The organism is Nostoc sp. JL31, assembly GCF_017114965.1.
Taxonomy (GTDB): Bacteria; Cyanobacteriota; Cyanobacteriia; order Cyanobacteriales; family Nostocaceae; genus Nostoc; species Nostoc punctiforme_A.
On the sequence record NZ_JABXKO010000059.1, the window covers coordinates 1 to 57,671 of the forward strand.

Consider the following 57,671-nt stretch of genomic DNA (forward strand, 5'->3'; position numbering starts at 1 on the left):
CCCAGCCATACACAGATACACCCCTCTCATACGAGAAGTAGATTACCATATTTCGGTATTAGTGGGATAGGTTCATGTACCTTCTGAATGTGGGCGGCGGCTATACCAGTTGGATTAGTCGGAAGTTCTCACCTGAGTACTCCCTTTCCCACAGTGCTGATGAAGTCAAATCTCGCATTCTCTATGAATTAGCCGACTGGGATGAATCCTTTCGGGTGGTGGTTGAAGCGACACCAGCCGAGGAAATTTGGGAAGGGCCAATTTGCGATCGCCCACCGTTAACTCAATGGAGTCAAGGCAGAGTCACTCTCTTAGGCGATGCGGCTCACCCAATGGCCCCTGCAATGGGACAAGGAGCCAATACCACTTTTGAAGATGCATACCAACTAGGAGAGTGTTTTTCTGATTCAGCTAATCTCCAAGAAGCTCTGACTAGATACCAACAGTGTCGCATTGAGCGGACAAAACTCATTCAAGCTCGTAGTGCCTTGGGTGAGATGCGTTACTACGACATTAACACCGTGGCATCTAATGGGCAGACGCAAGAGCGGCAAATGAGTCTTAACGATGATTTTCACAAATGGGTGTACAGCTTTAAGCCATCTGTAAAAAGTTAAATTCTAGCATGGGATTAGTAAAGTTACTTCGATTGCAACTAGCGAATAAAGTTACAGCAAGCCCTAATCTTATCGAGTAATTTTAGGCTATCAGAAGTGACTGTTTTTAGTCAAGCCCTCAAACACAACAAATTCGTTGAATAATTGAGAATTACTCGCACAAAATCAACATAACTTAATCAAAGTGTTAATTTTTATGAAAAGTTAATGGTGATCTAATACAGTTGAGAATGAGCAACAAAATCCAGATGTAGAGATGCGATTTATCGCGTCTTAAAAGACAAATTATCTACACGAATAACCCTTAACTCAAGCGTATTGGATCGCTATTAGCTTTTTGGGGGAAAGTGAATTATTAAACCTCGCTTTGGAGTTACTAACTCACTCCTGTTTTGGGTTGAGATTGAGCGCAAGTAATGATTTTAGCGTCTATTTTTAAGTTACTGAAAATTCTCAATTGTCAGAAATATTTCTTCATCAGCTATTTGACTATTGTAATCGATATTAATTTTAGTTGGATAGCCAAGTTTAGCATTGTATTCTACATCCAGGTTGGATGCCTTACGCTTGATAGCATCTTGAATCACATTAAAGAGTTCGGGAATTGTGTCGTATTTTTGAAAGAATTGCGGATTAACTGGTTGACCTGTAGCTACAGAAGTTATGGAAGTTGGTTGACCATTACGTACTCGAATAACTACTGGTCCTCTAGCATCTGGTATACAGAAGCAACTGTTGCTAACTGTAATGCGATAGTTATAAATATTTGCCCGCTCCCACAAACGCTTATTAAATGTCAACCGTCTTGAATTCAAGTTATTATTTGTTTGCGTTTGATATTGTGCTTTCTCTGCGGTAGTTTCGGATATACCTGGTAGATTCAGACCTAGAGATAGCAATAGTGTTGCACTGATAAGGATAGGTAAACGCATATTAATCGATTGATTAGTTGTAAAAACTCTAACTATTATTATGCTACAACAAATTTCAATTTATTTACGAGAGGTTGTTTAAATAAACTTTATCTTTTAATTAATTTTTCCGTAGAAAAATAAATCTGCATTTTTTAAGAATGCCCATCCATAATTCAACTTTCAAGACATCAATTAGGAACTTTTCCGAAATATTTTTGGTCGTCCAAAATTACCTGCTTTTCCAAAGCGATGCCTACGGTTGGCTACGCCTATGCAACAACTCTTAATACCATTTTAGATTTTAGATTTTGGATTGTGAAACATCCATTGGATAAGTGTTTCAGTTTTCCATCTGTCGCAATCATTTTTAAAATTGGTATAAGTTTTTCGGATCTATCTGGATTGAAGTGTATAATCCTCCCCGTACTTGAAGTATGAGGAGGATTCAATTATCCCTAATTAGCAATCATCAACGTTGCTAATTAGGATTTAGCTACGAGCTTGCAGATATGCCTTAGCTTCTATGGATTTTAAGAGATGTTTACGCAACGATCTCAAAGCTTGTAGCTGATAATAATGGTGGGGCTGTGAATTGATTGTTATCGTTATCAATGTTGGCAAACAGACTACCTGTCCCAAAGCCTGGTGATGTCAAGTTTTGGTTGAAGAACAAGTTGCCAGTTCCAAGACTGTAAGTAATGAGTCCAGAGCTAGTTGCAGCTGCTGCATCATTAGCTACTATCCTAATTTGGAACAGATTATTGAGTCCGCCAAAAGTTGTCTTATCGAGGACAATTTTATCGCTAAAACTGCTGAAGTCAGTAATTTTATCTACACCGAGATCGGCGCTATTGTACGCAGCGCCTGAGTTGAACACAAAGCGATCGCCACCAGCACCACCACTCAGGATGTCATTGCCTTTACCACCTCGTAATGTATCATTACCAGCATCTCCATAAAGTAAGTCATTGCCAGCACCACCATAGAGGATGTCATTACCCTCACCACCAAAGCCGGTTAATGGTGTCGCTGTACCACTACCATCAAGGAAGTCATTTCCAGCCCCGCCTGTGAACCAGACTGCATTTAGAGAAGTTGCAGAGAGGTTGTTGACATCGAGGGTGTCATCACCGCCAGCACCATTGATTTCAAACCTCTCTGCACTGTCTACAGTCAGAGTGAAGGGAACCAGGTTCAGCCGATCAAAGATTGCTCTGCCTTGAGCATCTTGTTGTAGGCGGAAGTTGTCTCCCACACCCGCGCCGTTGACTTCAACCACGTCAAAGCCAGCGTTACCGCTGATTCTATCGCTACCGTCACCATTGTTCCAGATCAAGCGATCGTTGCCATTTCCGCCAGTGAAGGTGTCGTTGCCACGATTTCCGAGTATGGTATCGTTCCCGTCCCCACCAGATAGAAAGTCGATACCATCGCCACCTCGTAACAGGTCATTACCGATATCACCAGAGAGGAAGTCATTGCCAGTACCACCTGTCAGGCTGTCATTACCCTCACCACCCAAGCCTCTCAACGGTGTTGCTGTAGCACTACCATCGAGCAAGTCATTTCCAGCCCCGCCTGTGAACCAGACTGCATTTAGAGAAGTTGCTGACAGGTTGTTGACATCAAGGGTGTCATCACCGCCACCACCATTGATTTCAAACCTCTCTGCACTGTCTACAGTCAGAGTGAAGGGAACCAGGTTCAGCCGATCAAAGATTGCTCTGCCTTGAGCATCTTGTTGTAGGCGGAAGTTGTCTCCCACACCCGCGCCGTTGACTTCAACCACGTCAAAGCCAGCGTTACCGCTGATTCTATCGCTACCGTCACCATTGTTCCAGATCAAGCGATCGTTGCCATTTCCGCCAGTGAAGGTGTCGTTGCCACGATTTCCGAGTATGGTATCGTTCCCGTCCCCACCAGATAGAAAGTCGATACCATCGCCACCTCGTAACAGGTCATTACCGATATCACCAGAGAGGAAGTCATTGCCAGTACCACCTGTCAGGCTGTCATTACCCTCACCACCCAAGCCTCTCAACGGTGTTGCTGTAGCACTACCATCGAGCAAGTCATTTCCAGCCCCGCCTGTGAACCAGACTGCATTTAGAGAAGTTGCTGACAGGTTGTTGACATCAAGGGTGTCATCACCGCCACCACCATTGATTTCAAACCTCTCTGCACTGTCTACAGTCAGAGTGAAGGGAACCAGGTTCAGCCGATCAAAGATTGCTCTGCCTTGAGCATCTTGTTGTAGGCGGAAGTTGTCTCCCACACCCGCGCCGTTGACTTCAACCACGTCAAAGCCAGCGTTACCGCTGATTCTATCGCTACCGTCACCATTGTTCCAGATCAGGCGATCGTTGCCGTTTCCGCCAGTGAAGGTGTCGTTGCCACGATCTCCTATTAGAGTATCGTCCCCGTCCCCACCGGATAAAAAGTCAATACCATCGCCACCTCGTAACAGGTCATTACCAGCATTTCCATAAAGGCTGTCATTTCCACCCAAACCATTGAAGTTATCAGAAGCGGCATTACTAATACCTACATCTGCTGCATTAGTCGGCCCTGGCCCTGGAATCCAATTTACTGCCATGATTAATACTCCTAATTCTTAATTTCTCTAAGTGAATAATGAGTTACTAATACTTCATTTCTAGGAAAAGTATTGAAGTACTAGTTTCTGCCTATGAACTACAAAACTTATAGTTTTTAGCTGCTAAGTATTACTCAGAGGTATTTTCTTCTTTTATGCAGAATATTGGTTTTTGTAAAACTTATTCACTATGAATTTTATAGACAGAGTTGACTACATCCTGACTTGTTAGGTCATTTAAAAAAGAAAGAGTAGCTCGTGAATGCCTTTTGCCAACTAGCTTTCAACTGATTGAACGATTTTCGCTCAAGTTCAAACAAATGTAAGTAACGTTGAACAAATGACAATATTAAATACTAACCCGTATTCGTATTGTGACTTTACTGACAACTGCTTAATTTGTTGATTAGTATTAATAAGTGAGTGTTTACCTCTAAAGCATAGTAAGTATTTATTCAAATATTTATAAGTAATAGTGATTTCAAAGCACCTAATAAAAATCAATTCATTCAGTCATTAACCCAGATTTTTGTTGAAGTTGGAGCATTTATTTTTACATTTACTCTCAAACAAGTGTTTATCTAACTAGTAAAATATAATACTTTAATCTGATTCAATATTTTGGTTCTGAGTTACGTAAATTCGACGGCTCATATCGTGTCCGCTGAATTGCCCATAATAAAAGAACCTCACCCTGGTTTTGCTACGCAAAGCCTGTCCCTCTCCTTGAGGCGGTGTATACACAAGTCTTCTATCGGTGCGAACGTAGGCATCGCACTCAATATACTTCGTCGAAATGGTTATGCTTCCATCACAACTACTCAAAGATTTATCTCTAATGATATTGACAAAATTTTTGCTTTTATGGTATTGATAAACCTGCTTGTAAGCTATCCATTAATAGGTTATGATGTGCGATCGCATCCACCAATGGGAATTATATACTTAGCAACTATTGCTACGTCACCATTAGAACTCCCAAGGTAGATATACGATGGCCTATCAAAATATTGCAGCCTCCCTTTCGCCACAAGATATCCAAGAAATTAAAGCCGCGCTACAGACAGTTCAAAAAAAGATGCCCTTTCTGATTACTCTCAGCACTGAAGAACGGCGTAAGTTAGTAATAATGGGCGATAAAAGCCTAGCCTTTGTGAACAATAGCATTACTGCTGCTCAGTCTAACCGCGAAATCCTTCCAGCCACTTTTGATGTTGAGGAACTGGTTCAAGATTATCAATTAGCTGCTGCGCTTACCGAACTTTTAACCTCAATGCAGCAACTCACCGAACAGGTAGATGATACTTTAATGGCTGTCGGTAGTGAAGCTATGACTAGCAGTTTGACTGTTTATGATTACGTGAAGACTGCATCGAAAAAGACTCCAGGCTTAAAAACTGTCGCTGAACAGTTGGGCGAACGTTTTAAAGCTATTGGTAGAGGTAAATCTGCTAAAACTCCCGTCTCTTGATAATTTAATACTCATCGGCGAACTGTAGGGGCGTACAAATGTACGCCCCTATTCTGTAGACCTCTTGCATAAATCACAAAGAAGAACCCCACTCCGCCAAAGTTATGCTTTGTCTCTCCTCCCCTTAGTAAGGGTGTATACACAAGTCAAATTACCCCCCTTAATCCCCCCGATGCAAAGGGGGGAAACAGGAATCTAGTTCCCTCCCCTTTCCAAGGGGAGGGTTAGGGTGGGGTAAAACTGACGCAAAAAACCAGGTGAGTAAACTATTTCAGACTTGTGTATACACCGTAGTTACTAAGGGGAGGGGATTAAGGAGTGGGGTGCTAGGGACTTTTGCAAGATACCTTGTATATCACATTTTATCTCCGTCGTCGAGTATTTGAACTGGATGAATCCACCTTTTATCTCCGTTAACGAGTATTTGAACCGGATGAATCCACCTCTACAGGTTTATTGAGTAGGGGCGCTATGAGAATATCTACCTATTATGCCGCTCTAAGATTTTGCGATCGCTATTCCCACACATCTATATAATAAGAAAACAGTTACGATGAGCGATAACTATATTTTGAAACGTATACATACATACAGACAGCAAATCCTAAAAGAAAATAAAGAAACCTGTCTTTCGCCTATCCAAATAATAAGATACTAATAGTAATAGGATATACAGAAAATAGATTTATAGCCTTACCAAATTCATATTTGAGTGCATCTGAGTACAGCTTAATATATTGCAAAATATCTTGATAAAATCTTAGCAAATGCTTACGGGTAAAGTTTCTTGTAGCGTGAACAGAAATTCTTAACCCCTGCCCCAAAAATACTAGTACCCCTATCATTAAATACTAGTGCCCCTACCCCAAGATAAATTTTAAGTTTATCTGGAGTCGGGGTTTCGGCGTTTGAGTACAACCTCAATCAATCCAATAAATCCAATCAGCATTGGATTTTCTATCGAGTTGGATGTCACCTGATATAAGCATAAAAATAGCAGATGACTCATTTACCAGATAGACATTACCGATGCAACAGTCTTTAGACAGTATTAGCGATGTCTCCGACGGGCTTCGCCTACCCCCAAGTACCAAAACGCAGGATTCTGCCCGTACATCCATGCTGAAAAATCTCCTCTCTGGCGTTTTTTTTGAGCCATTATTGAGTGATTTTCGCATTATTTTTGAGCGCGATCCCGCAGCACGTAATTGGCTAGAAGTGGTGTTTTGCTACCCAGGATTGCACGCGCTATGTTTGCATCGTCTTGCTCACTGGTTACATTGTCGAGGAGTCGGTTTTATCCCCCGCTTAATTTCTCATTTGGGGCGATTTTTGACGGGAATTGAAATTCACCCAGGTGCAGAGATTGGTGAGGGCGTGTTTATCGACCACGGAATGGGAGTAGTCATTGGCGAAACTGCGATCGTGGGCGACTATACACTGATTTACCAAGGCGTCACCCTTGGCGGAACTGGTAAAGAAACTGGTAAGCGTCATCCCACAGTCGGCAAAAATGCAGTGATTGGGGCGGGTGCGAAAGTTTTAGGTAATCTGCAAATTGGCGATCGCGTCCGTATTGGTGCAGGTTCGGTTGTCTTGCAAAATGTCCCCAGCGATCGCACAGTTGTGGGAATCCCCGGTCGAATTATTTCTCGCAACGAAAGCGCCAGCCTTTCTCCTCTAGAACATGGAAAGCTACCCGATGTGGAAGCAACCGTGATTCGTTCTTTGCTCTCGCGCATTGAAGAACTCGAAAAACAACTGCAAACTTTAAGCGTTAAGAGTCATTAGTCATTGGTCATTTGCAAATGACAAAGGACAAATGACAAAGGACAAATGACAAAGGACAAAGGACAAAGGACAAATGACAAATGACAAATCACGTTTTGCAGATTCCTTTGAGCGATCGCTGGCGAATCTATCACCGTTTGCAAGAGTTAAAAATTAATTGCTCTTGTCCCCCCGATGGTTCTTTACGGGTGCAAGTGAATAATTTGCTCGAAGTAATTCTAATTCGTAGTACAGTTATGCAACTTCTTGCTTCTCGTCACGAATTATTAGAATGGCTAGAGCATTGCTGGCATTACAGTGATGAGTCATGATTATTTCAAAAAGACCTAATTTAGGGACGATTAATCTTGAATTCATGACGCAAGTACTGGACTTTATCCTTTTTGTTCATAGATGCACAAAGCTCAAATAGGTTTAGAGTTTGAAGCTACTGTCTGCTAGCAGAATTTGTTGCAGACTGAGATGGATTAGACGGGGTTTAGATTTTGTTGGGTCTACTAAATCTGAAACTTCCCTGACATATAGCAACAATTAAAAAGGCGAAATTCCTAAATATAAATTGGAATTTCTGATTTTTAAATTTTTCCCAAATTAAGAAATTGAAAGTTCAATCAATTATGGCGACTCGGAACAGAGATATAAAACTACTCAATTTTTTGCACAATGAACTTGAACTTTCAAATGCTGATATTGCTGTAGCTCTGCGACACCGTGAATTAGAAAATGGCCCGCTACCGATGCTCCTCTGGCAGTATGGTTTCGTTGACTTGGAGCAGCTAGGAAAGATATTTGATTGGCTAGCAGACCAAAGTTAGCGAATTTGTACCCCTTAGCATTGAGTACCATTACCTGCCTAAATTACACCCACATGCACTAGAAAAGATGAGGTTACGAAGATGATTACATCCTTAATTGCTGGCTTCTGTGTATTACTTTGTTCGGGATTTGCTAATAGTTATATTAGTTCATTGCTACTCGAAGACATTTCAACTGACATCGGTAAAAACGATTAGTAAATTATACATTGATTTAGTTCCCTGCCATACAGATGTGATGCTAATAATGGGGCAATAATTAAGGATCATGTATCCTACATTATGAATTGTGATATTTTTAGCATTTACCATCACGAGGGATTGTAGAGGGAAAGGATATTAAGAATACTTCCAAGAGAGGGATATTTGCAATGAATCAAATCATAATTAATGACACTACATTACGTGATGGCGAACAAGCAGCAGGTGTTGCCTTTACTCTACAAGAAAAAGTAGCGATCGCGAAGTTTCTCGATGCTATTGGTATACCGGAATTAGAAGTGGGTATACCGGCTATGGGTGACGAAGAAACCCGTGCGATCGCCGCAATTTCTAACTTAGGTTTACAAGCAAAACTCTTGGGCTGGAACCGTGCTGTCATCTCAGATATCAAGGCTTCCATCGCTTGTGGTTTGAATCGGGTGCATATTGCCATTCCCGTCTCTGGTATCCAAATTGCCACTAAATTTCATGGTCAGTGGCGAGTAAGTTTGCAAAAACTCAAAGACTCAATCCACTTCGCCCTCGATCAAGGTCTTTGGGTAGCAGTTGGCGGAGAAGATTCTTCCCGGGCTGATGAAAACTTCCTCTTAGATGTAGCACTTTATGCCCAAGAATGGGGTGCATCCCGTTTCCGCTTCTGCGACACTGTAGGAGTTCTCGACCCCTTCACCACCTACACCAAAGTCCAAAGGCTGGTTTCCGCGTTGACGATTCCCCTAGAAATCCACACGCATAATGATTTTGGTCTGGCAACTGCCAATGCCCTTGCGGGTATCAAAGCCGGAGCCTCATCAGTGAATACCACAGTCAACGGATTGGGTGAAAGGGCGGGAAATGCAGCATTAGAAGAAGTTGTCATGGCGATCAAACGCATCTACAACGTTGATTTGGGCATTGACACACCCAGTTTGCTGGAACTGTCTCAACTAGTTGCAGCCGCATCAGGAGCAGATGTACCACCTTGGAAAGCGATCGTTGGCGAAAATACCTTTGCTCACGAATCTGGCATCCATGCTCACGGGGTATTGCAAAATCCCATCACCTACGAACCATTTGCTCCTGAAGAGGTAGGTTGGGAACGGCGTTTAGTAGTAGGTAAACATTCTGGACGGCATTTGGTTGCTAACTTGTTAGAACAGCATGGAATTTTCTTGAATTCCCAAGAAACCCAATCTGTTTTAGACGCAGTGCGCCATCAATCGGTACAGAAAAAACGCAGTTTGACGACAGAAGAATTGTTGAATTTGGTCAGAGAACAGAGGTACTCTCATGCAACGCGATGAATTAGAACTAAACTTGCCACCCGCTTTTGAAATTGGTGAAAAAGTCAGAGTTCGTAAACTGCTAAAAAACGATGGTACCTTTCCTGGTAAGGAAGTCGGCCAAGTTTTAGTGAACAAGGGAGATATCGGTTACATAGCGAGTATAGGCACATATTTGCAGACTTCCTATATATATGCTGTGCATTTCTTAGAAACAGGGTTTGTCGTCGGCTGCAAGAAAAAAGAACTAGAATCGGTTGAGGAATCTCATGAAAGTAATGCTACGGATGAATGATGCCGGCACTTTAGTAGTTTACGTTGCTAAAAAAGACCTTGAAGAAGAAGTCGTCAAACAAACCGATGGAAGTGATGGCAAGATTCTCACCCTAGCAAATGGTTGGGAATTAGAATTTCGTGATTTGCCAGACACAGCAAATTTACCTCAAACAGTAGAAGCTAAACGCCTAGCTTAAAAACAGTTAGGAGTTAAGAGTTATGAGTTATGAGTTATAAATTTTAACTGCTAACTCCTCACTCCTAACTCTTCGCTTTTAACTCCCCACTCCTAACTTTTTATCAATCATGGGTAACAAGTATTTGACGTTATCAGAATTGAACCTTGAGGGACAGTTACTAGGTTTTGTTGGTGGTGAACCAGGAAAATATAAATACTTGCAATTGGCAGTTCCATCTGGAAATGTAGACATTAAACTGCCTAAAGAGTTACGCCGTTTACTAAGTTCATCCTTAGTTCCTGGTCAGCAACTTCGCATTTGTGGTCATAGTGAGATAGACTCACGCACAAGTAAAATAAAAATTAAAGCCTATCGGGTGACACCAATTGATGCGTGTCCAAAGCAAGATTTACCACCTCAAACCAAAGCGAGGATTATGGTATGTCAAAAGGGTGGTTGCCTCAAACGTGGTGGTAAAGGATTATTATCAGATTTAGAAAAAACTTTGTGCGATCGCGGTTTATTAGACAAAGTTACCATTGAACATACAAGTTGCCAAAAATGCTGTGGCAGCGCTCCCAACTGTGTTTTGCAGCTTGGTAAAAAGAAATACAAGAATATTCATCCTGAAGCGATCGCATCTTTGCTAGAAAGTCACTTAACTTCAGAGCAATAAACTTCTCTAGCTATTCTTAAAATAATATATAACTTTGTAGGGGTAAAAATTTTACCCCTATTTTTGTTGGTATAGTATAGCACCCTTGTCAAACTGCGATCGGCTAAGTTATAACTGCTGCACTGCTAGTAATACCGAATACAAACAGAACTTCTAAAAATTTCCAGTAGTTTTGTTTTATCAGGACTACAAGCTTAATTATTGTGTGTGACTTTTTGGAATTACCTTAAATACTTAAAAATAAATGTCTTTGTTCACGAATTTACTCAATCTGCATTCAGGAAACAAACCGCGGGAAGATTTTTTTACTGAGATTGTTGCTTATTTTTTATCCTTGAAGAAGGATATTTTAATTGATTGGCTAAAACATCACTCAATCATTAGTGATGATAATTATTCTAGTGTCAAGATTTCAACTCAACAAGAACACAAGAGAATTGAAAGCCATACAGAGGATAGCAGACTTGATATTGTGGTTGAACTGTCAACTGGTTTAACTACAGATGTAATATTTATTGAATCAAAAATTGGATCTACCGCAGGATGGGGACAATTAGAAAAATATGCTGACATTTTAAGTAAGTTAGAAAATATTAGACATCGAATTTTAATTTACATCACCCGTGATTATGATTGCGATCCAAAACCGACAATCAAAGAGTATTGCCTTGAGTTATCACCCAAGATTAATTTCTTCCAACTGAGGTGGTATCAGTTTTATAGTTTCCTGGAAAAATGCGCATTTGATATCTTAGCCCAAGAAATCTTAATTTTTATGAGGAATAACAGAATGGCTCACAATAATCACCTTTCATCTATTGACATATTGACAATGGTAAATTTTAACAAAACACTCAATTTTATAGAAGCCACACTTAATGACGAAGTTAAAAAAGAATTCAAGCAAGCTTTTGAAGGTGTCAATAAAGCTGAACTGGATAGCTTGTACCAGTGGAAATCTAAAAATAGATATATAATTGGCACTAGTTTTTCTATCAAAAGATGGGCTTTTTGGTGCGGTCTTGGATACTTCGATTTAAATCCAAGTAATTTAACTGATTATCCCTATTTAGGTATATTTTTGCAGGTTTCTCCTAATTTTGGAGAACGCCCAAAAATTATTGAGTCCATGCAGAAAGTAATTAACGATAAACCCAATATATGGACTCCTGCTAATTTAACCATTTTGCCAGCATGGTCAGCTATTTTTTATCAAAGAAGCTTACAAGAGTTTTTATCTGAAAAAGACCAGCTATCTGCTATTAAATTATTTTTCCAAGAGTCAATAGAGGAATTAAAAACGGTTCAAAAACAATATTTTAACTTTCCCTGTAAGGGTGTAAGTATAGAAGAAATTACAGAAACGGATAAAGAAGAAGACCTAGACACCTCACCATCTTTCATCGCATCACTTTAATCAGCTACAGCTATATTAAGATAAAAATAACTCTGCATTCTCGTAGTTGTTATGAGCCTTACCACTGCTAAACGCTTTACTATAGCTGAATATCACCGTCTAGCTGAACTCGGCTTCTTTGAGGAGAATGACCGAGTTCAGCTAATTAAGGGTGAAATAATCCAGATGGCAGCAAAAGGTACACCGCACTCTGTTTGTAAAACACGCCTAGAGAGAGAATTATATAAACTAGTAAGCGATCGCGCTAGCGAGTATAGGTATTATGAGGAGCGTTACCTAGATTATTTGGAGAATTACCAAAGTAGTTTTTGTATTTGATAACTATCTGAGAAAAAATGCCCTTGCTAGAAAGTAAGGGCATTAAAGTTTACCTATTTAATATTTAGCGAGTAAATCTATACGCTTTGGGATACTTTTCGCTTAAGCTTCATCCAAAATTCCATTACTCCAGCGATCGTTTCCATGAGAGAAAATAGTCTTTTATCTTATCTATAATCACTGAAGATAAATCAAGCCGTATTGCGAATAGTCCCTACTTAATTGCTACGCTAATTTTTTGCGTAGCTTGCTACCAGCCAAAGCCAGACCGACGATTCCTAAACCAGCGAGACTAGCAGGCTCAGGAGTCGATTGGACAATAGAAGATTTCTTGAATTCAAATGCAATGGTTTGTGTGCCGTTGAATTTGCTGGCATCATAGCCAGTGGTTAGCAACTGCTGCGTTACATTACCTTGTGCTAGAAACGAGATTCCATTCAGATAGTTTCCAGAGTTGATGACATTGAGATTAAATGTCTTGTCTTTCCCGTTATTGGTAAAGTAACTACTGGTCAAATCACCATAACCGACAACGCCACCACCTTGTTTTACCTGAGTTTCGTAAGAAATCCATCCATCTCCTGCCAAACCACCATATCCAACAGTGTAGCCTTCTTTGATATTAGTAACTGTCTTTGCTTGAACATTACTATAAACACCTAGTTGTTGTACCCCTGAAGCATTCGCTGAAGCGAAATGAATCCCAAACAAATCCCCGCTGCTCATAGCATTTTCAAAGGTTTTACCCGCCATGTTGAAGAACAAATCACCATATCCAATCTGACCGCCGGCAGCACCCTGTTCAGCCTCTCCTGTTAACTTCATATTGCCATTGATTGCCACAATGATGCTGGTAGCAGTTTCTTTGATAGCCATACCAGAGATATCGTAGGGGTTTACTTTCCCTGCCGCGGCACCAACCCAGTAATTCCCGTTCATGCCATCTTTGTTTGAATCAAATGCATACTGCCACCCGCTAGCATCAGTGGAGTTTTGACCCATCAAAAGACCGGTAGTGTCATTCATGCACTCCAAAGAGATGCTAAATGCTGTTCCCTTTAAGTCTGAGGCATAGGCTCCTTGACCAGCCACAAAGAAGATTCCAAAAGTAGCAATACCAACCTTCAGCAAATTGAATAAGTTTTGAGTTTTCATTATTTATAAATTGATTGATTTAGAGAATCACATTTTTTTTGGACTCCTCTATTTGTAATTGGAATTACAAAAATAGAAAAGCGTGATTTTTCTGAAAATATAATTTGGATAACTTAACGTTAATTTTATAAAACTCAAATAAAAAATGACATATTTAGTTACATTTGCCTTTATCTAACCCAATTGTATTAAAGTGAAATAGCAGCAAAGCCAAGTAGGTGTAGTAGCCGACAATTGTCTGAACCCATTTAATTAGATAGTTTTAAAAACTTTTGGGTTTGTGTAAGCTTAATAAACTATATCCCGCCAGCATCTCCGTACAAGGCATCTAAACCCGCGATCTACTTTAGAAAGTAATATCCGATTCGGATGAACACTTGGGCATTTACATTGCACCTTGCTATTTAAGGGAATCAGGAGGCAGAGGTCGAAATGAATAAGCCTCCTAACGACTGACACCTTTATTCTGGTTCCTAGCAAAAAATGCAACCTTTCTAATCAAATCAAACCTTCCAACGCGTGTTGTAAATCGTTCGTCACATCAGCAACAGCCTGTCTAGCACCCAACCGATTTTCCTTATATACCGGGTAACGCTCAGAAATAGATATGGGTTCACCCACAGTTATTTTTACTTTTTGCTTACCCAATTGCGGACGCTGTACGGTTTTATTGCCTTTGATTTTAGCAATCATTTGCCATAAAATTAAAGTCGTCTCAGCAAACCTTTCTGCTGTTGGATTTTCGCGAATATAATTACCAGAAACAGCCACAAAACTTTCTACTAAACGCATGTGCCACATCCGTGCATTCGCTTCTTCCGCAATGCGATCGCCTAAAGCTCTTTCAACCGCAGATACTCCTTTGACATCTTTAAATTCTTCTCTAAATATATAATTCCAACCTGCTTGCTCGACTCGCCGACAACGATCGCTCAAACTACCTTTTGACTGCAAATTAAAATACTGTTCTGAGATTAGCAGTGCTGCATTTAATAAAGCTTGTAAGCGAACTGCTAACGCTTCATTTCTATCTGGAATTTGCCCGTTGACAATCTTAGGATCTGGCAGTTTTTGATGATAAAACCGGGTGTAAAATTCTTCCATGAGCAAAAGTAAATGTTCTGCCAAAGTCAACAACCGGGGATAAAGCGACTCTATAGAAGCATTTTCTGCTGCATTCACAGGTAAACCACTAGCCGCTTCCAATTCACTTAAAAGATTTGCGATCGCATCCCAAGGAGCATCAACGTAACTATATTTAATCCCAACTGGTACAATTAGAACCTCTTGGTCGCGCCCAGCTTTGTGTAAATCTTCAGCACACCAAAAGCCTAATTGCGCAATACCAGGTTCTAGAGGGCTAATATTCTCTGATAAACCATTAGTTGCACCTTCTGGCGCAGCCGCCATCGGGAATTTCCCATTGGCGAATAAGTCACGCGCCGAACGTAACCCCGTCCAGTCAGCCTTACCTCGCTGAATCGGAGTACCACCTAAATGAGAAGCAATCCAGCCGACGTGGGAACCTGCCCAGAGAGGAATGCCGCGATCGTAGATAAAATGAGCGTGAATCGGAAGTTGTAGTGCTGTACCTTGCGATCGCGCTGTCTTTGGTACAATTTGAGACAGCAAGTAACCCAAACAAAACGGATCGTCTGTTTTCGGATGGCGAAATGCCAGCATAAAACGGATCTTACCCTCCTGAAACTGGCGATAAAGATCCACCAGAACCTCTACGTTGTCTGCTTCAATTTGGGTAATAGGTGTTTGCCATTTTATCCAACTGGGTAGCAACAGATGGACAACTCGTAGCAATAAAGGGTTAAACGCGGGGGAAATAAATTCTAAGGGTGCTTGTGCTTGATAAATTACATCTGCCAAAGTAGTTTCTCCTAAAGATTCCCTGATTTTAATCGCCTGATGGTTATTTCTTTTAAGATATCCTAACGGCTGTAATATGCCCTGAGTAATGAAGTCGAGGTAAAATCTGCCTCTTGCGCTGTGCTTGGCACATTACTCAGGTTAGAAAATGAGGATACCTTCTTAGTCTACGCAGATTATTTTAATGAAGCGTACTTACGCAGACTTATAAAGTATTTTCTGCTGCAATGAAAAGTGTTCGCAGATAGTGGAGATTTAGCAGCACTTGCAAATCTTAATAACAGGAAAGACTCAAGCTAAATCCTGGCAATACATCTTCACCTGATAATTGCGTGGGTAGATTTCGCACTTCTACATCTTGTTTTTGGCGATAAATTTCCACTTGCTGCTGTTGGGGGTTAATTAACCACGCTAACTGCACCCCTGCATCCATATATTCCTGCATTTTGGAACGCAATATTTCCAAATCATCTGTTGCTGACCTTAATTCAATGACAAAATCGGGTGCAATGGGGGGAAATTTACGTCTTTGTTCAGGGGTAAGTGCTTGCCAACGTTCTCGTTGAATCCAAGCGGCATCTGGGGAACGGTCAGCACCATTGGGTAATTTGAATATAGTAGAAGAACTGAAGGTAAAACCAAGGCCAGTTTGCCGATTCCAAATTCCCAGATCGATAATTAAATCTGCTTCTCGATTCCCGCTTTCACCTCCAACGGGGGACATAATGATTAATTCTCCCTTGGCAGTGCGTTCAAATTTCAATTCGCGGTTATTTTGACATAAGTGATAAAATTGTTCGTCACTCAGGTGAACGGTGTCTAGTTTTAATGTCAAAAGACTCATAACCTAGACCTAGATTAAATAGTTGCAAAGATTATATCACAATACAGTTCAGAATGAGCAACAAAACACTTGTAGAGACGGCGATTTATCGCGTCTCGAAAACCCAAAATTGTTGCCAGTAGACCTTAACTGAACCGTATTGGTTTATAAACAAATTAGAGATTCTGGAAAGGGAGTAAACGATGCGACTTTCACAAATGTTATTTGTTACACTGCGGGATGATCCGGCTGATGCTGAGATTCCTAGCCATAAATTATTACTCCGTGCAGGCTACATTCGTCGCATCGGTAGTGGCCTTTATGCTTATTTGCCGTTGATGTGGCGGGTAATGCAAAAAGTTTCCCAGATTGTGCGGGAAGAAATGAATGCTACAGGCGCACAAGAATGTCTCTTACCGCAATTACAACCTGCTGATTTATGGAAGGAATCGGGACGCTGGGACACTTACACCAAAGCTGAGGGGATTATGTTTTCCCTAATTGACCGCCGCGAGCAACAATTAGGATTAGGTCCAACTCATGAGGAAGTAATCACAGCGATCGCTCGTGATATGATTCGCTCTTATCGCCAGCTACCATTACATCTCTACCAAATTCAAACCAAATTCCGCGATGAAATTCGTCCCCGCTTTGGTTTGATGCGCGGACGAGAGTTTATCATGAAGGACGGCTACTCCTTCCATACCGATGAAGCCAGCCTCAAAGAAACTTACCAGGATATGTATAAAGCCTACAGCAATATCCTGCGACGTTCTGGTTTAGCTTTTCGGGCAGTGGAAGCCGATTCTGGTGCAATTGGCGGTTCTGGTTCCACAGAATTTATGATTTTGGCGGAAGCTGGTGAAGACGAAGTTCTTTACACTGAGGATGGTAAATACGCCGCTAACGTAGAAAAGGCTGTTTCTTTACCAATTGATGCCGAAACCTCACGGTTTACAACTTATGAGAAACGCGATACACCTGGAACAGAAACGATTGAAAAGGTCTGTCAACTCCTCAACTCTTCTCCCACTCAATTGGTGAAAAATGTCCTTTATCAGACAGTTTATGATAATGGCGCAACAGTGTTAGTTCTGGTAAGCATTCGAGGCGATCAGGAAGTTAATGAAGTCAAATTGCAAAATGAACTGACCAAATTAGCTTCTGAATATGGCGCTAAAACTATTATTAGTTTGAATGTACCAAATGTAGAAGCCCAGCAAACATGGACAGCTAAATCTCTACCTTTAGGCTACATTGCACCTGATATCGCAGATGAGTATATTGCTGCTAATAAACAGATCCATCCCAAGTTTTTGCGCTTAGTGGATCAGACAGCCGGTGATTTAAAAAACTTTGTTACAGGCGCAAATGAAGCTGGTTATCACGTAGTTGGCGCTAATTGGGGTGAGCAATTTAAGTTACCAGAGCGAGTAGTAGATATTCGTAAGTCAAGACCAGGCGATCGCGCCATCCATAACCCAGAACAAACTCTTGCAAGCGCCCGTGGAATTGAAGCAGGTCACATCTTCCAATTAGGCACTAAATATTCCCAAGCGATGGGTGCAACTTATACCAACGAACAGGGTGAAGAAAAGCCATTATTTATGGGTTGTTTTGGTGTAGGCGTGTCACGATTAGCCCAAGCTGCCGTAGAGCAATCTTATGACAAAGATGGGATTATTTGGCCAGTTGCGATCGCACCCTACCACGCGATCGTCACAATTCCTAACATTAAAGATGCTCAACAAATCGAAATTGCCCAAAAACTTTACACAGAACTCAATCAAGCGGGAATTGAAACCCTACTAGATGACCGCGACGAACGGGCGGGAGTCAAATTTAAAGATGCGGACTTGATTGGCATACCTTATAGAATTGTAACCGGACGCGCGATCGCTAATGGCAAAGTTGAAGTTGTAGAAAGAGCCACCCGCAAATCGCAAGAAATAGTCATTGATGAAGTGACAACAACACTTCATAAGTGGATTACAGAAGCAATACATAGGGCATAGGCTATGGAGAAGAGACAAGGTAGAGGGTAGAGACTTGTTCAATAATTCCCCCTTGTCTCCCTTTTCCCCTTGTCCCCAACTCCTAACTCCCAACTCCTAACTCTTAACTTTTCACTCTCAACTCCCCAAAATTTACATAATTTGGCAGGTGACGGATTAAAAATAAAAATCCTAAAATTATATTAGGGACTTGCAGAATTAAAAGCTATTAAGTCTCCTCTAGATTGTGGGAAACTCTCTACTTATAAGTATCGTCTTTAACCAGGCTGCTCCTCACATAACTACCATATCAGCCCTCAGTTAGGAAGGTTTTGAACATGAAAGACCAACAAGGATCTAATCGTATTTCTTCAGGCGTAATTGCAGCCGTGTCAGCAGCGGTTGTAGCGGTGGGTGGCGGTGTAGCTTGGTTTACCACACAATCCAGCAATCCTCCCACACCATCAAATCCTTCTGGCCGCATTGAGCCAGCACAGCCATCAACTAGGCAGCCAGCTAATGAGCAAACCCCCAACGTTTATTGGTTAAGATCAAATAACAAAAATCTTACTTTGGTTCCCCAGCCTATTAAAGTCGCTTCTATTCGACCCAACCAGCCTTTAGAAGCAGCTTTCCAAAGTTTGTTAGCAGGTCCAACAGAAGGGACAGATTCGACAACCATCCCTAAAGGAACCAAGCTATTGGGGTTGAAAGCGGAAAATGATGAGGTTCACGTTAATTTATCTGAAGATTTTACCAGCGGTGGTGGTAGCACCTCAATGATGGGACGCGTAGGACAAGTTGTTTACACTGCCACAACTTTAAATCCCAAAGCCAAAGTATACATTGATGTGAACGGCAAACCGTTGGATGTTTTAGGCGGTGAGGGTGTAGAGTTACAACAACCGCTAACTCGTGAACAGTTTCAAGAAGATTACCCCCTTTAAAAAAGTTAGGAGTTACAAGTTAGGAGTTTTAATTCATAACTCATAACTCATAACTCTCTTAAACTTACCGTTTACTATTTAACACGCGAAAATTCCGGGCTTGCTGCTCCAACCTTGTGGCGAGGCGATCGCAAACCCGATTACACAACTCAAAAATCATTTGATCTTCCACCCGGTAATAGGCGCAAGTTCCTTCACTGCGGCGGCTAAGGATACCTGCTTGCCACATTACCTTCAGGTGTTTTGACACATTTGCCTGAGAAGTCTGTGTTGCCTCTACCAACTCTTGCACGCATTTTTCTTCATCCCGTAATAAGTGTAGCAGCCGTAGGCGCATTGGCTCACTTAACAGGCTGAAGTATTCAGCTACTTGTTGCACCACTTCTGGTGGTAAAGGCAACGTTTGTTTCATCAGGGTTGACCCGCAAGGACTGAAAGTTTTAACAATGACTCACATCATATATACATTAATACTTAATCAGGGTTAATTCGCATCAAAGGTTGACCATATTCTACAGCGTCGCCATTTTGAAGAAGAATTTCCATCACCTGTCCAGAGACTTCGGCTTCGATTTCATTCATCAGCTTCATGGCTTCAATGATACAGACTGTTTGACCCTTGCGGACGCGATCGCCCACTTCCACAAATGCCGCTTCCCCAGGCGCAGGAGCGCGATAAAACGTTCCTACCATTGGGGAAGGCACTTCTACTAATCTCTGGTCAATGGTTGAGGCAGGATTTACTGATAACTGCATTTGTGTGCTAGTTCCAGTATTCTCAAATACACGAGATGTGGACACCTCCGTTACCTGACTTCCGCTCATCTGGTTTCCTCCAGATGAACCCGATGTCAAGCCTGAACCTACCACACCGCCTAAAGTCCCTTGACCTACCGACAACATCTGATTGCTAATGCTCACAGCCTTACGGACTGTTAGCTCAAAATCATCGCTTTTGAGTATGACTTCTGCAATATCTGTTTGTGCGATAGTTGCCAGTAGTTGGCGGATTTCATTAAAGTCCAATGGCACAGTTTTTATTACCTCGACCTATCCGTAAATTAGCATTTTAAGTGTGGCAGGGGATTAATCCCTATGTAGGGATTTCAAGCGGGACTTGCATCTCCGTAGAGATGAAAGTTATTCCCTGCTGATATATTTATCTTCCTGGGTATCAACTTTGATGCGTTCTCCTTGAGAAATAAACAAAGGAACCATCACAACTGCACCAGTTTCTAGAGTTGCTGGTTTTGAGCCACCTGTGGCAGTGTCACCTTTTAAACCTGGATCTGTTTGGACAATTTCTAGAACTACAGACTTAGGTAACTCTACTCCCAATACCTGTTCGCCCCACCGAATCACTTCGGCTTCCATACCTTCCTTAAGGTACTTGACGCGATCGCCAATTTGTTCGCGAGTCAATCTGCCTTCTTCGTAGGTTTCCATATCCATAAAGACAAACTCATCGCCTTCTTTATAGGTATGCTGCATCGTGCTTTTTTCTAAAGTAGCTTGCGGCACTGTTTCCCCTGCGCGGAACGTTTTTTCCATAACGCTCCCACTCTGGACATTTTTTAGCTTAGTTCGTACAAAGGCGGAACCTTTGCCTGGTTTGACGTGCAAGAATTCAAGCACTCGCCATACAGACCCATCCAATACAATTGAAACACCGGGTCGAAAGTCGTTACTGGAGATCATGAAACTTTCAAATTTTGGAAGACAATCGGCATTTATTGTACCCTTCTAGGGTCGTCATTGGGCATTTGTCATTAGTTTAGTGTCATTGTCATTAGTCATTTTTCCTCTGCCCTAGACCTCTGCTCCACTCATCACCTAACGTGGGAAGATTATTTATGGGTTACGTCCAGTCAACAATTCACTGCTGCATTTGAGTTATCCCATGCTTAACTTATTAAAATCCTGGCTGAAGAACAGCCTAATGGCAATACTGCTGGTAACAATATTTTTAGGCATAACTACAGCTGGGTGGACTCCCTCCAGTAGCGCCGCACTGCCAGCCGGCAATGCAATTACCGACGGAAAGGCTTTGTTGCGGTATGCACTCCCGATAGATAACAAACCTGTGCGGCAACTACAAGGCACTTTAGAGGACATCTCTGCCCAACTGCGAGCGAATCGGCGTTGGGGTGCTATTTCCAAAGACATCAGCCAAGCATCCCGCATTCTCGATAAACCTTCCCAAATCTTAACAAGCGTTCCCGCAGAACGCCAACCCCAAGCCGAAGCTTGGATTACCGAGTTAAAATCCGGGGTGGGTAAATTGGAAGAATTGGCGAACAGCAAAGATAAAGAACAAATTCTGCAAGAGAGAGGCAAACTTCTGAATCTTGTTACTCAGCTAGAAGAGTCAATGGTGAAACAATTCCCCTTTGAAGTGCCTGCTGAGTACAGTAATCTGCCGCAACTTAAAGGTCGTGCCACTGTAGAAATCAAAACCAACAAAGGCGATTTGGCCCTTGTCGTAGACGGTTACAGCGCTCCTGTGACTGCTGGTAATTTTGTAGATTTGGTACAGAGGGGTTTTTATAATGGTTTAGAATTTACCCGTTCTGAAGAATCTTACTTTCTCCAAACTGGAGATCCTGCTGGGAAGGATGTGGGTTTCATTGACCCAACAACGGGCAAATATCGTGCTATTCCCTTAGAAGTCCTAGTTCAAGGAGATAAAGCACCTACTTATGGCATTACTCTAGAAGAAGCTGGTCGTTACGTTGATATGCCAGTTCTACCTTTTTCTGCCTTTGGTGCAGTAGTGATGGCTCGTCCTGAAAGTGAAGTAAATGGTGGTTCATCACAATTTTTCTTCTTTTTGTTTGAACCCGAACTCACTCCCGCCGGACGCAACCTATTGGATGGTCGCTATGCCGTTTTTGGCTATCTCACCGAAGGTAAAGAAGTTTTGGATAAACTGAAAGCTGGTGACAAAATCGAATCGGCAACCGTGGTTCAGGGGATAGAAAATCTGGTTGAACCGCAAGCTGCATAAGAGAGGGCAGGGGAGCAGAGGGAGAGTAATTACTAAACTCATAACTCTTAACTTCTAACTCCCCTGATTCAGGTTTCCGGCGGTGAATATCTGATCAACTGCAATAGCTAATTCTGGAAAAGTTCGTGATACAATTTGCTGAGTAGCTGTAAAAACTGTTTCTTCGTAAAATCCATCTTCCAGTAGTAACACTGAAACTTTTGTTGCCAGTGGGTCTACAATCCAATATTCAGGAACCTCTAAGGCGGCATATTCTGAGCGTTTATAACGATAGTCCCGTTTTACCGACTCTGGACTGACCACCTCGACAATTAGTAACGGTGGTGACTCAAATACTGCTGAAGCATTCAACAATTCTCTAGCTTGCTCCAGTGTCACTACACACAAATCAGTCAACCTAGATTTATTTCTACCCGTTCTCACCCCACTTTCTCGAAAACACAGCCAAGTAAAGTTACAACGTTTGATTTCTGCATCTAGAGATTGCTCAAGAAATTTGGCAATCAGGAAATGTTCTATAGTAGGTGGGTTCATTAACTCTAGCTTGCCATCCACCAGTTCATAATGAAAATCGCTACCATCATCATAGGTTAAGTACTCCTCAAATGTGATGCTGGTTACTGGTGTTGTTACCATTCCAACTGACTCCTAGACAATACCCTTATCTTAAACAGTAAAGTAAATCATCAGTTTTGTTCGTAATTTTGCAACACGGAAAACCGATTGTGAACATTAAGTTATCTTCTCAAAAGGTAAAAGACATTGGCGAACAAGGTCTTTTAGAAAGATTACAGCGCTTCTGCCCACCAGAAATTATCGGCGATGATGCCGCAGTACTTGAGACTGCACCAGGGCAATCTTTGGTAGTAACTACAGATGTACTGGTTGATGGCGTGCATTTTAGTAATCTCACCACTTCCCCAGAAGATGCTGGTTGGCGAGCTGCTGCTGCCAATTTATCAGATTTAGCAGCAATGGGCGCTTCTCCATTGGGAATCACTGTCGGGTTGGGACTACCCGGTGAACTTAGGGTAAGTTGGGTAGAACGCTTGTACCAGGGAATGACAGAATGCCTGCAAAAATACAATACCCCAATTGTTGGGGGTGATGTCGTGCGATCGCCTGTAACTACTCTGGCAATTACCGCTTTTGGTCAAGTCAACCCTAGTCAAATTATTCGCCGTTCTGCTGCTGTTGTTGGGGATGCGATCGTCGTTACAGGCGTTCATGGAGCCTCCCACGCTGGCTTAGAACTACTCTTGCATCCCGAACTAGGACAAAACCTCAAAGATGTAGAACGCACGGCTCTAATCCGCGCACATCAACGTCCCCAACCACGATTAGATGTCTTACCAATCCTCTGGAAAATTTTAGCATCCCAATGCCTCATGCCCCATGCCCCATGCCCCATGCCCATTGCTGGTATGGATAGCAGTGATGGTTTGGCAGATGCAATTATCCAAATTTGCCGTGCCAGTGGCGTTGGCGCTGTCTTAGAATACAGACAAATTTCCGTACCAAAAACTTTTAACAATTGGCTGACACCAGACCAAGCGTTAAAATATGCTCTATATGGTGGCGAAGACTTTGAATTAGTGCTGTGTTTACCACAAGAATTAGCATTAGTCTTAGTGCAACATCTTGGAGAAGGTGCTGCGATCGCAGGCAGGATTACAGCCGGATCGACAGTAATATTGCACGACGAGCAAAAAAAATTCCCTGACCAAGTTCTGAATCTTAGCCAGGGATTTCAACATTTTGGTCAATAGTGCTTTGTCCTTTGTCCTTTGTCCTTTGTCCTTTTTCTAATGACCAATGACCAATGACTAATGACTAATGACAAATTAATTATTGCCACTTCTCAGCTACTAATTCTGCCAAATCCAAGACTCGTTGGCTGTAACCCCACTCGTTGTCATACCACGCCATAACTTTTACTAAGTCATTACCCAAGACCAAAGTCAAGTTAGCATCGACAATTGAAGAAGCATCACTACCTTGATAATCAGAGGATACCAGTTCTAGTTCGCTGTAGTCCAAAATTCCTTTAAGTGGGCCTTCGGCAGCATCTTTGAGAGCTTGGTTAACTTCTTCAGTAATAGTACGCTTCTCAACCTGAACTACGAAATCTACCATTGAGACGTTCGGGGTTGGTACGCGCAAGGCAACACCATTTAGCTTGCCTTTGAGGTCTGGGATAACCAGCGCCACTGCTTTTGCTGCGCCAGTAGAGGTGGGTACAATGTTTATCGCTGCGGCCCTCGCCCGTCGTAAATCCCGGTGAGAAGCGTCTAGCAATCGCTGATCCCCTGTATAGCTGTGGGTAGTGGTCATCGTACCTTTGATGATGCCGAACTTATCGTTCAACACCTTGGCGATTGGTGCCAAGCAGTTGGTAGTACAGCTAGCGTTACTGATAATATTGTGTATGTTGTGGTCATAGTCGTGATGATTCACACCAACCACAAAAGTACCATCCTCGTTTTTACCAGGAGCGGTAATCAGAACTTTCTTGGCTCCAGCATTTACGTGCTTGAGCGCTCCTTCTTTGCTAGTAAATACCCCGGTTGCTTCGATAATTAGGTCAATTCCCCAATCTTTCCAGGGCAAGTTTTCGGGATTGCGATCGGACACGCACTTAATGGTCTTACCGTTCACGATGATAGAGTTATCATCGGCACTAATCTCAGCACCCTTGATCTTCCCTAGCATTGAGTCATACTTTAGCAGGTGAGCATTGGTTCTAGGATCTGAAGTGTCATTAATAGCGACAAGATCGATTTGACTATTCTCTCTACCCACCCAACAACGCGCAAAGTTACGTCCAATCCGCCCGAAACCGTTGATTGCAACTCTAATCACAGTGTCTTGCCCTCTGTATTTATGCTTATATGTTGATATCGTTGACCCCAATCATATCGCAAAGGGGGGGGGCACTTTTAACCATAAAGTGTTAGATCAATAAAAAAACACATAATTTATTCAGATTTGTAAGAGTAGAGATTGTTGTTAGTGATATATGATCTGACCGATTCCGGGACTAAATAACGAATTGACTGGCGATCGCGGCAAAATTTGCGAATTAGACTTGACGAAACCCCTATTAAAGGTATATTCAAGAGTTGCCAGTTAATGATCGCAGATTCCTCCTTGAGTTGTTGCTCCACTTGCTTGCAGATTAATTTGCTTTGAGTTATAGTCTCACCACCTAGCTGTCGGGGTGCGATTAACCAATCACACATTTGTGCTAATTCGTGTCCTCGGTACCAACCGGGTAAGGTTTGGAAAGTATCCAAGCCCACAATCCAGTACCAGTGAGTATTTGGGTAACAAGCAGATAAGTCAATCAGGGTGTTAATGGCATAAGAAGTCCCAGAGCGATTAGTCTCCACTAGTGAGACAGTAAATGCTGGGTTATCTTTTATTGCTAATTGCAGCATTTGCAGACGATGCTCAAACAAAGCTGCTTCTTTGTGAGGAGGATTTAGGGTTGGTACCCAAATAACCTTTTCAAGGGATACTTGATGCAAAGCTGTCTCGGCTACGAGCAGGTGTCCCCAATGAATTGGATCGAATGTGCCACCAAAAATTGCTAGTTGCTGCATCCAGATAAGCCTGGGTTATATGCAATTGAAAAATAGTTTCATTACCAATGTACTATTGTACTCAATTCACGCCTAGACTTGATGCAATTTCAATTTAGTTTCACTAAACAATGTATTATGTAGCCAATTCCAGTAAGGTAGCCAAAAATATGTATTTGACATTACAAGAATTTCTTTCCCGATGCGGCCAAAATTTTCAGAATAATCTTAAGAACAGTTCAGAAATAGCAAAAACCTCCAACCAAGGTAAAATCATTCTCAACCAGGAAAACCAGAGCAGAAACATCATTTGGGCATCAAACATGAACATGATACAGGAGTAGTTACGGTAAAAATCAAATTCCTGTTATGATACGCGTGTCATTTGTGATTATGGTGTGGTGTGGTGTAAGAGGAGCAATAAATGACTAATTCTGTAGATTTTAGTGGTAGACCATTTCATTTTATTGGCATCGGTGGCATAGGTATGTCTGCTCTGGCATACGTTCTTGCAAAGCGTCAATTTCCAGTGTCAGGTTCGGATCTTCGTCCTAACCACATTACGCACAAGTTGGAATCTATCGGTGCTCATATTTTTAGTAAACAAGAGGCAAGCAATCTCGAATTCTTTCACCCTCAGGTATTGGCTAATCCAGTAGTATTAAATTCACAAGAACAATTATCTGCTGATACTAAGTCAAAACTGCCTCAAGTCATTTGTTCAACAGCAATTAACACTAATAATTTAGAATACAAAGCAGCGCTGGAATTAGGTTGTCCAGTTTTACATCGTTCAGATGTACTAGCAGCTTTAATTGCCGATTACTACAGTATTGCAGTGGCAGGAACACACGGCAAAACTACAACCAGTAGTATGATTGGCTATATGCTTCTGGAAGCGGGTCTAGACCCAACGATTTTAGTCGGTGGCGAAGTCAATGCTTGGGAAGGTAATGCTCGATTGGGACAAAGCCAATATTTAGTAGCCGAAGCAGATGAATCAGATGGTTCTCTGGTAAAACACGCTCCCGAAATTGGTATCATCACCAATATTGAACTCGATCACCCTGACCACTACGATACATTAGAAGAAGTTATTGACATCTTCCAGACATTTGCTAAGGGTTGTAAAACGTTAATAGGTAGCATTGACTGTGCGACAGTGCGCGATCGCTTGCAACCCACAATCAGCTACAGTTTACACTCAGATACCGACGCTGATTACACCGTCACCAATATTGATTATCGTGCTGATGGTACCACGGCTTTGGTTTGGGAAAGAGGCACAGCTTTGGGCGTGTTAAAGTTGCGGTTGCTCAGTCGGCACAATCTCAGCAATGCCCTAGCCGCAGTCGCTGTTGGTCGCGCTTTGGGCTTAGAATTTGGAGCAATTGCCAAAGGTATCGCCACCTTCGAAGGAGCAAGACGACGCTTTGAGTTCCGAGGTGAAGTCAATGGCATTACCTTCATTGATGACTATGCTCATCACCCTAGCGAGATTCGCGTTACTCTCGCCGCAGCCCGTTTACAGGCAAGACCAGGGCAAAGAGTGGTTGCTATCTTCCAACCCCATCGCTATAGCCGTACACTGACCTTTTTAAATGAATTTGCCGAGTCTTTTACCCATGCTGATTTGGTGGTGTTGACTGATATTTACAGTGCAGGCGAACCTAATTTAGGGCAAATTAGTGGTGAACGTCTAACGGCGGAAATTGCTAAACAGCATTCGCAGGTAGTTTATCAACCAACTTTACCAGCAGTGTGTGAGTACTTGCTACAAACACTACGCCCAGGAGACTTGGCGCTGTTTTTAGGCGCTGGAAATTTGAACCAGGTGATTCCTGAAGTAATTACGACACTTTGTGAGCCGGCTAAAGCCACATCCTAAGTGGAAACTTTGCGAAGTTTTATTTCTGAGCAAAGCGCTCCTCTCGCAACGGTTTCATCTGTGAACTCTATTACCGTATATTTGCGGTAGATTAATGTAAAAATTTTACCAAAACAAAGTAAAGATGACCATTTCCCAGGCAGCTGGAAACGTCTGCACAGTTTCTGCTTTGAATACAAAGAAACAGCAAACAGCTAATTCAGTGGAGAGCGAAGTAATTTACTTACCCAGTACTGATTGTGCGATCAAGTCCCAGGCTTCTTTGTCAGCATTTACTTCCTATAGAGTTGGGGGAGCAGCTGATTTATACGTTGCCCCCCGAAACTTAGAAGCACTGCAAGCAAGTCTTAAATACGCAAAAGAACGTAATTTAAAAGTGACAACGTTGGGAGCAGGTTCTAACTTGCTGGTAAGCGATGGTGGTATATCAGGCTTAGTTATTGCTACTCGTCATCTCCGCTTCAACCACTTTGATCCCCAAACCGGTCAATTAACCGTTGCTGCCGGAGAATCAATTCCCAGCTTGGCATGGGCGGCAGCAGAATTAGGGTGGCAAGGATTGGAGTGGGCTGTTGGTATCCCCGGAACAGCAGGAGGCGCCGTGGTGATGAACGCAGGGGCACATAATAGCTGTATCGCAGATATGTTAGTTAGCGCCCAGGTACTTTCACCCGATGGTACGTTGGAAACTCTTACCCCGGAACAGTTAGGTTATAGCTACCGGACTTCATTATTGCAAGGTGGCGATCGCATAGTCACCCAAGCCACCTTACAACTTGCGCCAGGTGCAGACCCAGCCAAAGTTGTGGCAATTACCAAAGAACACAAAAAGCATCGGTTAAGCACTCAACCATACAACTTCCCCAGTTGTGGCAGTGTGTTTCGCAATCCCAAACCTTACAGTGCTGGCTGGTTAATTGAACAAACTGGTCTAAAAGGCTACCAAATTGGTGGAGCACAAGTAGCATTACTACATGCTAATTTTATCGTTAATCGTGGTGGAGCAAAAGCTAGTGATATCTTCTGTCTCATTCGCCACATCCAACATCAAGTACAAGAACGTTGGTCTATTAATTTAGAGCCAGAAGTCAAAATGCTCGGAGAGTTTCAAGGTGCTTGTGGATAAAGAATGGGGAATGGGGAGATGAGGTAGAAGAATATAAGAACCAATGTCCAATACCCTACTCCCTACTCTCAACTCTATGACGCATTAATTATTGGTAAAAAAAGAGTCAAATTACTTACCGCATCTATAATTGAATTTGATTTGTTATTCAACGCACACGCGTACAAATAATTATGACAGGAAAAGGACAGGGATTCGGCTTTGGCTTAGGAAAAATGAAAGAATTAGCCGAAGCTTTTAAGAAAGCGCAGCAAGTTCAAGAAGGCGCAAAGCGACTCCAAGAAGAATTGGAGCAAATGGAGATTCAAGGAGAATCTGGCGGTGGTCTGGTGAAGGTAATTGTCAGTGGGAACCAAGAACCCAAGCGAGTGGAAATTTCTCCAGATGCTTTAGCAGAAGGTGCAGAAGTACTTTCTGATCTTGTAACAGTGGCAATGAAAGAAGCCTACAACAAGTCCACAGCAACAATGCGGGAACGTATGGAAGAATTAACCAGTGGGTTGGAGTTACCTGGATTTTAGTCATTGGTCATTAGTCATTAGTCATTGGTCATTGGTCATTGGTCATTAGTCATTGGTCATTAGTCAAAAGACAAAGGACAAAGGACAAAAGGCAAATGACTATTGACTATTGACAAAGTATATCTATGCCTTACAAGTTGCTGTTTGTCTGCTTAGGTAATATCTGCCGATCGCCATCGGCAGAAAACGTCATGAATCATCTAATGTGAGCAGGCTGGCTTGAGCGATCGCATCCTTTGTGACTCTGCTGGTACATCTAGCTATCACGTTGGTAGCTCACCTGACAGACGCATGAGTGCTGCGGCGGCTGCTAAGTTGGGAATTAAACTGCGTAGTCGAGCACGCCAGTTTCAAAAGTCAGACTTTCAAGACTTTGATTTGATTTTGGCTATGGATCGAGAAAATTATGAGAACATCCTTACTCTTGATCGCACTCAGGAATATCAGCATAAAGTGCGTTTGATGTGCGAGTTTTGCTCTCGACACACTCTAAAGGAAGTTCCAGATCCCTATTACGGCGGTGAAGAGGGATTTAATCAGGTTATTGATTTATTGATCGATGCTTGTGAAGGTTTGCTGACAAAAGTTAAAAGTGAGGAGTTATGAGTTTGGAGTTATGAGTCAGAAGTTTTAATTCCTCACTCCTCACTTTTAACTCCTAACTTTTATTCCACCAGACCATGCTTCATCGCAAAACGCACTAATTCCGCGCGGTTGCTGGTTGAGGTTTTTCTCAATAAACTGCTAACGTACTTTTCCACAGTTCGCGGACTCAGGTGTAGCTGATGACCCATTTCGGCATTAGAAAGACCATGAGTTAATAACTCTAAGACTTCCTGTTCTCTGTGAGTTAGGGCTGAGTGCAGATGGGATTTCTGAATTTGAGTGGACAGAGAATTATGGGCATCCCCCGCTTTTGTCAAGCCGGAAATGCCCAAACTATCTTTATGAGAAAAACGATACTCTGATTGGATAATTTGCGATCGCTCCAAAAGATTGCGGATTGCTGCTGCTAACTCTTCCAGTTCAAAAGGCTTGGGTAAATATAAATCACACCCTGACTGGTAGCCCAGAATTCTTTCTTGGGTCTTAATGCGTGCCGTTAATAAAATTACAGGCAATAAACGAAACACTGGTTGTTGACGCACCCGGCGCACCAGTTCATAGCCATTCATCCGTGGCATAACAATATCCGTGACAATCAAATCAGGATGATACTCATCCACCATAAACAAAGCCTCTTGACCGTCATTAGCCGTGATCACTGAGTAGCCAGACAGTTCAAGATAGTCGCTAACAGACAGACGAGTGCCCAAATCATCATCCACTACAAGGATCGTCAAGGGCATGGATAATACACCCCTAGCATTTTTTTACTCAGAAATTTGCTTTGATATACTCCGTTAGTGAACACAGACAATAATAGTGTTCTTATGTTTCATACTATGACAGGATTACCAGCTAATGACTGCTCTCAGGGTTTATTTATAAAGAAAATCTTAAATCATTAGGAAGGTTAACGAAGTGTAACTACCTTAGACTCCCTGTGCTTAGGAGGCATAGAGAGCTTTGTAATTTGTAACAACTCATCAATTTAAGGAGAGTGAATGTTCATTCATTAGCGTCATACCAATTATTTGTCAGGATTTATGCAAAAAGGGAGTGAGGGCAATTCATCTAAATGCAAAGAAGAAAGTTACGCGGAGGCTTTCGTACAAGCAGCTTACCAAGGGTATTGCCTCTACTTGATGTGTAAGTCCTATTTGTGAAACTGCACAAAATCAGGCTTGGTAACACAAGTTGCTCAAGCAACTTGTTCTATGAAACCTCAGAGGTAATCGCTATCAGCTAACTTAAAGTTGTCAGAAAAGCTTAATTGTGAACTTAGAAAAGCTAAATTAGTGATATACAGTTCACCATTTATAGCGGTTCTAAGATACACCGTATAATTCACAAGCCAATCCAAATAATTTTTTAGGTACATTTAAAGCACACAAAATTATCAATGAGCGACAAGAACGAAGGTTACAAAGTTATTTGCGACAACCGTCAAGCCCGTTATTTGTATGAAATTCTAGAAACTTACGAAGCTGGAATTGAGTTGACAGGAACAGAGGTGAAGTCGATTCGTGCGGGGAAAGTCAATCTCCAAGATGGCTATGCTTTGCTTCGCAATGGCGAAGCATGGTTGATCAATGTGCATATCTCGCCTTACAACGCTAGTGGACAATATTTTAATCATGAACCACGGCGTACACGCAAGCTACTATTGCATCGTCAAGAACTCCGTAAGCTAATTGGCAAAGTCGAACAGCAGGGTTTAACTTTAATCCCTTTGAAAATGTATCTCAAACGAGGCTGGCTAAAAGTGAGTATAGCCCTTGGCAAAGGTAAAAAGCTCCACGATAAGCGAGAAGACCTGAAACGACGCCAAGACCAGCGTGACATTCAACGGGCAATGAAAAGTTATTAAGGGTAACGTGTGGTCAAACTACCATACTAGAATGAGAAATCGATTACTGTTAAAATCATGTTGTATATCCACAGCGTGAGTTATGAAAATGCCGAGTTTCTAGCCGCAGATTGATTTTGTTAAGGTTGAGAACCGATAGAGTGGTGAGTAACTTCGGATAGCATCAGGAACTTTTACAACTTATGAAAAGTAATTTCATTACAGCTGTTGGCGCTGGCGTTCTCACCTTGAGTATGGGAATTTTACCTTTGACTCTATCTGCACAAGCTCAGACAACTAATGACACCGGAGCCACTACTACTGCTCCAACAACGACTACTGACGATCGCAACGATTTTGATTGGGGTTGGCTAGGATTACTTGGTTTATTCGGTCTAGGCGGGTTGGCTGGCAAAAAGAGCGATCGCGAACCTGTAGCTTATCGCGACCCTAATGCCCCAAATGCTACTACCTACAGAGATTAGACAACTCAAAGTTTATTCATAGAAAATTCAAAAGTTGTCAGTTGTCCGGTAAGAAAACAACTGACAACTTATTTATGTTAATTTACTGCTGGTTCTGAGTTAGTTGTATTTGTCTGGTTTTGAGCTAAAGGTGTCCAGTAGCTGGCAATTAAGGCAACGATCAGCCACCAAAGGGTATTGACTTCAGGACGATACCAGACAGTATCTACAGTACCGTGAGCTAGCATACCCAACAAAATAGCGATCGCTCCGATTAACCAAAATCCCTCTACACTTCTGATTTGTCGCAATCGTCGCACTTGCAACAGTGCCGTATTAAATGTGACAATTAGTAGCCAGAGAAAGCAGGCTAAACCAACAAAGCCAGTTTCTACAGTCACTTCAAACAATATCGAATAGGCGCTCAAAGCAGTGTAACGAGGGCGTTGGTAGAGGGGATAAACTTTATTAAAAGAGCCGTGACCAGGCCCAATGCCGAAAATCGGGCGATCGCGAATCATTTCAAAAACAGCATCCCACACATTTCGGCGAAAATTATTACTGCTATCCTTACGGTCGGCAAAAATACTAAAGACTCGCAGCCGCACTGGCTCTACAAATATCACTGCTAGCACCAATACGCCGATCAAACCTCCTAAAACAATCGGTATTGACCAAGTACGCCAAAAACGAGGCATTTCCACGCTTTTCCAATAAATTAGCAATGCCATCACAGCTAACACTGCCACCACTAGTCCAATCCAACCACCACGACTAAAAGTCAGAATCAGGCAGGAAATATTGACAATTAGCATTGTTAATGCAAGAGCTTTTTTAGGCCAACTTTGCCATACAAAAATTGCCACTAAGCTAAAAATTACTGCTGGTAAGAGGTATCCAGCCAATAAGTTGGGATTGCCTAAATAACTGTAGACTCTTGTAGTCTTAGACATAGGAGATTCTGGATCAACCCAAGTTGCCAGTGCTGTGGCTCCAAAAAACCATTGCCGCAACCCATATACACTAACAATTAAGGATACGTGCAGATAAAGGATGATAATCCAAGAACGGAGGCGAGGCGACCTTAATACCCTGGCACAAAGGGTAAATAGTAGCAAATACAAGGTCAAGGTTCCCAAGTCGTTAAGTGCCACCTTTTTCACTGGTGATAATGCTGTTGCGATTGCGGCAACTCCCCAGTAGAGCAGTACCAGCAAGTGAATGGGAGTGACTGACGACGAGATATTTGCTGGTGTTACTTCATCAGATAAAGTTAACAACAGCCAAAATCCGACACAAGCCACCAGCAAAAAACCCACCAACGTACTGGAAGCAAAAGGTGCTAGAGCATATATTAAGCTGAGTAAAGCCGCTGCGATCGCATCTCCCCACTGGAGCAAGACGCTAGTTTGCCGCCAAGAACTTAGCAGTCCCACCAGAGAGCGGTGTACATAACTGGTAGCAAGATATTCTTTGAGCGGTAAAGTTGATAGAGTAAATCGTTGCCAGACTAAATTCATAAAAAACATTGCGATCAATTAGCCTGCCGACGCAGAACTTGGAATTGATCATAATGCCTATAGCTATAAAAAGGTAATAACAGAGATTGCACATCGCGTGATGGCGCTCTTATTCCTAGCCATCAGTCAATAGGAAGTTAAGAATAGTTCTTCATATACTTAGTACAGCTTGACGTAAAATGGTGGCGAATTGAGGGTTGAAATTTAAAGGCATAGGTAAGCGCAGAAGCACACAGAGAATACGTTACAAACTAATGAAATCTAGATAGAAAATACGTCTTTCCCAATCTCCATTACCCCTTATCCCCAGAGGGGACCCCACCATCCCCAATCCCCACGATTAGACATCGCTAATTGCTTGTGAGGAAGTCGCTAGTTGCAGTGGCAAAGAAAGCACATAACGATATCCTGATTCTGGTGAACCTTGAATCAAAATATGTCCACCATGCAATTCTGCCAGTTGACAACTTAGTAATAGACCTAAGCTTTCACGAGAAAGACTTCCATGTGATTTAGCTAAATTTATACCTGAACTAGTAGCAAAGAAATTTGAGTGGGAATCACTCAAGTTTTTGGAATTTTCCACTGCTACTGATGAAGTATCTAGTTGTTCTTGTCTTTCTGTATGAGTCTTGTAAGTTGCTACCTCACCTGTAAGCTCCAGCAGCGACAAAGAATTGAGACGGAAGTAAGGATCGACCTCTGTTATGCCATCCCCTAACCAGGGATGGGAAACCCAAATAGTAATGTTGAGCGTATCTTCTTTGTAAGAAACATGAATGCGAACAATGCTACCTGTAGCCGAAAGTTGAATCACACTGAAAACCAGATGATAAAGCATTTGCCGCACCTTGTCTTTATCTAAAGGCCAAATGCGATTGCGTCCCGGTTCTATAGACAGGCGAATATCTTGCTCGCGGCGATTAGCTACTTCTTCTAGGGTATTGATAGCTTGTTGGCATAGCATTTCAATATCCACGGGAGCTAGATTTAGCACCGTTGAGTTTTCATCCATAGTTCCTAGTTCGGTAATTTCGTTTACTAGGGAAAGTAAGTACTTACCACTGTGTTGGATAATTTCCAAATATTCTCTCTGCTTTGTCGTCAAAGGCCCATAAATCTCACGTCCTAAAACACTAGCCATACCGAGTACAGATGTTAAGGGCGTGCGTAACTCCTGAGTTAGCTGACTCAAAAGTTCTAGCTTCAGTTGCTTAGTAGAAACAGAGTCGCTATCTTGAGTGGATGCAGTGATTTTAATTTCAGTGTTACGTTTCTCATTCAGTGAAAATATCGGAACATTCTTGGCAACGCTTGATTCGAGTTTCCCTTGCAAGAGTCGGTTACGTTCAAATTCACTCATGCACCAACGAGCAATGATTTGTAAAAACTCAATGTCTCGGGTTGTAAAATTGCGCGGGACTAAATCCATCACCGCCAATGCACCCAAACAATGTCCCTCAGCATCAATTAGTGGCGCTCCTAAGTAAGCACGAATACCATAATCTTGCACCAACTTGCTACTAGCAAGGACTGGATCAGTAAGTTTATGTGTATCATTAATCACAACTACTTGAAAGCTATCTACTACCTGAGTGCAAAATGATTCCCGGCGTAGTAGTTGGCGGCTTTGTGCCAAATGATTCATTAGTCCTAGTCTAGATAAGCCTATCGCCGATTTGAACCAATGGCGTTCTTGATCCACGAATCCCAATATGGAAATTGGTGCTTCCAAAAAGTGGGCAGCAGTCTGTGTGGCTTCTTCAAAAACCGGAATCGTTTCTGGTTGCCGCAAACCTAAATCGGACAAAGCTTTGAGGCGTTGCTGTTCTCTTGATTCATGAGAATCCCAACCGTCCTTTAGGGCAAATAATTTGTTTTCAGGCTCTATCATTGCCACTGCTACCTTAATAATTTCTCGATCGTGTAATTGATCCAAGTCCTATTTCTAGGTTATCAATTGCTATTTTAAGCATTCCCTAATTTTGCCTCTGACAAACAAATTTAGGGCAAAAATTTTTTCTCCCTTCCATTAAGCCAAGATGTGGTGTCTGCTAGTTACTAGTTACTGATGCTGAATGTTCTTTATTTAGCACTGGTGTAGTCTTTCTTGCTTGAGATTTTGCAATCAGACTGCGTTAGATTTGGATTCAGTCAGGGTAAGCTAATGCTAAGGATACAATACAAAGAGGTTGTCATTCTTTATGTACAGAAGGGGAAATTTTTACTGGGGTATTCAAAGTAAATTTACTTAAAATGATTTCTATATTAGTGTAATTAAATGTAGCAATTTTACTGATAACAGCTAGCACCCAGAGATGATAATCCTAGTGTAGGATGACGTAAATAGACCAACTATATCCCTACGAGTTCGCAAACTACCAAATTATTGAAAAACTTAGTTCATAAGCTTTTTGAATTTTGAGAGAAGTTGGAGTGGCGGCTTGAGAGAAGTTTGATGGCAACTTCGGACGCTCAAATGAATAGGGCGTGACTTTGAATTACCCATAACCGACTAAATAGTTGATCTCAGCCTTTATCCAATAGATTAAATCTATTACAATTTCACGTCGAAAATTGCACAAGGGTTTCTATTTTTTCCATACAAGGAAATATTTTTTGAGGACGACTGGTAATGAATAAAATGAATATTAGAGTTCCTTTTGTAGACCTGAAGTTACAACATGAACCAATTCAAACACAATTGCAAGATGCAATCCAATCTGTATTGGAACGGGGAGATTTTATTTTAGGGCAAGCACTCTCAGATTTTGAAGCAGCATTTGCGGCAGCGTCTGGTGCAGATTATGGAGTTGGTGTGGCATCAGGAACAGATGCGATCGCTCTGGGATTACAAGCGTGTAATATTGGTGCTGGCGATGAAGTGATTTTACCCGCAAATACTTTTATCGCCACCTTAATTGGGGTAATACGTGCTGGCGCCAAGCCAATTTTGGTAGATTGCGATCGCCAAACTGCTTTAATTGATTTAAGAGAAGCAGCAAAGGCAATTACGCCTCAGACTAAAGCAATTATCCCTGTGCATCTCTATGGTCAGATGGTATCACCACGCGATCTAGTGAACTTTGCCGATACCTACAAACTCCTAATTTTTGAAGATGCCGCCCAAGCACATCTCGCCCAAAGAGACGGATATTACGCTGGTTCAGTAGGAATAGCAGCAGCTTTTAGTTTCTATCCCAGCAAAAATTTGGGAGCATTTGGGGATGGGGGAATGCTACTGACACGAGATTCAGATGTAGCTCAGAAGATGGTGCGCTTGCGAAATTATGGTGCATCGCAAAAGTATTTTCATACTGAACCAGGTACGAATAGCCGCTTGGATACTTTGCAAGCAGCAATTTTGCACAAAAAACTACCATATTTGCCGCAGTGGAATCGCGATCGCTTGACTATTGCCCAGCAGTACGATCGGGAACTAGCACCCTTGGCAACTGCTGGAATTATCCCTATAGAAAATCAAAGTGATACAGGACACGTTTATCATCTTTATGTGATTAAAATTGATGATTCTTGCCCAATAGAACGCCAGCAACTTCAGGAAAAACTCACAGCAGTAGGAATTCAAACTGGCATTCACTATCCAATTCCTTGTCATCTCCAGCCAGCATTCACCAACTTAGGCTATCAACCGGGAGATTTTCCCCAAGCAGAGAAGTTGTCAAAGCAAATATTATCATTACCAATGTATCCTGGTTTAAGGAGTAGCCAAGTTAAAGAAGTTGTAGCAGCGATCGCCAATGCAGTCTCAACAAATTATCAGGCAGATAATCTATCTGCTGCTGACCTTGGCAGCGTGGTAGCCTGAAGTTAATTCATACTTAATGTACATCTAACAATTAGACATTTGTCATTTGTCTTTTGTCATTTATCCTTTGCAAATGACCAATGACCAATGACTAATGACTAATGACTAATGACTAATAACCAAAGTTTTTGAATTACTTAAAATCATGGCACTCCGGCAACAGGTTAAACAGATAAACGCATCAGGCTTGTTAAATCTAGCTATTTTAGGCGTTTTGCTGCTGCTTTATGCTCCAATATTGCTACATTGGTTGGATGGTTGGCTGCACAAAAATATCAGTACAGAACACGAATATTTCAGCCACGGGATTATTGGTCTACCATTTGCAGCTTATCTGGGCTGGATGAACCGGAAAAAGTGGAGACGTTTGCCAGATACCATCAATCTTTTAGGCGCTGTTTTATTGTTACTAGGAGCAATTTTTTATCTTAGCGGTGTTACAGAGTGGGTTAACCTTTCCTTGCCCGTTATATTAGTAGGCTTATGCTTGTGGTTTAAGGGAATAGCAGGTTTGCAATTACAAGGATTCCCTCTACTACTAGTATTTTTAGCAACCCCAACAGCATTACCCTATCTTATTGCTCCCTATACCATGCCTCTCCAAAGCTTCATCGCTGGCACAGCAGGTTTCATACTGAATCAATTTGGTATGGAAGTAACCGTAGATGAGATCAATCTCTACGTGGGAGGACGGATTGTAGAAGTTGCTCCCTATTGTGCAGGGCTGAAAATGTTGTTTACGACTCTCTACGTTGGTTTGATGCTGCTTTATTGGACAGATGCTTTGTCTTCACGGCGGACAACTATATCGTTTTTATCTCTTGCTGCGATCGTTAGTATTATTGCCAATATCATTCGTAATACTTTACTGACTTTCTTTCACGGCACGGGTCAAGAAGCGTCTTTTAAATGGCTGCATGAGGGTTGGGGTGGCGATCTTTACTCTGCTTGTATGCTGGTGTCACTAGTGCCCTTACTGAATTGGATTAATAGCTATTTTTCAGCATCTCTAGAAACTGAGCAAGAAGCAGAAAGTTAGCACCGTTAGGCATTGGGCACACAAGGCAGAGGTGAAAGGGGCAGAGGAGAAAAACTTTCTGCAACTTCTCCCCTACTCCCAACTCCCTTAATTTTTCATCACTTATACGTAAGTCCTAAATATTACTGAACTCACAATGTGATTTTATAAAGTAAAATTTTGCCTAAGTATTGCAAATTTTACTGATGATTTCTTTCTCTAAATTTTTCAAGGAAAACCAATTGACTCAGGTAGCAGCACTTTTGTTATTGCTACTGCTGCTAGCAATGGCAGGGGTTCCTGGATACCTGACAGGACACTGGCAATGGAAACAGCCGCCCGCTGTTACTACCCTCCACGAATTAAAACAGATCCGCAAAACTGGGTTAATCCTTCCTGGTTGGCAAACCATTGAACAAGCAGAACAGCAAATTGGCGAACATCATTGGTCTTTGCAGGTAATTAAAAAAGAAGGTTCTGAATCCCAAGCAATCCTGCTTTTGTTGCCGCAAAATGGGCCTATGGATCAACCAGAGGTAGAGTGGACAGACGTTAACGGCTGGGGAAGGTCACGCTGGGGAAAGTGGGATATAGCTCAATCTCGTTCTGCAGAATTTACTGTCAAACCATCTGCAAAGTTGGCTTCTAATGTCAAAACTAAAGTAGAAGCTAGATTCTTTCGCGCCTCCACACCACAGCAAACCTTCGCTGTTTTGCAATGGTATGCGATGCCAGACGGCGGAAATCCATCACCTTTTCACTGGTTCTTGGCAGATCAACTGGCACAGTGGCGCAAGCAACGTACTCCTTGGGTTGGCGTGAGTATTCTGATTCCAATGGAACCTTTGGGGCAGGTAGAAACATCTTGGTCTTTAGCCCAGTCTATTGGAGAAACAGTGCAAGCTGCATTAATGGCAGGCCCTTTGTAGGGTCTGTTATAGATGCCCTTGTGCAGAGATTTATCAAGAGTATCTCTATAAATTGTGTTCAGGCTGAAACTCACTTACAAGATGTTCACAATATGAAGTTAGAAACTAAATTTAGCAAAATTATTCTCTTTCTCTTGGTAAATACTTGTAGATAAAAGAGACACTGAAGGCATTTTTAGAGTAAAATAACCACTCGGCGCTACTAATTTCTATATCAATATTTTCTGCACCGATGTTCATAGATGCCAGTTATTATATGCGTGGATTCAGCGCCCTGTGTTTTGTCAGTCTTCAAGTAGGAGTTTTCTTAACAACACCTATCCAACTTGTTCTTGCCCAGCCTTTTCCATCTCAAGGACAATCACCAGGGCAATTCCCCTCACCTGTGCCAGTTAATGAAGTTGCACCTCCAGGTGCAAATGAAGAAATTTCTCCGCAACTCAGCCGCTACCTTTTGGGGCCAGGAGATGCAATTGGTGTTGTGCTTCAGCGTCCTCCTGGACCATACCGTTTAGGCATAGGAGATGGAATTAGTGTTTCGGTTCAGCGCTTTCCAGATTTGAGCTTTCAAGCTTTAATCAACCCAGAAGGTAATATTGCGGTGCCGTTATTGGGAACAGTTTCTTTACAAGGCTTAACTTTGGAAGAAGCTCAAGAAAAAATTCGCTTGGGTTTAAATCGTTATGTAGTCGATCCAATAATAGTTTTAGCATTAGCAGCGCAGCGTCCAGACCTCAGTTTTCAAGCTGTAATTAGTCCAGAAGGCAACATCATCGTGCCGCAAGTGGGAACGGTGTCATTAAAAGGTTTAACTTTGGAAGAAGCTCAAGAAAAAATTCGCCTGGGCTTGAGTCGCTTTTTCCCAGATCCAGTCGTGGTAGTATCTTTGGCAGGAACACGACCAGTTCAAGTCACCATTAGCGGAGAAATATTTCGACCAGGAATTTATCCAATTAGTTCACCAACGCCCCGCGTTGCTGATGCTTTGCTAATATCTGGTGGTTCAACGTTGAATGCAGACCTGCGACAGGTACAAGTACGCCGAAAGTTAATCGATGGTTCTGTGATTTCACAAACTATTGACTTATACGCAGCACTGCAAAATGGCGGTTCAATCCCGAATTTACGCTTGCAAGACGGAGATGCGATACTCGTACCCCGTCGTGAAGTCGGTAATGAGGATGGTTATGACCGCAATTTGGTAGCACGTTCATCCTTGGCTACACCACAGATTAGAGTCCGAGTTTTAAACTACGCTGCGGGTGGTCTTTCCATTCAAGCACTGCCTAACGGCAGTACATTTGTAGATGCTTTGGGAGGAGTAAATCTAGACACTGCTAATCTGAGAGATATCGCTTTGGTTCGCTTTGATTCGGAACGAGGCAGAGCTATTACCCAAAAACTTGATGCTAAAAAAGCTCTAGGCGGTGATGCGTCTCAAAATGTGGCACTTCAAGATAACGATGTTATTGTTGTTGGTCGGAACCTCATTGGTAGAATTACTAATTTCTTGACCACCATTACCCAACCTTTCTTCAATGTTCAATCCTTTCTGCGGTTTTTTGACAACGTCGGTGGTAGATAAAATAAATTAGTAACATTAAAAGAAGAATACAATCTGGAAATAGTTTGGAGTGTAGGAAGCCATATCTCTAAGTTATCTTTGAATTTATTAATGGAAAAATCTTAAAGATATCAACCGATATATACAGTAGGAAGTTGATAGCGTCCTTGTATCAAAGCCACTATCTTTAGTTTGGTGCTTCCTAAATTTTGAATTTTGAATATTTAAATTTTGAATTGGAGCGAAGCGACCATGACCCCACCAATTGTTAAGCGCTATCTGATTGCTTTTGATAAATATAAGTGGATTGGACTAGCTAGTTTTGGTTTAGTTGTCGCCGGATCAACTGTGGTGGCTATGCAACCAGAGCCACCTACTAGCTATATAGCATCTGGGGCACTTAGTTATAGTGGACCACCAGTTTCTTTCTCTACAACTGGTAATGAAATCCAACAGCAAGGAAAGGAACTGAATGAGGATGTTTTACTTTCAAACCAGATAATTGCAGGTGTGGCGGAGAAAGTTGGTGTCAAACCGAAACAACTCGGTGCAAGTCTTGCCCTTTCTCTACCTAAAAAAAACGCTAAGAGTGGAGAATTAGAATCTCCTCTGTTTGAACTGAAATATGTAGATAGTGACGCCAAACGAGGCATACAGGTCTTGACGGAATTGATGCAAGCAATGATCAAGTTAAGTAGTGACATCAATACTGGGCGATTACAAGCAATTATTCAAAAGATTAACGATCGCACACCACAAGCTAAACGGGAATTGCAAATTGCTGAAAAAAAGCTAGAACAGTACGATCGCGTCGAGCGAACCGCAATATTAGCAGCAGAGAATGGCAGCTTGTTAAGCGCCATTACTGCCAGCCAAAATCTCCAACGGCAAATTCAATTAACTATTTCTGGGGTTGATGGTCAAGTTCGCAGTTTACAAAATAAGTTAGGCTTAACAGTCGCACAAGCTTATGTTTCTTCTGCTTTGAGTGCCGATCCAATTATTGGTAACTTACGAGCGCAAATTTATCAAAGTGAATCGCAAATCGCTGTACTCAGAAAAGATTTGCGACCGGAACATCCAACGATGGTGCAGTTAATGCGTCAGAAACAAGCTGCTGAGGAATTACTACAACAACGTGCTGCTGAGGTTTTAGGTGGTGATGGAACGGCGGCTCCGCTTCAGGGTAGCGTTGCAGGTATTCGCACTCAAAGCAGCTTAGATCCAACACGCCAGCAATTGGCAAACCAAATGGTGTCTTTACAAACCCAAAGGGAGACACTACAACAACAACTAGCTCAAGAAATCCAACTAGAAGCGCGACTCCGGCGAGAGTATTCTCTGATACCTAATAAGCAATTAGAGCGATCGCGTTTAGAACAGGAGGTTGGACTCAAAAAAGCCATCTATGACCAAATGCAGGTAAAGCTAACCGATGCGAAAACCGCAGAGGCAGAAACTACTAGCAGCCTCAGCATTGCCAGACGCCCCGCAGTTACTGTCGATCCTAAACCTCCGAAGAGTGTGCCTATTACCCTGGCTGTGGGTGGTTTCTTAGGTCTATTGGTTGGTGGCGGTGTGATATTTTTGTTGGGAGCGCTGGAAGGCACTTTCAAAACCAGAGAGGATATCCGCGAGAGCCTCAAGCAACGGGAAGTGGTACTGTTGGGAGAATTGCCTTTAATGCCAGTTGATGATTTGGAGCCAGATGCTGTACCGGTAGTATTTTCCCAAGATTCTCCTTATTTAGAATTTTATGAAAAATTCCGTAGTAATATGCGCCGGATTGGTGGTAAAAACTTAAAGGTAGTATTGATTACTAGCACCAGTAGCCTAGAGGGCAAAACAGCAAGTGCTTATAATTTGGGTGTCGCTTCAGCCCGTGCTGGTAAAAGAACCTTGATTATCGAAACAGATTTGCGATCGCCTTCCCGTTGTGCATCCTTAAAAGTAATTCCTGACCCGGAAGCCACGATTGAACCCCTGCGTTATTACGCTAATTTGAGTGAGTGTATTCGTTTAGTTCCTGATATTGAAAATTTATACATTCTTCCCAGTCCTGGCCCAGTGCGGCATTCCGCTGCGATTCTTGAATCTAGCGAAATGCGGCGGCTGATAGAAGATGTCCGCGAACGTTTTGATTTAGTAATTTTAGATACTAGTCCCCTCAGCATATCCAACGATCCTTTGTTAATTCAACCCTACAGCGATGGAATCGTACTAGTGGCGCGACCACACTATACACAAGAGAACATGCTAGGTGAAGCTATCGATCAATTGGTTGAATCTGAACTGGGGTTATTGGGAGTAATTATCAATGGTGCTGATATCATCGTTTCTGTACCTGAAGAAGTTGCAAAATCATCAACATTTATATCTGAGGTAGAACAATCAGAAGAAGTTTCAGCGAGTGCCAACAAAAACTAATAGTTTCAAATGTGGAAATTTTAATGCAGAGTATCGCATTGGCATTGCCGTTGGCGTTCACTTTAACGTATCTGAAAAATATGAGTCTTGCAGAGAATAAGCAGAGAATTGAGAGGTAGCAAGTTTTTTGCTACGAGTTTCAGGAAATGCTGTATTTAGTCGCGCCGAAACAAGCCAAATAGGGGAGCGAGAATTACCCCAAATACAAAACCACCGATGTGCGCCCAATATGCAACTCCACCAGTTTGTACGGTCATATTAGCGGCTGTTTGCAGGGTAGCAAGACCGGATATCACATTTTGCACAACAAAAATTCCAATTATGACTAGTGCTGGAACTCTGATTGTGGTGATGAAAAACCCCAAAAATATTAAAGTCATGACTTGAGCGTGGGGAAAGCGGATAATGTACGCACCCAAAATCCCAGAAATTGCACCACTTGCACCCAAAGAAGGAATCTCAGAATTCATCCCAATAAACCATTGGCACAAGGCAGCTAAAGCACCACACGCCAAATAAAAAATCAGATATTTGGCATGACCTAATCGATCTTCAATATTGTTGCCAAAAACCCAGAGAAACACCATATTTGAGATTAAGTGCCACCAACCACCATGTAAGAATTGCGACGTAAATAACGTTATCCACTCTCCATTCAAATTGGTGGTTAACTCTTGAGGTACTACTGCATACTCACTTAAAAACTGACTCAATTGTGGATGTGACAGGCTCACCTCGTGAATAAAAACTAAAACATTCATGCCAATTAACCCATAGGTGAAATACGGAGTAATTCGCGTCGGATTTTCATCGTAGAGGGGAAACACAGGTGTTTTTCCTAAATTATTGACTAACTGCAATATAGCTTGTAAGGCTAGCAGTTGCGAAGGTTAAACAATTTCACCTATTAAATTAATCAGTATAATTGAGGTCAACTACGATACCAAAAAAAATTACTTATACCAAGATTCTTCCTGGGATTTATCACTAAATAAACCCAACAGTGGGCCGAGAATTGCCCCAAAGATAAACCCGCCGGCATGGGCCCAGTAGGCAATACCACCACTTTCCATACCGATGTTGGTACGTGCTTCCAGGCTGGTAAGTCCGTAGAAGGCTTGTTCGAGAAACCAGAATCCTAAAAAGAAATATGCGGGGACGCGAAAAGTCGGGAAGAAAAACCCTAGAGGTACTACGCCGAGAACTTCAGCGTTGGGGAAGCGAAGAATGTATGCACCCATGACACCTGCGATCGCACCACTCGCACCCAAAGAAGGAATGCTAGAATCTTGAGCGAAGAACCACTGGGTCAAGGATGCCAAAACACCACAAGATAAATAAAACAGTAAATATTTGGCATGACCTAACTTATCTTCAACGTTGTTACCAAAAATCCAGAGAAACAACATATTGCCAGCTAAGTGTAAGAAACCACCGTGCAAAAATTGCGAAGTAATCAAAGTTGCCCACTCTGGTACTGGTTGATGTACAGAGATACCAGCAAAGCTTAAAGTCAGTTCTCGTGGAACTACAGCCGCAAGGTGTAGAAACCCATTTAATGCTTGGGGAGGAAGATTTGCTTCATAAAGAAAAGCAAGGACGTTGACAGCAATCAGCCCATAAGTTACGTAAGGCGTGATTTTTGTCGGATTATTATCTCTAATGGGAACCACGAGCGTTTTTTCCTGAATTTTAAGACAGCAATTCTACAATACGGAATTTTGTAAGTAGTTTCTTCTACCTCGTGGATGGATCTGGCTTTGAGACTTAAAAACCGAAAGCCAAAAAACCACCATCGACAGTGATACATTGTCCAGTGATGAAAGATGCCGCAGGCATACAAAGAAATGCTACTAAACCCGCTACTTCTTCTGGTTGACCAACTCTTCCCATAGGTGTTTGGGACAGAACTAATTTGAGAAAATCTTGGTTATCGAGTACAGACTCGGTTAGAGGAGTGCGAATAGCCCAAGGTGCTACGGTATTTACTCTAATATGATCGCAAGCCCATTCAACTGATAGCGATCGTGTCAGTTGATTTATAGCCGCTTTAGTCATACCATAAGGAGCGCCTGTACGGTTCGAGACTAAACCTGCCACAGAACTTATATTCACAATGCTGCTATTTTCCCTATTTTGTAGTAGAGGGTAAAATAGACGGCACATCTCAAAAATTGATGTCTGGTTTGTCTGGATGATGAACTGATATTCAGCAGCTGTGTAGTCTAGTACTTTTTTGCTGATATTGGTTCCCACATTATTAACCAGGATGTCTAATTTATCCCAGGTTTTGCCAACCTGCTCAAAAATGGCTTGTCGCCCCTCAGCGCTTGCAACATCTGCCGTAATTCCATAAGCAGGTAATCCTAATTCTCGCCAGATAATTAGTTGTTGGTCAACATCTTGAGAATTCCGTGCCACAATGATGACTTCTGCACCTAGAGATAAGAACTCATTGGCAACAGCTAGTCCAATGCCTTTGGTCGCACCTGTAATCAGTGCTTTCTTTCCTGTCAGTGTCCAGCGTAGACTTAGCCTTCCGTAGGCATCACTCATTTGTAATTTTGCGGATTTTTTATTTTCAAGGTATCAGTTTAAGAGTTTATCTTGTAAGTGCCCAATGAGATCGCTTTTTATAGTAATGTAGGCGATCGCAATCCCTAAACCATTTACCGCATCTGATTCCAATTCAATAGCTGAGCAAACCCATGTTTTTTTCAAATTCTCTGGAAAATCAACTCCAGCACTGGAACGAAACCATTCGCAATCAACCGAAAAATCCTAATGCTTACGTTCGCCGGGGTATGATTAACTTCCAACTGGCAAAAATTGATGAATCTATTCAATATTTCGACATAGCAGAGCAATTGGATGCTAGTATTAAACCCTACCTCTGGCAACGTGGATTATCGTATTATTATGCAGAAAGATTTGCTGAGGGCGCTGAACAATTTGAAATAGATTTGACTGTGAATTCTCAAGATGTAGAAGAAACAGTATGGCAATATCTCTGCATAGCTCGTTCGTTAGGTGTTGAAGAGGCACGTAAATCTTTACTAACTGTGAAAAATGACCCTCGACGTATTATGCAGCGCGTATATGATTTGTATGCGGGAGATTGTACACCAGATGATGTTTTAACTGTTGGTGAATCAGAAGGGATAAAGGGAAATTTTTACAGTCATCTTTACTTGGGATTATATTACGAAGTCGAGAATAATGTTGATTTGGCTGATGAATATATAGTGAAAGCTGCTGATAATTACAAAATTGATGATTATATGTGGTATTTAGCGCAGGTACATAAAAAATTACGAGGGTGGATATAGTGCTTATAGTGACAGATGTAGCACTCTTCGACGAATGTTGACTATACCATGCACAATTCCTAAGATTGCACCGATGTAAAGTCCAATATGGATTCCCCAAACCAACATAAATTTGGAAACTTCTGCTGGCTGAACGACTGGCGTAATCTGATCGGCAAAGAAGGGAAATTGAAAATAATAAAATATGAATCCTGCGATCTGAGCAACTAAAATTGCCCAAGTAATCGGATACCGTGCCATTTTAAGTAATTGACGATAAGACAAAGGTAACTTTCGTCTCTGATTAACCAAGAGAAATATGCCGTAACTTAAAAAACCAGCAAAAAACCCCGCCTGAAATCCAACCTCACTGACTTCCCAGCGAAAACTAGAATCATAAGGAACATTTTTGAAGTAATAAAAGTAAGCAGGTGAGAGAGTACAGGTAATCTGATCGTTAACGATACCAAACCCAGCACCGATTAAACCGGACACGATTAAAAACGAGTATTCCTGAAGTTTTGTCGGTTTTGTTGGATTACGCCAGTAGTCTACCGCTACAATCAAACCCATCAGCAAAAACAAAATCAGCAGTCGATATTGATATGGGATATTTTGCATAAGACAATTGGTTTAATCCAAAATTAGCCTTTCAGGAAGTGTGACTATTTACAACTTATTCAGAATTTTCACCATTGTATGCGAAGCATCTGTGGAGATAGCGTGAAATTGAAAGATTGACTATCTATCATGTCAATTTTCGGTTGCTTCAGTTTCAAACTGCACTTGTCTGTACAAATGGGCGTAGGCGTAGCCCGTCGTAGACATCGCAATTTCCACATCTACAGATTCCAGCCGCAATATATCGTCCAAATTATACTCCGACAGCACCCATTTCCCCTGTTCGTTACGCATTACCACATCCTCTGAACAGAATAAGCATCGAATTTTTTATCCCTGCTAATAATAATTAAGGAGTGATTGATAGCCTGTGCAATCAACATTCGGTCAAATGGATCGCCATGATGTAGCGCGAGATTCCGAACTTGAACTGTATCGGCAAAAGATAGCGGAAGTATGAGAATATCTGAAGCGTCGATTGCAGCACCTATTGTTTCATAGCTCTGTTGAAGCGATAATTTGCCAAGGTTCAACTTGATGGCAATTTCCCAAAGACTAACGATACTGAGATAAACAATATCTGCACTATTGATCATCATCCTCAGATTATCTGGAAGGCTGGAGTCATTTTCAGTTAACCAGATAAAGGTATGAGTATCTAAAAGGAAACCACTCATTCCATATATTCCTTAAAAACTTCAAGAGGTTCATCAAAGTCATCAGGCAGAGGTAAAACAAAAGTTCCTTTTAAGATGCCAGAACGACGCTTTTTTTGTTGTAAACTTTCCTGAGAAACAGCCTTTGAATAATTCTCAACTAAATATTTGGCATAATGCAAGAGTTCTTGTTTAAGTGATTCTGGCATCTGATCTAGTGTTTGTAAAATTTCTGCATCAATAGCCATGATTTCTCCTGAGAGGTTCTTCTACTTGTAATTTTAGGGGAATTTCTGGAAGGGATTTTATTTTTCGGTGGCTTCGGTTTCAAACTGCACTTTGCAGTACAAATGGGCTATGTCTACGACGGGCTATGCCTACGCACGCTTTGTCAGAATCGCTATTGTAGGCGATGATTCTGGTTAAAAGTGGTATGTGCTTTTCAGATGTGTAGCAAATTAAGCGATCGCCTTTAAAAGAAAGCTTTCCCGTTGTGCCTCAACAGATAACCTAAGCCAGCTAACGGTTTAGCTCACCCCCCACAGAGAACCTAGAGCATCCAGCAGATAACCTTTCGGCGGTCGGGTGCAGGGCGTTCTTAGATGCATTTTACTCGTCGGTCATCTCATCAAATAAATCACTACCATTACCATTTGATGCACCATCAGTATTCAATTGTGGAAGTTCAGACAGCTTTTGACGAACTTGAGCGATTGTGGAAATTGTTTCTTTACTAGCTGACAGTGGATGAGAAAGCTCAACATGTCCGCATAATGTATTTGTGATGTTATCAAGCACTCCATTCCATCCTGCGTTTGCTGCTGCAAGTGCTATGTCTCGCTCATGTAGTGCCGCCAATATTTTTTGTGCAATCTGATCCTGCACTTCATGAATTGGTAAGGGAATGAGCGTCTTTTTTACATCTTCGTCAAGAATAGCAGGGTAACTTGAGCCTGTACTCCATTTTCTAAACTGCTCTAGTGTGCTTGGGAGCCTTAGAGCGTAATGCAGATAAAATGGATTGATTCCATCCTTGGCTCGAACAATAGAAAAAGCTGTAGAGGCTATTTGATCGTGTAGTTCTACTGGAATTACTGCAATTGCGCCTCTGGTTGGTCTGCATGTAGAGACAATGACATCGAATGCCCTTACAACTTTACGTGCTCTTGAAGGTGCTTCATCGCCCCTAAGTTCTTGAGGATTAGACACGACACCTATAGCTACGTCCACACTCGCAATATCGATGTATTGAAATATATCATCGGGCTTTCTCCCAGGATCGCGTTTAAATTTCATAACATCAGCCACATCATGGATGCGGACGACTATATCTTGTGGAAACTTTCTAATTCCCTCCGCTGGCAAATGAAAGTCTATATCCCATCGACCTGCAATTGCGAGCTCTTCAAGCTTCTTGTCTAAGACTTTCATACCCAATCACATCGAGCATGAAATTCTGCAATTGCGTTCCTCACTTCTGAACCGATTCTTGGCTTACCTGTGGCTTCATAACCAAGATTTTCTACCTCACAAAGAAATGTAGTGTCCTCATTTTTGGGAGATTCACCTTTCTTAAATTTTTGAAAAATGCAAAGACAAGTTTTAACCATTGCTCCAAAAGGTATAAACGCCTCTTCTGGAAAAAAGAATATTGCCCTTATGTGAATAACGCCATAAAGCCACTTGCGAACAAAAGCAGCACTTTTCCCTTTCATCATGTGTTCGGGAAGAACAATAGCTATACGACCACCCGGTTTTAGAAATTGAAGGCTTCGTTCTAGTCCAAGAATTTCAAGAGGCAAAGATTTCTTTTTGTGCCCAAGGTCAAATCGACCAAGCATTTCCATTGTTTCCTGACGCATAATACTGCCGAAAGGAGGGTTCGTTAAAACCACATCAAAAACAGCAGGATCTAGGGTAGAAGTGTCTTTATCCACATCATGACGCAAGGCAGTTATATCAGGATAGTTGTCGAAGCTCAATAGAGCATCTTGATTTCGTATGTTGGTATGACCGTCATCATTTAACATCATATCAGTCATGGCGATCCGAACCATTCGGTCAGATTTCTCAATTCCATGTAAGTGAAAAAATTTGAATTCATGCAAGTCGTGCTGGGTGATCGTGTTCCCCTGGTTTTCTGAAACGTATTGTAATGTCTTTGTAAGAAAAAGGCATTAAGCAATTGAAATAACGCCCATTGACGAACGAACTCTTCTATATAGAGTTCGGCTCCTTCGTAGGTTCCATAACGCCCAAACCATTCTTGTGCACGTCTTTTTCCTTCTACAACGTCGCCGTGGGTAGAGAACATCCATTGCTTAGGGTCTATCAGGAAAAAGTTTCCAAGTGCTGACATTTGAATCAACTCTAATTTTAAGTTAACTATACAAGCATCTAACTATTTCTTCTACTTAACGTTTCAGTATAAAAATTCTAAGTACAGACATTGTACAGAATAATCAAGGACTTCACGCAATTTTATTGCTCTATAAAAGAGGTATTCAAACAAGATTTAGATTTAAAATGGGCAATAGCATCCTCATCGCTCATCTATTCAATAGTTAGTGGTTTCGGTTTCAGACTGCACTTGCCGATATAAATATGCGTAGGCGTAGCCCGTCATAGACATCACTATTTCCACATCCGCCGAATTGCTACCCTAACCAAGCACTAATGCTCTAGCATTTTATTCCGTAGATGCTTTCTGGCGATCGCCTCTCAGATTTTTCGCAATAATTCCCGAATTGCGATCGCACAATCACCAAAAGCTAAAGGTGAAATTGTCACATCCTCTGCAAGTATGCTCTCACTGTGATATCCGTCTGGACTGGGGAGACGATACATATATAACTTGCGTCCATTCACATCTAAAATCCAGTACTCAATAATACCTGACTTAGAGTATGCGATTGCTTTTACTTCTCGATCATATTTAAGACTGGAATCAGCTATTTCAATCAGTAAAAACACTTCGGAAGCATTGGGATGGTGATCCTCATAATCTAATGGATTCAGCTTCACCACTGAAATATCTGGTTCTGGTTCTGAGTAATCGTCAAGTTGCACTGGTGACTGGATTCTTAATAAAACTTTGTCACCCAAACGTTGACGTAATAACCTTTCTGTGCGGGTAATTGCTGATTCGTGAGCAGTTCCTTTTGCTGACATTCTGATAATTTGTCCCGCGATTAATTCTAAGCGTTCTTCAGGATGAAAAATCCCCATTTCCGCCATTTGGTGATATTCTCGAACACTAATTAGGCGAATATTGGTCAGCATAAGATTCACGTTAACTTCCTAACATTTTATCCCGCAGATGCTTAATGCGATGTGCAAGCGGTTTGTTACGCCGCCGCGATCGCCGCAATATGCAACAATAGCAAGTAAAACAGTAAGAGCAGTTCTCACTAACCATCATCCCCTATGCAAGTCAAAGACATGACCATCGAAGAACTCAAACTTCTGATTCAAGAAACTGTTGCCGAAACGATTCAATCTCTATTGGTTGATCCTGATGAAGGCAAACAAATAAAGCCAGAAGTTAAACAGCAACTACTTGACTCCCTACAACGTACTCAATCTGGAGAACGTGGAATTTCTGCTGAGGAAGTAGCAAAAAACCTGGGATTGTCCTGGTAATGAGCTACGAGATCGAATTTAAATCAGAGGCGACTATCGGCTTTGAAACTCTCACCTCAACTATTCAAGAGAGCATCTTGCGTAAAATTCGCTGGTTGTCTGAGAACTTTGAGGACTTAACCCCTCAACCTTTGAGTGCTGATTTAAGCGGTTTGTTTAAACTCAGAATTGGTGACTACCGGGTTATTTATTCCTTTGATACTGAAGTACAACTCATTACAATTCATCAAGTTGGGCATCGCCGTGATATTTACAATTAACAATCGGTCATCAGTTTATCCTCAATCACACTCCAATTGAAGACTCAGTAGATTGACGTTAACGTCCCAGCATTTTATCCCGCAGATGTTTAATGCGATCGCGCAATTTACCCGCCTCTTCAAATTCTAGTTTTTTCGCCGCCTCTTTCATCTGTGCTTCTAACAGAGTAATCAACCCTGGAATCTGTTCTAATGGCAGTTCATCTATATGTTCATCTACAACTTTCAAGTCAGTTGCATTTAACCGCCGAGATACATCCAAAAAAGCTAAAATCGCATTACTTGATTTTTTGACAATTGGTTGCGGTGTAATCCCATTTAGTCGATTATGTGCTGTTTGAATACCACGCCGCCGGTCTGTTTCATCAATAGCTTTAATCATGCTACCTGTCATATTATCTGCATACAAAATCGCTTGTCCCTGGACGTGACGCGCGGCTCTACCAATAGTTTGAATTAAGGAACGCTCGGTTCGCAAAAAACCTTCTTTATCTGCATCCATAATTGCTACTAAGGAAACTTCGGGTAAATCCAAACCTTCCCGCAGCAAATTCACTCCAACCAAAACATCAAATTTCCCCTCGCGCAAGTTCTGCAAAATCTCAATGCGCTCAATAGAAGTAATCTCAGAATGTAAATACCGTACCCTGATACCGTGGTCTTGCAAATATTCGGTTAAATCTTCCGCCATCCGCTTAGTTAATGTGGTAATTAACACTCGTTCATGGCGGTCGGCTCTATCTTTAATTTCACCTAACAAATCATCAATTTGTCCTTCTGTGGGACGCACGGAAATTTCTGGATCAACCACTCCAGTTGGTCGAATTACTTGCTCAACTATATGATCTTCAGAAACTTCTATTTCCCAATTTCCGGGAGTTGCTGAAACAAAAATACACTGATTTACTTTTTGCCAGAATTCTTCTGCTTTCAAAGGACGGTTATCAGCAGCGCTAGGAAGCCGAAATCCATGTTCAATTAAAACTTTTTTTCTCGCTTGATCGCCGTTATACATACCGCGAATTTGGGGTACGGTAACGTGAGATTCATCGATAATTAATAGCCAATCTTTAGGAAAATAATCAATTAAACACTCTGGTGGATCTCCGGCTTGCCTTCCTGCTAAATGACGGGAATAGTTCTCAACGCCGTTGCAATAACCGACTTCGCGCAGCATTTCTAGGTCATAGCGTGTACGTTGATCTATACGTTGCGCTTCTAATAATTTCCCAGCTTGTTCTAAGTCTAATTTTTGCTGTTTTAACTCGGCTGCAATGTCATAACAAGCTACTTCTAATCGTTCTTCTGGGGTGACAAAGTGACGTGCTGGGTAGATATTCACCGCTTCCAAGCTCTTGAGAATTTCACCTGTCACCGGGTCAATATAGCGAATCGCGTCAATTTCATCACCAAAGAATTCGACGCGAATAATTCGGTCTTCATAAGCTGGGCCAATTTCTAAGACATCACCACGGACACGAAATTTTCCCCGGCCCATTTCTATGTCGTTGCGGCTATATTGAACATTTGCCAAATCCCGTAAAATTTGGCGTTGATTGACTTCCATACCTATCTGGAGGGGGATGGCAGCTTTAAGATATTCTGCTGGCATTCCTAAACCGTAGATGCAACTGATAGAAGCAACGACAATGACATCACGACGTTCAAACAGCGATCGCGTCGCTGAATGCCGTAACATATCTATTTCATCATTAATCGCCGCCGTCTTCTCAATATAAGTGTCTGTAACAGGAATATACGCTTCTGGCTGATAGTAATCGTAGTAGCTGACAAAATACTCCACTGCGTTGTTGGGGAAAAAATCCCGCAACTCGTTACAAAGCTGTGCAGCCAGGGTTTTGTTATGCGCCAGAACTAAAGTAGGCTTGCCAATTTTCTCAATAACTGCTGCTACCGAAAATGTCTTGCCAGTTCCAGTGGCTCCTAGTAAAGTTTGGTAACGGTTGCCTGATTGGATACTAGCAGAAAGTTGTGCGATCGCTTGTGGTTGATCGCCTGTGGGACTAAAGGGAGCTTGAAGACAAAATTCTGTCATACAGTTTTGCTGTAAATACCCTATCTCATGGTGACGATTCCGCCCTGTATCCATTGTAGCTGGCTTAATAGACCAAACAAACAGTAATAATTATTTACAAAAATTATTAATTTGAATTTACTTATGTATTAGTTTTAAAGATTCTTATATCTATATGAGGTTTTTTAAGGTTAAACTTTAAGGTATATGGGAAAAAATTTCATCTTTCCTTAATTATTGTAAAATTCAATTAACAAACTAGAGGTGTTCGTTTATGACTATTAGCAACGCTGGCAAAGCAACCAGTTCTCGGCAAAAGTATGCCAAGTCTCCAGGGGAAGCTACAGAGGAAGTTGAAAATCAACCAGACCAGAGCTTGAATGCAGATAAAGTCGAGGAAGTTACTGAACTGCCAGTGGGAGCTTCTGGAACACTGGCCATTTCTGGAATTCGTCCTATAGGCGCTAGCGACTTAGAAGTTGCTGAACACCTCTCAATTGCTGGGGTGCGTCCCGTTAGCACCAGCACGTTAGAAGTAGTTGAAACCTATAACTCAATGGGTATTCGTCCAATTGGCGCTAACACATTCCAAGTCGTTGAAAGTATAAATCTCTCTGGGATTCGTCCAATTGCCTCAAGTTCATTGGCAATTTCTGATAGTTATTCTACCTTCGGGAACCGTCCTATAGCACCAAATGAGATTGACAATTCTGAAAGCCTGATGGGTTTTCTCGATTAAACAAAAAATATTCCTATAACTTTATTAACCCAGTTTCTATACGAAACTGGTTTTTTATTTAAAAAGTAGATATTACAGTATTTACATTTGTTCTATGTCTTTTAGCATAGGTAACTAAACTCTCCTGACTTTAATTTACATTCGATCAACAGCCAGGATGCTTACTACAATTACTTTTCTTCATTTTTAGTTTTGAGTTTTTAATTTTGAATTGTTTAATATGCCTTGTGGTAGAAGGCTTTAGCAAAAACTTTAAGTTACTGTGTAAAAGTAATAACAAATACGTTTCAAAGTTAGTTTGTTTATAGCTTTGAAATGAGTTTTTAATTTAATCAGGAGTATCAAAATGAGCATAGAAGATCGCGCAAAGGCTGCTGCCAAAAATGTTGAAGGTAAAGCCCAAGAAGCATTAGGAAACGTTACTGGAGATCCAGAAGATAAAGCTAAAGGTAAAGCAAAGCAAGCCGAAAGCGAAGTACGTCACGGAATAGAAGACGTAAAAGATAATGTCAAGAAAAACATTGACTAGTAATTCATGATTTTTTTTGCAGAAACTCTAGGGATATAAATGGGGTGGATTCCATTTTTGCAGGAAAAAATTACGAAATGCTAAACATTCAATGCTATGCACCTTTATTCTCTTCTTAGCAAGCGTTGAAAGATAAAGGACTAGCTTGATTGACAGAACTTTTCTTTTATAGAGACGTAATTAATTACGTCTCTATATTTATGCTTAATTTATTCTTATAATTATTAGAAAGCAATAATAGCAATGTCTACGACGAGCGTAGCTAAGGCAACTTTGTCCAATCTGAAAATTATTTCAAATCTCAACAATTGTAGTAATATACCACAGGCATTAACTATCTTCAGCTACATCTGATTGTTAGTGCTGTTAAATTCACAATCGATGAGAATATACCGTGAACCTAACTCTTTATTTCCTCCGTCACGGACAGACAGAATGCAGCCGCAATAATTCCTTTTGCGGTTCTATAAACTCAGAACTCACTCCAGAAGGCTTGGAGATGGCAAAGGCTTTTGCAGACACATATAGTTTTATGGATTGGACAGCAATATTTTGTAGTCCAATGCAGCGAACTGTATTGACAGCAAAACCTTTGTATGAAGCAATAGGGATAGAACCACAACTTAGGGATGGTTTGAAGGAAATCAACTATGGCTTGTGGGAAGGAAAAACGGCAGAAGTAATTAGCCGTGAATATCACGATGATTATATTCGCTGGTCAGCAGATCCCGCTTGGAATGCGCCTACTGGTGGAGAAATGGCGGTTACAATTGCTTATCGTGCCTTGCAGGTAATTGAAGAAATCAAGCAAAATTACACTAGTGGTAATGTGTTAGTGGTTTCACACAAGGCAACTATCAGAATTATTCTGTGTAGTGTATTAGGGATTGATGTGGGACGTTTCCGTTTTCGTTTGGGATGCCCTGTTGCTTCGGTCAGTATTGTAGAATTTACTTCACATGGCCCGTTGGTAAAGGTTTTGGCAGAGCGTAGTCATTTGGATCAACGTTTGCAAAATTTACCAGGAACGTGAAGGAGTTAAAAGTTAGGAGTTAGGAGTTAAGAGTTATTATTTTTACCTTACTCCCCCTCGCTATCTGGCTCAGTATATTTGCATAAAACGTTTATCCCAATTTTCAAAATTGAAATTCTATACCTTCTGGTTGCAATTGTAGGCAGTTGCCCTTGCTCGACAAGCGTGCTATATCAATCTTGTAGCCACTACAGCACTTTCATAACTGGCCCACGCCAGGACAATGGAACGACGATGAACTCACAAGGATCTCAGTCGAGGGTTGAACTACAAGATCGAGGGATGTCTTCTTTGAACAACCCCAAGGATTGGTCATGGCCATTCTGGGCTGCTGTCCCACTTTACCCCTACGGCAGGCGGCGGACACTTCGTAAGGAAATAGTTCAGGACACTATTTGGACATTCGATCAGCTTCACGGCATTCTCTACACCATCGTGCCGATTCGCATGACTATCGTCAAGCTCTCTGCGGGAGGACTTCTGGTCTATGCACCCGTTGCTCCAACAACTGAGTGTGTCCGCTTGGTTAATGAGTTGGTAGCAAAGCACGGTGAAGTTAAGTACATCTTACTGCCAACCAGTTCTGGTTTGGAGCATAAAGTCTTCGTTGGCCCCTTTGCTCGTCGCTTTCCTCAAGCACAAGTCTTTGTTGCCCCGCACCAGTGGAGTTTCCCGTTCAACCTGCCGCTTAGTTGGCTAGGCTTTCCCCAAAAACGAACTCAAGAACTCCCAGAGGACTCAAGCCTTGCTCCCTTCGCTCTAGAGTTTGACTATGCAATATTGGACATCGACTTGGGACGAGGATCTTTTGCAGAAGTTGCAGTGTTTCACAAGCGATCGCGCACTCTGCTTGTAACTGATTCTATACTTTCTGTTCCAATTGACCCACCAGAAATCCTCCAATTAGATCCTTATCCCTTACTGTTTCATGCCAGGGACAATGCCTGGGAAACGATTGACGACAATGAAGACAACCGCCGCAAGGGATGGCAACGCATTTCACTGTTTGCGCTTTACTTCCGTCCAAGTGCCTTAGAAGTTGCTTCAATCGGACAGATGTTTCGTGATGCTCTCAAAGCACCACAGCGATCGCTAAAAACGTACTTTGGTTTATTTCCTTTTCGCTGGCAAGAAAACTGGAAGCAGGCATTCGATGCTCTACGAG

The 57,671-nt window shown here is 41.8% G+C and carries 57 protein-coding genes and 2 pseudogenes (1 of these 59 running past the window's edge); 34 read left to right on the forward strand and 25 right to left on the reverse strand.

The features are described from left to right. Positions 1-74 precede the first annotated feature (74 nt). Complete coding sequence (locus HWQ43_RS14390) at positions 75-617, forward strand: FAD-dependent monooxygenase (RefSeq protein WP_292734669.1); 543 nt, start codon at positions 75-77, stop codon at positions 615-617. Positions 618-1,057: 440 nt separating this feature from the next. Here the strand turns inward: HWQ43_RS14390 and HWQ43_RS14395 are convergent, their stop codons facing one another. Both HWQ43_RS14395 and HWQ43_RS14400 read right to left on the reverse strand, forming a co-directional pair. Beyond that, entirely contained in the window at positions 1,058-1,549 is a 492-nt protein-coding gene (locus tag HWQ43_RS14395; protein WP_292734672.1) for a DUF6174 domain-containing protein, read from the reverse strand. A 523-nt stretch (positions 1,550-2,072) separates the two neighbouring features. Continuing rightward, positions 2,073-4,127 (reverse strand): calcium-binding protein, encoded by a 2,055-nt coding sequence (locus tag HWQ43_RS14400; RefSeq protein WP_292734675.1) that lies wholly within the window; start codon positions 4,125-4,127, stop codon positions 2,073-2,075. 657 nt (positions 4,128-4,784) lie between these two features. Between HWQ43_RS14400 and HWQ43_RS14405 the strand changes: the two genes are divergently transcribed. From HWQ43_RS14405 to HWQ43_RS14455, 11 genes are all read left to right on the forward strand, one after another. Continuing rightward, complete coding sequence (locus HWQ43_RS14405; protein ID WP_292734678.1) at positions 4,785-5,114, forward strand: hypothetical protein; 330 nt, start codon at positions 4,785-4,787, stop codon at positions 5,112-5,114. A gap of 7 nt (positions 5,115-5,121) precedes the next feature. Continuing rightward, positions 5,122-5,598, forward strand: a complete 477-nt coding sequence (locus HWQ43_RS14410) for a hypothetical protein (RefSeq protein ID WP_292734681.1) — start codon at positions 5,122-5,124, stop codon at positions 5,596-5,598. A gap of 1,119 nt (positions 5,599-6,717) precedes the next feature. Further along, positions 6,718-7,389, forward strand: coding sequence for a serine O-acetyltransferase (cysE, locus tag HWQ43_RS14415; protein ID WP_292734837.1), 672 nt, complete (start codon positions 6,718-6,720; stop codon positions 7,387-7,389). 80 nt (positions 7,390-7,469) lie between these two features. Then, positions 7,470-7,700 (forward strand): Asr1405/Asl0597 family protein, encoded by a 231-nt coding sequence (locus HWQ43_RS14420; RefSeq protein ID WP_292734684.1) that lies wholly within the window; start codon positions 7,470-7,472, stop codon positions 7,698-7,700. Between the two features lie 306 nt (positions 7,701-8,006). Continuing rightward, on the forward strand, positions 8,007-8,204 hold the full coding sequence (locus HWQ43_RS14425) for a DUF2949 domain-containing protein (RefSeq protein ID WP_094349915.1): 198 nt from the start codon (positions 8,007-8,009) through the stop codon (positions 8,202-8,204). 371 nt (positions 8,205-8,575) lie between these two features. Continuing rightward, the gene (gene nifV / locus HWQ43_RS14430) at positions 8,576-9,709 is read left to right on the forward strand and encodes a homocitrate synthase (protein WP_292734687.1); all 1,134 of its coding nucleotides are present in this window, start codon (positions 8,576-8,578) and stop codon (positions 9,707-9,709) included. Next, positions 9,696-9,983 carry a nitrogen fixation protein NifZ gene (locus tag HWQ43_RS14435; RefSeq protein ID WP_069070441.1) on the forward strand — a complete coding sequence of 96 codons (288 nt, stop codon included), beginning with the start codon at positions 9,696-9,698 and terminating at the stop codon, positions 9,981-9,983. The genes nifV and HWQ43_RS14435 overlap by 14 nt, the downstream gene beginning before the upstream one ends. Further along, entirely contained in the window at positions 9,958-10,161 is a 204-nt protein-coding gene (gene nifT, locus HWQ43_RS14440) for a putative nitrogen fixation protein NifT (RefSeq protein ID WP_181928102.1), read from the forward strand. The genes HWQ43_RS14435 and nifT overlap by 26 nt, the downstream gene beginning before the upstream one ends. A 109-nt stretch (positions 10,162-10,270) precedes the next feature. Next, the gene (locus HWQ43_RS14445; RefSeq protein WP_292734695.1) at positions 10,271-10,819 is read left to right on the forward strand and encodes a (2Fe-2S) ferredoxin domain-containing protein; all 549 of its coding nucleotides are present in this window, start codon (positions 10,271-10,273) and stop codon (positions 10,817-10,819) included. Positions 10,820-11,063: 244 nt separating this feature from the next. Then, complete coding sequence (locus tag HWQ43_RS14450; RefSeq protein ID WP_292734698.1) at positions 11,064-12,236, forward strand: PD-(D/E)XK nuclease family protein; 1,173 nt, start codon at positions 11,064-11,066, stop codon at positions 12,234-12,236. Positions 12,237-12,287: 51 nt separating this feature from the next. Next, complete coding sequence (locus tag HWQ43_RS14455; protein WP_292734701.1) at positions 12,288-12,554, forward strand: Uma2 family endonuclease; 267 nt, start codon at positions 12,288-12,290, stop codon at positions 12,552-12,554. A gap of 225 nt (positions 12,555-12,779) precedes the next feature. Here the strand turns inward: HWQ43_RS14455 and HWQ43_RS14460 are convergent, their stop codons facing one another. The 3 genes from HWQ43_RS14460 to HWQ43_RS14470 all read right to left on the reverse strand — a co-directional run bounded on the left by HWQ43_RS14460 (position 12,780) and on the right by HWQ43_RS14470 (position 16,434). Continuing rightward, positions 12,780-13,709 carry an XDD3 family exosortase-dependent surface protein gene (locus HWQ43_RS14460; protein WP_292734703.1) on the reverse strand — a complete coding sequence of 310 codons (930 nt, stop codon included), beginning with the start codon at positions 13,707-13,709 and terminating at the stop codon, positions 12,780-12,782. A gap of 498 nt (positions 13,710-14,207) precedes the next feature. After that, the gene (locus HWQ43_RS14465; RefSeq protein ID WP_292734706.1) at positions 14,208-15,590 is read right to left on the reverse strand and encodes a 1-acyl-sn-glycerol-3-phosphate acyltransferase; all 1,383 of its coding nucleotides are present in this window, start codon (positions 15,588-15,590) and stop codon (positions 14,208-14,210) included. A 274-nt stretch (positions 15,591-15,864) separates the two neighbouring features. Next, complete coding sequence (locus HWQ43_RS14470) at positions 15,865-16,434, reverse strand: Uma2 family endonuclease (RefSeq protein WP_292734709.1); 570 nt, start codon at positions 16,432-16,434, stop codon at positions 15,865-15,867. A gap of 182 nt (positions 16,435-16,616) precedes the next feature. Between HWQ43_RS14470 and HWQ43_RS14475 the strand changes: the two genes are divergently transcribed. Further along, positions 16,617-18,428 carry a proline--tRNA ligase gene (locus tag HWQ43_RS14475; RefSeq protein WP_292734713.1) on the forward strand — a complete coding sequence of 604 codons (1,812 nt, stop codon included), beginning with the start codon at positions 16,617-16,619 and terminating at the stop codon, positions 18,426-18,428. A 317-nt stretch (positions 18,429-18,745) separates the two neighbouring features. After that, positions 18,746-19,354, forward strand: a complete 609-nt coding sequence (locus tag HWQ43_RS14480; protein ID WP_292734716.1) for a GerMN domain-containing protein — start codon at positions 18,746-18,748, stop codon at positions 19,352-19,354. Positions 19,355-19,418: 64 nt separating this feature from the next. On the opposite strand, the gene HWQ43_RS14485 is transcribed toward HWQ43_RS14480, so the two are convergent. From HWQ43_RS14485 to efp, 3 genes are all read right to left on the reverse strand, one after another. Next, the gene (locus HWQ43_RS14485) at positions 19,419-19,766 is read right to left on the reverse strand and encodes a metalloregulator ArsR/SmtB family transcription factor (RefSeq protein ID WP_094349905.1); all 348 of its coding nucleotides are present in this window, start codon (positions 19,764-19,766) and stop codon (positions 19,419-19,421) included. Between the two features lie 62 nt (positions 19,767-19,828). Next, on the reverse strand, positions 19,829-20,386 hold the full coding sequence (gene accB / locus HWQ43_RS14490; RefSeq protein WP_292734719.1) for an acetyl-CoA carboxylase biotin carboxyl carrier protein: 558 nt from the start codon (positions 20,384-20,386) through the stop codon (positions 19,829-19,831). Between the two features lie 108 nt (positions 20,387-20,494). Next, positions 20,495-21,052: an elongation factor P gene (gene efp, locus HWQ43_RS14495; protein WP_094349903.1), complete on the reverse strand. Its 558-nt coding sequence runs from the start codon at positions 21,050-21,052 to the stop codon at positions 20,495-20,497. A 202-nt stretch (positions 21,053-21,254) separates the two neighbouring features. Between efp and HWQ43_RS14500 the strand changes: the two genes are divergently transcribed. After that, positions 21,255-22,361 carry a peptidylprolyl isomerase gene (locus tag HWQ43_RS14500; RefSeq protein ID WP_292734722.1) on the forward strand — a complete coding sequence of 369 codons (1,107 nt, stop codon included), beginning with the start codon at positions 21,255-21,257 and terminating at the stop codon, positions 22,359-22,361. 54 nt (positions 22,362-22,415) lie between these two features. Here the strand turns inward: HWQ43_RS14500 and HWQ43_RS14505 are convergent, their stop codons facing one another. Beyond that, positions 22,416-22,997: a Uma2 family endonuclease gene (locus tag HWQ43_RS14505; protein ID WP_292734725.1), complete on the reverse strand. Its 582-nt coding sequence runs from the start codon at positions 22,995-22,997 to the stop codon at positions 22,416-22,418. Positions 22,998-23,086: 89 nt separating this feature from the next. Between HWQ43_RS14505 and thiL the strand changes: the two genes are divergently transcribed. Beyond that, positions 23,087-24,130, forward strand: coding sequence for a thiamine-phosphate kinase (gene thiL / locus HWQ43_RS14510; protein ID WP_292734728.1), 1,044 nt, complete (start codon positions 23,087-23,089; stop codon positions 24,128-24,130). Between the two features lie 79 nt (positions 24,131-24,209). Here the strand turns inward: thiL and HWQ43_RS14515 are convergent, their stop codons facing one another. Together HWQ43_RS14515 and nadD are read right to left on the reverse strand one after the other, a co-directional pair. Further along, positions 24,210-25,223 (reverse strand): type I glyceraldehyde-3-phosphate dehydrogenase, encoded by a 1,014-nt coding sequence (locus tag HWQ43_RS14515; protein ID WP_292734731.1) that lies wholly within the window; start codon positions 25,221-25,223, stop codon positions 24,210-24,212. A gap of 116 nt (positions 25,224-25,339) precedes the next feature. Further along, complete coding sequence (nadD, locus tag HWQ43_RS14520; protein ID WP_292734734.1) at positions 25,340-25,966, reverse strand: nicotinate (nicotinamide) nucleotide adenylyltransferase; 627 nt, start codon at positions 25,964-25,966, stop codon at positions 25,340-25,342. A gap of 403 nt (positions 25,967-26,369) precedes the next feature. Between nadD and murC the strand changes: the two genes are divergently transcribed. The 4 genes and pseudogenes from murC to HWQ43_RS14540 all read left to right on the forward strand — a co-directional run bounded on the left by murC (position 26,370) and on the right by HWQ43_RS14540 (position 30,086). Further along, positions 26,370-27,833, forward strand: a complete 1,464-nt coding sequence (murC, locus tag HWQ43_RS14525) for a UDP-N-acetylmuramate--L-alanine ligase (RefSeq protein WP_292734738.1) — start codon at positions 26,370-26,372, stop codon at positions 27,831-27,833. A 124-nt stretch (positions 27,834-27,957) separates the two neighbouring features. After that, positions 27,958-28,959 (forward strand): UDP-N-acetylmuramate dehydrogenase, encoded by a 1,002-nt coding sequence (gene murB / locus HWQ43_RS14530; RefSeq protein ID WP_292734740.1) that lies wholly within the window; start codon positions 27,958-27,960, stop codon positions 28,957-28,959. A 173-nt stretch (positions 28,960-29,132) separates the two neighbouring features. Beyond that, positions 29,133-29,480, forward strand: a complete 348-nt coding sequence (locus tag HWQ43_RS14535; protein ID WP_099100025.1) for a YbaB/EbfC family nucleoid-associated protein — start codon at positions 29,133-29,135, stop codon at positions 29,478-29,480. A gap of 125 nt (positions 29,481-29,605) precedes the next feature. Continuing rightward, positions 29,606-30,086 (forward strand): annotated as a pseudogene (locus tag HWQ43_RS14540) (low molecular weight protein-tyrosine-phosphatase). 59 nt (positions 30,087-30,145) lie between these two features. Here HWQ43_RS14540 and HWQ43_RS14545 read toward each other — a convergent pair. Next, entirely contained in the window at positions 30,146-30,829 is a 684-nt protein-coding gene (locus HWQ43_RS14545) for a response regulator transcription factor (protein WP_292734743.1), read from the reverse strand. A 656-nt stretch (positions 30,830-31,485) separates the two neighbouring features. On the opposite strand from HWQ43_RS14545, the gene smpB reads away from it, so the two are divergent. Further along, positions 31,486-31,953, forward strand: a complete 468-nt coding sequence (gene smpB / locus HWQ43_RS14550; RefSeq protein WP_094349892.1) for an SsrA-binding protein SmpB — start codon at positions 31,486-31,488, stop codon at positions 31,951-31,953. Positions 31,954-32,135: 182 nt separating this feature from the next. After that, on the forward strand, positions 32,136-32,417 hold the full coding sequence (locus HWQ43_RS14555; protein ID WP_292734749.1) for a WGxxGxxG family protein: 282 nt from the start codon (positions 32,136-32,138) through the stop codon (positions 32,415-32,417). Between the two features lie 77 nt (positions 32,418-32,494). Here the strand turns inward: HWQ43_RS14555 and HWQ43_RS14560 are convergent, their stop codons facing one another. Beyond that, the gene (locus HWQ43_RS14560; RefSeq protein WP_292734752.1) at positions 32,495-33,916 is read right to left on the reverse strand and encodes an IctB family putative bicarbonate transporter; all 1,422 of its coding nucleotides are present in this window, start codon (positions 33,914-33,916) and stop codon (positions 32,495-32,497) included. 340 nt (positions 33,917-34,256) lie between these two features. Next, on the reverse strand, positions 34,257-35,810 hold the full coding sequence (locus tag HWQ43_RS14565; protein ID WP_292734839.1) for a GAF domain-containing sensor histidine kinase: 1,554 nt from the start codon (positions 35,808-35,810) through the stop codon (positions 34,257-34,259). A gap of 741 nt (positions 35,811-36,551) precedes the next feature. On the opposite strand from HWQ43_RS14565, the gene HWQ43_RS14570 reads away from it, so the two are divergent. The 5 genes from HWQ43_RS14570 to HWQ43_RS14590 all read left to right on the forward strand — a co-directional run bounded on the left by HWQ43_RS14570 (position 36,552) and on the right by HWQ43_RS14590 (position 43,683). Further along, a complete protein-coding gene (locus tag HWQ43_RS14570; protein WP_292734755.1) occupies positions 36,552-37,745 on the forward strand; it encodes a DegT/DnrJ/EryC1/StrS aminotransferase family protein in 1,194 nt (397 codons plus the stop codon). Between the two features lie 145 nt (positions 37,746-37,890). Beyond that, positions 37,891-38,784: a cyanoexosortase B gene (gene crtB, locus HWQ43_RS14575; RefSeq protein ID WP_292734759.1), complete on the forward strand. Its 894-nt coding sequence runs from the start codon at positions 37,891-37,893 to the stop codon at positions 38,782-38,784. A 185-nt stretch (positions 38,785-38,969) separates the two neighbouring features. After that, complete coding sequence (locus HWQ43_RS14580) at positions 38,970-39,692, forward strand: cyanoexosortase B system-associated protein (protein ID WP_292734762.1); 723 nt, start codon at positions 38,970-38,972, stop codon at positions 39,690-39,692. A 232-nt stretch (positions 39,693-39,924) separates the two neighbouring features. Continuing rightward, entirely contained in the window at positions 39,925-41,277 is a 1,353-nt protein-coding gene (locus tag HWQ43_RS14585) for a polysaccharide biosynthesis/export family protein (RefSeq protein WP_292734765.1), read from the forward strand. Between the two features lie 231 nt (positions 41,278-41,508). Continuing rightward, complete coding sequence (locus tag HWQ43_RS14590) at positions 41,509-43,683, forward strand: tyrosine-protein kinase domain-containing protein (RefSeq protein ID WP_292734768.1); 2,175 nt, start codon at positions 41,509-41,511, stop codon at positions 43,681-43,683. A 155-nt stretch (positions 43,684-43,838) separates the two neighbouring features. On the opposite strand, the gene HWQ43_RS14595 is transcribed toward HWQ43_RS14590, so the two are convergent. The 3 genes from HWQ43_RS14595 to HWQ43_RS14605 all read right to left on the reverse strand — a co-directional run bounded on the left by HWQ43_RS14595 (position 43,839) and on the right by HWQ43_RS14605 (position 46,239). Beyond that, the gene (locus HWQ43_RS14595; RefSeq protein ID WP_292734771.1) at positions 43,839-44,510 is read right to left on the reverse strand and encodes a rhomboid family intramembrane serine protease; all 672 of its coding nucleotides are present in this window, start codon (positions 44,508-44,510) and stop codon (positions 43,839-43,841) included. A gap of 126 nt (positions 44,511-44,636) precedes the next feature. Further along, entirely contained in the window at positions 44,637-45,356 is a 720-nt protein-coding gene (locus tag HWQ43_RS14600; protein WP_292734774.1) for a rhomboid family intramembrane serine protease, read from the reverse strand. Between the two features lie 94 nt (positions 45,357-45,450). Then, positions 45,451-46,239: an SDR family oxidoreductase gene (locus HWQ43_RS14605; protein ID WP_292734777.1), complete on the reverse strand. Its 789-nt coding sequence runs from the start codon at positions 46,237-46,239 to the stop codon at positions 45,451-45,453. A 152-nt stretch (positions 46,240-46,391) separates the two neighbouring features. On the opposite strand from HWQ43_RS14605, the gene HWQ43_RS14610 reads away from it, so the two are divergent. Then, positions 46,392-47,012: a hypothetical protein gene (locus HWQ43_RS14610; RefSeq protein WP_292734780.1), complete on the forward strand. Its 621-nt coding sequence runs from the start codon at positions 46,392-46,394 to the stop codon at positions 47,010-47,012. A 3-nt stretch (positions 47,013-47,015) separates the two neighbouring features. Here the strand turns inward: HWQ43_RS14610 and HWQ43_RS14615 are convergent, their stop codons facing one another. The 7 genes and pseudogenes from HWQ43_RS14615 to HWQ43_RS14645 form a co-directional block, all read right to left on the reverse strand. Further along, positions 47,016-47,612: a hypothetical protein gene (locus HWQ43_RS14615; protein WP_292734782.1), complete on the reverse strand. Its 597-nt coding sequence runs from the start codon at positions 47,610-47,612 to the stop codon at positions 47,016-47,018. A gap of 132 nt (positions 47,613-47,744) precedes the next feature. Continuing rightward, positions 47,745-47,906: a hypothetical protein gene (locus tag HWQ43_RS14620; RefSeq protein ID WP_292734785.1), complete on the reverse strand. Its 162-nt coding sequence runs from the start codon at positions 47,904-47,906 to the stop codon at positions 47,745-47,747. Further along, the gene (locus HWQ43_RS14625; protein WP_292734788.1) at positions 47,906-48,289 is read right to left on the reverse strand and encodes a type II toxin-antitoxin system VapC family toxin; all 384 of its coding nucleotides are present in this window, start codon (positions 48,287-48,289) and stop codon (positions 47,906-47,908) included. The genes HWQ43_RS14620 and HWQ43_RS14625 overlap by 1 nt, the downstream gene beginning before the upstream one ends. Beyond that, the gene (locus HWQ43_RS14630; RefSeq protein WP_292734791.1) at positions 48,286-48,516 is read right to left on the reverse strand and encodes a DUF2281 domain-containing protein; all 231 of its coding nucleotides are present in this window, start codon (positions 48,514-48,516) and stop codon (positions 48,286-48,288) included. Before HWQ43_RS14630 ends, HWQ43_RS14625 begins: the two co-directional genes overlap by 4 nt. 361 nt (positions 48,517-48,877) lie before the next feature. Further along, positions 48,878-49,699 carry a restriction endonuclease subunit S gene (locus tag HWQ43_RS14635; RefSeq protein WP_292734794.1) on the reverse strand — a complete coding sequence of 274 codons (822 nt, stop codon included), beginning with the start codon at positions 49,697-49,699 and terminating at the stop codon, positions 48,878-48,880. Further along, positions 49,696-50,394, reverse strand: a pseudogene (locus HWQ43_RS14640) (N-6 DNA methylase); the annotation flags it as partial. The gene HWQ43_RS14635 and the pseudogene HWQ43_RS14640, both read right to left, overlap by 4 nt. A gap of 595 nt (positions 50,395-50,989) precedes the next feature. Next, positions 50,990-51,550 (reverse strand): Uma2 family endonuclease, encoded by a 561-nt coding sequence (locus HWQ43_RS14645; RefSeq protein ID WP_292734797.1) that lies wholly within the window; start codon positions 51,548-51,550, stop codon positions 50,990-50,992. A 144-nt stretch (positions 51,551-51,694) separates the two neighbouring features. Between HWQ43_RS14645 and HWQ43_RS14650 the strand changes: the two genes are divergently transcribed. Then, positions 51,695-51,910, forward strand: a complete 216-nt coding sequence (locus tag HWQ43_RS14650; RefSeq protein ID WP_292734800.1) for a hypothetical protein — start codon at positions 51,695-51,697, stop codon at positions 51,908-51,910. Next, entirely contained in the window at positions 51,910-52,170 is a 261-nt protein-coding gene (locus HWQ43_RS14655) for a type II toxin-antitoxin system RelE/ParE family toxin (RefSeq protein WP_292734803.1), read from the forward strand. The genes HWQ43_RS14650 and HWQ43_RS14655 overlap by 1 nt, the downstream gene beginning before the upstream one ends. Positions 52,171-52,228: 58 nt before the next feature. On the opposite strand, the gene uvrB is transcribed toward HWQ43_RS14655, so the two are convergent. Beyond that, the gene (gene uvrB / locus HWQ43_RS14660) at positions 52,229-54,226 is read right to left on the reverse strand and encodes an excinuclease ABC subunit UvrB (protein ID WP_292734806.1); all 1,998 of its coding nucleotides are present in this window, start codon (positions 54,224-54,226) and stop codon (positions 52,229-52,231) included. 253 nt (positions 54,227-54,479) lie between these two features. Here uvrB and HWQ43_RS14665 point away from each other — a divergent pair, with 253 nt between their 5' ends. From HWQ43_RS14665 to HWQ43_RS14680, 4 genes are all read left to right on the forward strand, one after another. Further along, positions 54,480-54,944: a hypothetical protein gene (locus HWQ43_RS14665; RefSeq protein WP_292734809.1), complete on the forward strand. Its 465-nt coding sequence runs from the start codon at positions 54,480-54,482 to the stop codon at positions 54,942-54,944. Positions 54,945-55,290: 346 nt separating this feature from the next. Further along, on the forward strand, positions 55,291-55,473 hold the full coding sequence (locus tag HWQ43_RS14670; protein ID WP_099103871.1) for a CsbD family protein: 183 nt from the start codon (positions 55,291-55,293) through the stop codon (positions 55,471-55,473). 394 nt (positions 55,474-55,867) lie between these two features. After that, a complete protein-coding gene (locus tag HWQ43_RS14675) occupies positions 55,868-56,506 on the forward strand; it encodes a histidine phosphatase family protein (RefSeq protein WP_292734812.1) in 639 nt (212 codons plus the stop codon). Positions 56,507-56,740: 234 nt separating this feature from the next. Further along, a protein-coding gene (locus HWQ43_RS14680) for a DUF4336 domain-containing protein (protein ID WP_292734815.1) crosses the window boundary here: on the forward strand, positions 56,741-57,671 show its 5' portion. The gene runs 305 nt beyond the window's last position; 931 of the gene's 1,236 nt are visible here — the first part of the coding sequence; its start codon is at positions 56,741-56,743; its stop codon lies beyond the right edge, outside the window.

Bases quoted from the DNA above. Each gene is read 5' to 3' on its own strand.
- HWQ43_RS14590 (WP_292734768.1), top strand. From the start codon at position 41,509: ATGACCCCACCAATTGTTAAGCGCTATCTGATTGCTTTTGATAAATAT.
- HWQ43_RS14425 (WP_094349915.1), top strand. From the start codon at position 8,007: ATGGCGACTCGGAACAGAGATATAAAACTACTCAATTTTTTGCACAAT.
- HWQ43_RS14630 (WP_292734791.1), bottom strand. From the start codon at position 48,516: ATGGCTATTGATGCAGAAATTTTACAAACACTAGATCAGATGCCAGAA.
- HWQ43_RS14500 (WP_292734722.1), top strand. From the start codon at position 21,255: ATGCTTAACTTATTAAAATCCTGGCTGAAGAACAGCCTAATGGCAATA.
- HWQ43_RS14445 (WP_292734695.1), top strand. From the start codon at position 10,271: ATGGGTAACAAGTATTTGACGTTATCAGAATTGAACCTTGAGGGACAG.
- HWQ43_RS14505 (WP_292734725.1), bottom strand. From the start codon at position 22,997: ATGGTAACAACACCAGTAACCAGCATCACATTTGAGGAGTACTTAACC.
- HWQ43_RS14650 (WP_292734800.1), top strand. From the start codon at position 51,695: ATGCAAGTCAAAGACATGACCATCGAAGAACTCAAACTTCTGATTCAA.
- HWQ43_RS14565 (WP_292734839.1), bottom strand. From the start codon at position 35,810: ATGATAGAGCCTGAAAACAAATTATTTGCCCTAAAGGACGGTTGGGAT.
- efp (WP_094349903.1), bottom strand. From the start codon at position 21,052: ATGATCTCCAGTAACGACTTTCGACCCGGTGTTTCAATTGTATTGGAT.
- murC (WP_292734738.1), top strand. From the start codon at position 26,370: ATGACTAATTCTGTAGATTTTAGTGGTAGACCATTTCATTTTATTGGC.
- HWQ43_RS14420 (WP_292734684.1), top strand. From the start codon at position 7,470: ATGACAAATCACGTTTTGCAGATTCCTTTGAGCGATCGCTGGCGAATC.
- murB (WP_292734740.1), top strand. From the start codon at position 27,958: ATGACCATTTCCCAGGCAGCTGGAAACGTCTGCACAGTTTCTGCTTTG.
- HWQ43_RS14655 (WP_292734803.1), top strand. From the start codon at position 51,910: ATGAGCTACGAGATCGAATTTAAATCAGAGGCGACTATCGGCTTTGAA.
- HWQ43_RS14570 (WP_292734755.1), top strand. From the start codon at position 36,552: ATGAATAAAATGAATATTAGAGTTCCTTTTGTAGACCTGAAGTTACAA.
- nifV (WP_292734687.1), top strand. From the start codon at position 8,576: ATGAATCAAATCATAATTAATGACACTACATTACGTGATGGCGAACAA.
- crtB (WP_292734759.1), top strand. From the start codon at position 37,891: ATGGCACTCCGGCAACAGGTTAAACAGATAAACGCATCAGGCTTGTTA.
- nifT (WP_181928102.1), top strand. From the start codon at position 9,958: ATGAAAGTAATGCTACGGATGAATGATGCCGGCACTTTAGTAGTTTAC.
- HWQ43_RS14485 (WP_094349905.1), bottom strand. From the start codon at position 19,766: ATGAAACAAACGTTGCCTTTACCACCAGAAGTGGTGCAACAAGTAGCT.
- HWQ43_RS14535 (WP_099100025.1), top strand. From the start codon at position 29,133: ATGACAGGAAAAGGACAGGGATTCGGCTTTGGCTTAGGAAAAATGAAA.
- HWQ43_RS14480 (WP_292734716.1), top strand. From the start codon at position 18,746: ATGAAAGACCAACAAGGATCTAATCGTATTTCTTCAGGCGTAATTGCA.
- HWQ43_RS14455 (WP_292734701.1), top strand. From the start codon at position 12,288: ATGAGCCTTACCACTGCTAAACGCTTTACTATAGCTGAATATCACCGT.
- HWQ43_RS14545 (WP_292734743.1), bottom strand. From the start codon at position 30,829: ATGCCCTTGACGATCCTTGTAGTGGATGATGATTTGGGCACTCGTCTG.
- nadD (WP_292734734.1), bottom strand. From the start codon at position 25,966: ATGCAGCAACTAGCAATTTTTGGTGGCACATTCGATCCAATTCATTGG.
- HWQ43_RS14555 (WP_292734749.1), top strand. From the start codon at position 32,136: ATGAAAAGTAATTTCATTACAGCTGTTGGCGCTGGCGTTCTCACCTTG.
- HWQ43_RS14460 (WP_292734703.1), bottom strand. From the start codon at position 13,709: ATGAAAACTCAAAACTTATTCAATTTGCTGAAGGTTGGTATTGCTACT.
- cysE (WP_292734837.1), top strand. From the start codon at position 6,718: ATGCTGAAAAATCTCCTCTCTGGCGTTTTTTTTGAGCCATTATTGAGT.
- HWQ43_RS14585 (WP_292734765.1), top strand. From the start codon at position 39,925: ATGTTCATAGATGCCAGTTATTATATGCGTGGATTCAGCGCCCTGTGT.
- HWQ43_RS14395 (WP_292734672.1), bottom strand. From the start codon at position 1,549: ATGCGTTTACCTATCCTTATCAGTGCAACACTATTGCTATCTCTAGGT.
- HWQ43_RS14645 (WP_292734797.1), bottom strand. From the start codon at position 51,550: ATGCTGACCAATATTCGCCTAATTAGTGTTCGAGAATATCACCAAATG.
- uvrB (WP_292734806.1), bottom strand. From the start codon at position 54,226: ATGACAGAATTTTGTCTTCAAGCTCCCTTTAGTCCCACAGGCGATCAA.
- HWQ43_RS14615 (WP_292734782.1), bottom strand. From the start codon at position 47,612: ATGCAAAATATCCCATATCAATATCGACTGCTGATTTTGTTTTTGCTG.
- HWQ43_RS14470 (WP_292734709.1), bottom strand. From the start codon at position 16,434: ATGAGTCTTTTGACATTAAAACTAGACACCGTTCACCTGAGTGACGAA.
- HWQ43_RS14665 (WP_292734809.1), top strand. From the start codon at position 54,480: ATGACTATTAGCAACGCTGGCAAAGCAACCAGTTCTCGGCAAAAGTAT.
- HWQ43_RS14475 (WP_292734713.1), top strand. From the start codon at position 16,617: ATGCGACTTTCACAAATGTTATTTGTTACACTGCGGGATGATCCGGCT.
- HWQ43_RS14605 (WP_292734777.1), bottom strand. From the start codon at position 46,239: ATGAGTGATGCCTACGGAAGGCTAAGTCTACGCTGGACACTGACAGGA.
- smpB (WP_094349892.1), top strand. From the start codon at position 31,486: ATGAGCGACAAGAACGAAGGTTACAAAGTTATTTGCGACAACCGTCAA.
- HWQ43_RS14560 (WP_292734752.1), bottom strand. From the start codon at position 33,916: ATGAATTTAGTCTGGCAACGATTTACTCTATCAACTTTACCGCTCAAA.
- HWQ43_RS14610 (WP_292734780.1), top strand. From the start codon at position 46,392: ATGTTTTTTTCAAATTCTCTGGAAAATCAACTCCAGCACTGGAACGAA.
- HWQ43_RS14400 (WP_292734675.1), bottom strand. From the start codon at position 4,127: ATGGCAGTAAATTGGATTCCAGGGCCAGGGCCGACTAATGCAGCAGAT.
- HWQ43_RS14625 (WP_292734788.1), bottom strand. From the start codon at position 48,289: ATGAGTGGTTTCCTTTTAGATACTCATACCTTTATCTGGTTAACTGAA.
- HWQ43_RS14410 (WP_292734681.1), top strand. From the start codon at position 5,122: ATGGCCTATCAAAATATTGCAGCCTCCCTTTCGCCACAAGATATCCAA.
- HWQ43_RS14450 (WP_292734698.1), top strand. From the start codon at position 11,064: ATGTCTTTGTTCACGAATTTACTCAATCTGCATTCAGGAAACAAACCG.
- HWQ43_RS14635 (WP_292734794.1), bottom strand. From the start codon at position 49,699: ATGAAAGTCTTAGACAAGAAGCTTGAAGAGCTCGCAATTGCAGGTCGA.
- HWQ43_RS14620 (WP_292734785.1), bottom strand. From the start codon at position 47,906: ATGCGTAACGAACAGGGGAAATGGGTGCTGTCGGAGTATAATTTGGAC.
- HWQ43_RS14670 (WP_099103871.1), top strand. From the start codon at position 55,291: ATGAGCATAGAAGATCGCGCAAAGGCTGCTGCCAAAAATGTTGAAGGT.
- HWQ43_RS14580 (WP_292734762.1), top strand. From the start codon at position 38,970: ATGATTTCTTTCTCTAAATTTTTCAAGGAAAACCAATTGACTCAGGTA.
- HWQ43_RS14390 (WP_292734669.1), top strand. From the start codon at position 75: ATGTACCTTCTGAATGTGGGCGGCGGCTATACCAGTTGGATTAGTCGG.
- HWQ43_RS14435 (WP_069070441.1), top strand. From the start codon at position 9,696: ATGCAACGCGATGAATTAGAACTAAACTTGCCACCCGCTTTTGAAATT.